Here is a 57,671-nt window from a genome sequence, read left to right on the forward strand (position 1 = left end):
ATTGCGACGCCACCCGCATAAGCTGATGCCCGGCCTCCAGCTTTGGACAACTGAGACAGCGACAGTGTCGCCGCGGTAGAGGACGCAAGTCCGCCTGCAAGCGCCAGCAATCCCACCCCGGCACGCTCGCCCAGTGCCTTCACACTGACATAGCCGATAAACCCGAGACCGCTGATCAATACCACCATCCACCAGATGTGGCGGGGATTGATAACCTGGTAGGGTCCGAGCCCGACATCCGGCATGGCTGGCAGAACCACAATGGAGATCAGCAGCAAACGCAAAAATGCGCTCATTTCATTCGCGTCAATCCGATTCAGCAAATCGTGCATCGGTTCGCGGAGCCAAAGAATGAAGGCTGTCACGACGGCGCCGCCACCTGCCAGCAAAGGCGAAAGTTTTACGGAAACCGCTCCCAGGCTGAAGGTAATGAGCGCCGCAATCATGGTTGTGGCGCTTACATTTCTTGTTTCATCGATGTGCGCCTCAAAACCCTGACGCAGTAATAGGGCAAGACCGATAACGCCTGCTGAAATCACGAACCCGTTTCCTGGGTCCAGCGACGCAGCAAGACCGCCCACCAGTCCAATCAGGCCGAAGGTGCGAAAACCCGCAACACGGCTCCCCGTTGGATCACCGCGTTCTTTCCAGCCGCGCTCAAGCCCGACAATCAAGCCAATCGCCAATGCAGCAAAAAGGTTCGCCGCCAGCGTCATAATACTCTGGGGTGGCTCCAATGCGTCCTCCCGGCTCGTAAACGAATGGGTTTAGCGTCGATACACCTTTGGCGGCTATCCGTAATCCCCACCGGTACTGGCGACGAATGACCCGCTTGTGAAACACCCCGGTATCGCCTTTGATGGCCAGGCATCCGAAGTATGAAAAGGCTCAAACATGACCGACAAGATCACCTTCCTCGGCGGCGTCGGAACTGTAACTGGTTCAAAATACCTTATCGAGACCCATAACCGCAACATTCTGGTCGATTGCGGTCTGTTCCAGGGCTTCAAGCAACTGCGGAACCGCAACTGGAAGCCGTTGCCTATCCCGCCTTCCGATATCGACACTGTTGTCTTGACCCATGCTCACATTGATCATTCGGGGTATTTGCCACTGCTGGTGCGAAAAGGATTTCGAGGGCATATCCATGCGACGACACCGACGCGCGACTTGTGCAACATCCTGTTGCCGGACAGCGGGTACCTCCAAGAACATGAGGCAGAACTGGCAAACCGCGAAGGCTTTTCACGTCATCACCCGGCATTGCCGCTCTACACACAAGCTGATGCTGAGGCTTGCCTGAAACATTTCCGTACGCATGGGTTTAATGACAGGGTTGATCTTGGCGAAGGTATCAGCGCGACATTCATAGAAGCCGGACACATTCTCGGAGCATCTTCAATCCTGTTGGATACCGGCAACAACAAGATCGCCTTCTCTGGCGACCTTGGCCGGTACAACAACCCCATCATGCACGATCCAGCTCCGATTACCGAAGCCGACTATGTCCTTGTGGAATCCACTTACGGCGACTCAGTACACCCTCAGACGGATCCGGAAGATATTCTCGAAGCGATCATCAACCGCACCTTCCAACGTGGCGGCACGGTCATTATCCCGTCTTTCGCCGTGGGGCGATCACAGTCTCTTCTGTTCCATATCAGCCGCCTGCGCGCAGCCGGACGCATTCCACAAATGCCTGTTTATCTGGACAGTCCGATGGCCATAAATGTCAGTGAGCTGTTCGTACGTCACGCTGCAGCCCACAAGCTGACCCAGGACGAGGCTCGCGCGGCCTGTGATGTGGCGACTTATACGCGCCAAAGCGAAGAGTCCCGGAAACTCGATACTGACCTGATGCCGAAGATCATTATCTCAGCGTCTGGCATGGCGACCGGTGGGCGTGTCCTGCACCATCTGAAGACCTACGCACCAGATGCCAGGAACACGATCCTCTTTGCCGGATTCCAGGCGGGTGGAACGCGTGGTGCGGCCATGTTGGCAGGTGTACAAAAAGTCAAAATTCACGGCCGCTATTTTGAAGTAAATGCAGAAGTTCAGAACCTTCACATGCTGTCCGCCCATGCAGATGCGGACGAGTTGTTACGCTGGCTCCGCAATTTCAGCGAGCCCCCCAAGGAAACCTTCATTGTGCATGGAGAAGCAACGGCGTCCGATACGTTGCGCCACAGGATCAATGAAGAACTTGATTGGTCCTGCAAGGTGCCTGAACAAGGCGAGACAGTGCGGCTGAAATGAAAGACGACACCGCCAACCAGATGCGGGCTCGGCGCCTTGGGGTGCTCACGCAGCATGAGCTGATCGCCCTCGTACATGCCGACTGTCCGGTCTGCCGATCGGAAGGTATGAGCGCACACAGCCAGGTCACAGTGACTCATGGCGACAAGTCTGTGATTGCGACGCTGTATCAAGTCACGGAAGATTGGTTACCTGTCGGGTCCGTCGGCTTGACCGACCAGGCCTGGGAACGGCTGGACCTGGAAGATGGCGCTCTGGTGCGCATTACGCATGCACCCCCGCTTGCCTCTTTGTCTTTTGTCCGACAACGCATTTTCGATGATGGCTTGACCGATGACCAGATCCGGGCCGTCGTCAGCGACATCGTGAGAGGGGCTTATTCGGATATCCATCTTACGGCCTTCGTTACCGCAACGGCTGCAAAGCCACTTGCAACACGGGAGGTGATTTCCCTGACCCGTGCCATGATCGACACGGGAGAGCGAATAGACTGGGGCGTAACCCCGGTGGCGGACAAGCACTGTGTGGGCGGCCTGCCTGCGAACCGGACGACGCCGATCGTCGTGTCGATTGTCGCTGCCAATGGCCTCCTCATCCCGAAAACATCCTCGCGTGCGATCACCTCGCCTGCCGGGACTGCAGACACGATGGAAACGCTGACTCGCGTGGACCTGAACCGGGATGAACTGCGCCGGGTGATAGAGAAGGAAGGCGGCTGCTTTATCTGGGGGGATGCCGTCGACTTTTCGCCCGCCGACACAGCGATCATCCGCGTGGAACGGGCTTTGAACTTCGATTCCGCCGGTTCCATGGTCGCTTCGGTTCTCTCCAAAAAGATTGCGGCGGGTGCAACGCATGTCGTGATTGATATTCCCGTCGGCCCGACTGCAAAGATACGTAATCGTGGCCAGGCCAGGGACCTTGCAGATCTGTTCAGGACGGTCGCTCTGACCTTCGACCTGAAACTGCGTATCGAAGTCACCGACGGATCTCAGCCCATTGGGCGTGGCATCGGGCCGGCGCTGGAGGCCCGCGATGTGCGCGCCGTGCTGTCGCGTTCTCCGGATGCGCCGCAGGACTTGAGGGATAAATCCCTCAGTCTCGCAGGGGCGGTACTGGAACTCACCGGTAAAGTTCCTGAAGGAGAAGGTATCGCGCGCGCGGCCGAGACGCTGGACAGTGGCAGAGCCTGGGAAAAGTTTCTCGCTATCTGCAAAGCGCAAGGTGGAATATTCGATCCCCCCGTCGCCAAATACCAGCGCCCTGTAAATGCGACACGCAGCGGACGCGTGGCCGCTATCGACAATCACCGTCTTGCCCGCGTCGCCAAACTGGCCGGAGCGCCGGACGACAAGGCCGCCGGTCTCGACCTTCATGTGCGCATTGGCGACACCGTCCGGCAGGGCACTCCTTTGTACACATTGCACACGGAATCGATTGGCGAACTTTCCTATGTGCTCGACTATGTAAAATCCAACCCAGACATCATTGAGCTGACCAGATGACACGTTACCTTCTCTATTTTCTTCCCGGTACGGGACACCTCGCCGCCCCCCTCGCTCATGAGCTGGGTGCCGATATTGGAGAAATCGAGTTTCACAAGTTTCCGGATGGGGAGAGTTATCTCCGCTTTTTAACGCCGCCGGATGGCCGTCATATTGCGTTGGTCGATTGCCTTGACCGACCTGACCCGAAGCTCGTACCGCTACTGTTCGCTGCGATGACAGCACAAGATCTCGGTGCCAGATCGGTTGGCCTGATCGCACCTTACATGCCTTATTTCAGGCAAGACGTTGCATTTAATCGCGGGGAGTCCATCAGTGCCCGGCATATTGGAGCGCTCCTTTCGGCCCACTTGTCCTGGGTCACAACCCTGGACCCGCATCTGCACCGGCTTGCGAGTCTGGATGATGTGTTCACCATTCCCGGCGAACTCGCCCACGCGACAGAGCCTGTGGCCAGATGGATTAAGACCCATATCGAGCAGCCAATCATCTACGGCCCGGACGAGGAAAGCGAGCAATGGGTTCGTGCCATCGCAGAGGCTTGCGATGCGCCATATGACGTATTCCGCAAAACGCGAATGGGTGACAAGAACGTCAAGATAGATGTGCCCGCCAGCGTGGATGCCGGCTCTCATACACCAGTTATCGTGGACGACATCATCTCCTCCGGCACAACGCTGGCGACGCTGGTTCGCGCCCTTTGCGAGAATGGGCAGCCGCGTCCCATTTGCTGCGCGGTACACGGCATTTTTGCAGAGGACGCCTATGAGCAGCTAATTGCGGCAGGCGCAGCCCAGGTGATCACCACAAACGCCCTGCCACACAAGACCAATGCGATCGACATTACCCGGGTTCTGGCCGAAGCCGCCCGCCGGATTGATCTTCCACAGGATTGACGTAACCCCCAAGCGGTAGGACACTTTCTCCTCTGGAGAAAAAGCCATGTTTGACGTCAGTACTTTTGTTTCCGACTGCCGTGATGCCGTATCCGCGGATCCGACCCACCGCACTGTGCTCGAAGTGATGGAAGCGGCCTTCCATGACCCCGATGCAGTCCTAGCTGCTGTGGGCGAACCGGCGGGCGCGGGCATCGATGTGCTTCACAGGTCGGATACGCTAACGGTTCTGAATGTGATCTGGGGTGCCCACGCGACGTTGATGCCGCACAATCACGAAATGTGGGCGATCATCGGCATCTATACCGGAAGGGAAGATAATATCTTCTGGCGCCGCCTAAAGGACGACTCGTCACGGGTGGAAGCCGCTGGCGCACGCACTCTGCTCAAAGGGGACGTGGCTCCTCTCGGCAAGGACATCATTCACTCTGTAACAAACCCTTTGGGACGCCCAACAGGGGCGATCCATGTTTATGGCGGGGATTTCTTTGCCCAACCGCGCAGTGAGTGGGATGAAGAGAACCTGACAGAGCGGCCCTACGATATTGAAAAGGTCAAAGCGTTCTTCAACACCTAACCTCGCCCCGGAACATCAAGCAAAGTGCAGACGGCGGTATTTGCCCCGGAAATACAGCAACGGGTCGCGTCGCGGTTCAAATCGGGCGCGGACCACCTCACCGATCAGGATGACATGATCCCCCCCATCATGCAGGGCGAAGCGGCGGCACTCAAAATTGGCCAACGCCCCTGAAAGCAGTGGCGCACCATTGTGCCCCCTGCTCCATGGCGTGCCAGAAAACCGGTCTTCGCCTGACTTTGCAAACAGATTTGAAGTTGGTTGCTGGCCGATGTGCAACACGTTCACAGCGAAGTTCTCTGCCGCTTCCATGGCAGCCAGGCTACCTGCCGATTTGGCGATGCAAACCAAAAGAAGCGGCGGTTCGAGCGAAACCGATGTGAATGAATTCGCGGTCAACCCAATTGGTTGCCCCTCCTGGTCGAGCGTCGTCACGACGGTCACACCGGTTGCAAAACAGCCGAGCGCATCACGCAGTGTTCTGGCGTCAGACCCCTGACGATACTCAGGTGCGAAACGAGGCACCCTGCGCTCCAGGAAGTCCAGCAATGTGGCGCTGAACATGTCCGCCCGCTCCGCGGCGACCATCTGACCGGCCTCCCGGATCTCGGCATATTCGACATTTTCGAAATGACCCAGAAAACGATTTGCTTCGTCAGCCCCGGAAAGCTCGCTCTTCGCTCCCCTTACGAAGAGGACCGGCATCTTGATTTGACCGGCTGCACTGGAAACGCGATCTACCGCCGCTTCGGGATCGAACGTATCTGTGAACGCAGGATCAAAGCACGGCTTGCCGCCGGGCAAATTCTCCTGACGGCACGCTGCGTCAAAATCCATATCCGGTACGGAGTCGATCAGCACCAGCCCAGCCGCAAGATGCGCTCCCTCCTCACCCAATGCCGCAGTGGCAGCCCAGCCCCCAAGTGACGCCGCCACGACCACCGGGCGGGACGCCATTTGGGCGAGTACCGCGCGCAGGTCTTCCACAAACGACTCGAAATCATAGCGCCCATCTGCAGGCCATTCGCTTTCACCATGGCCGCGCATGTCTATGCGGATCACGTAACGCCCGGCTCTTACCAAAGCGTCAGCAACGTCATCCCACACAGCGCGTGTCTGTGCGCCGCCATGGATCAGCAGGACCGCCGGATCATCCGGTGAGCCGAACGCATCGCCCTTCAGCGCAGTTCCTGCAAATCCCTTGAAAATGACCGGCTGCATACGCGCTCCTGCGTGAGTCGTTACCTGACTTAACATATATGGGCCCAGCCCTGGAGAACCAAGGCAGTCTTGGGACACCGCTCCTTCCAATACGGCCCCAGCAGAGCAACGGTTTGATTTTCAGTCCGCGTCCCGGCCCGGCAGATCGGGAAGGAGATGATCGATCAGCGCCGTCAATGCTGGCGGCAGCACCGGATCAAAGGCCACATCATCGATGCTCCTGACAGCCAGCATCAGGCGCAGGCTGTTCGTCAGGAAGACGTTGTCTGCATGCTTCAGGTCCTCAAGGCTCAGACTATTTTCCGAAACCTCAAAGCCGCCGCGATGAGCGTTTTCAAGTATCCATCCCCGCATCACACCCGCGATAACGCCGTCTTTCAGCGGAGGCGTCATCAGGCGCGATCCGAACCGGACCAGGACATTGGCAACCGAACTGCAGGCAATCCGGCCACCTGGCGTCACGAAGAGTGCGTCGTCATACCCTGACTGCCGCGCCTGTCTCTGAGCCATGACCGTGTCGCCGTAGGAGAGGGTCTTGTACCTGGACAAAGGCGATGTCGGATTGCGAAGAATGGAACTGAGCCCGAGACGGACTGCCGGTGCTGGAAAATTCACCGGCTGCGGTGTGAAGGATGCCAGTAAGGTTGGCTTTGAGGTTCCCGTGCTGGCAACACCCCGCGCGCCCGGACCGCGTGTTACGGTTAGACGCAGCGCCCCTGTTGCGCCATCCGGGACCGCGCTGTCTGCAAGGGCTTCCAGCTCCGCTTCCTTCACAGCGAAACCAAAGACATTGCAAGCCTTGAGAAGGCGCAGAAAATGCTGTGCGCGCAAAACGATGTGGCCGTCGATCACCAGGGAGGTATCGAACACCCCGTCGCCCAGAAGCAATCCCCGATCGGTCATATCGAACGGGACCACCGTATCACGCGATGAAACGGTCTGGCTGAGGCGGATCAAGGGCATGGTACAGACCTGTATTGACGAAGGAAATTTCCAAGCAGACCTTGCCCCTGCTCTGTCAGGATCGACTCCGGATGGAATTGTACTCCAAAGACCGGGTGCTCAACATGAGACAAGGCCATGATCTCTCCGTCCGGCACCGTCGCGTCCACCTGCAGCCCCGTCTCGTTTTGCTCAAGATCAACGGCGAGCGAGTGGTAGAGCCCGACCGGAAGCGGAGAAGGAAGCTCCCTGAATAAATGCCTGCCCTGATGCGCAATATTGGCAATGCGGCCATGTGAGGGCGTCAGAGCCCGCCTGACTGAGCCGCCATATGCCGCCGCAATGACCTGATGCCCCAAACAGACACCAAGTATCGGCAAGTCTGCCCCGAATGTCTGAACTGCCGCAATTGATACGCCAGCCTGTTCAGGTCTTGAGGGCCCCGGCGAAATCACAATCGCCTCCGGGCGCCGGCGGATGATGTCGCTGATTGTGATGCGGCCACTATCCTCAACTTCAACATCGGCACCAGCCAGCGTCAGGCACCGCGCCAGATTGAACACGAAACTGTCCCTGTTATTCAGTACCAGGATCATTGGACTGCCGCCACAGGCGATTGCAAACTCAGGATACGTTCTGCCTTGAGCTGGACTTCCGCCCATTCCGCCTCAGCATCAGAGAGCAGCGTCAGCCCCGCCCCCGACCAATACCTGTCGCCATCCGGCAAGTGATCGATCGTTCGGATCATGATATTGAAATCGCAAGCATCATCAAAACCGAGATACCCGAATGACCCGCAAAAGGCACCCCGGGCAGCCGGCTCGAGCGCGTCAATAATCTCCATCGCACGAAGTTTGGGAGCGCCCGTCACAGATCCGCCGGGAAAAACCGCACCAAGGAGGTCCAGCACATCGCACGCTGGCGCAAGCTGTCCCTCAATTGTCGAAACCAGGTGATGAAGATTTGGCAATTTCTCCAAGTCGCAAAGACGGCTGACAATGACGGATTCCGGCTGACATACTCGTGAGAGGTCGTTCCGCAACAGATCGACAATCATTATGTTTTCGGCGCGATCCTTCTCTGACCGTGCAAGTGCCCGGGCAATGTCCCGATCCCGTTCCGGGTCCGTTGACCGGCGCGCCGTTCCCTTGATGGGTTCGGCGCGCACACTGCCTTCCGATGTCATGGACACCAGACGCTCAGGTGACAAACTTGAGAGCGTGCGGCCAGCAAAAGTACCAAAAGCGGAGAATGGCGCCTGTGTCTGCTTCCTCAGTTCAAGGTAATCATGAAAAGCCGCGGTTTGCGATGGCGCTTTACGGACCCACAGGCTTGCAATGTTCGCCTGATAGATTTCTCCGTCCAATATGGCTTCACGCACCGCAGCCACGTGATCAACATACTTAGCCTGGTCTGAGCTGAGCGACCAGTCGGTGGAACTTTCAGTTATTTCTGTGGACTGATCGTCTTGATGCTCCGCAACCTCCGAAAAGGCCTCGATGCGTTGCTGCGCCAGTGCCTCGTCAGGCGCTTTGTCCGGCCCAGGCAGACCAGCCGAGTAGAGTACCAGACGTCGTTCAAGGTGATCGAACGCCATGACAGTGTCGTACAGAGCGAACTCGATCGTATCGTCAGCACTATCTGGATGACGCGACCTGAAATCCTGCATCCAGATCTTTGCCGCATCATAGCTCATATAGCCGATCGCTCCGCCCTGGAACGGCGCGCCGCCGGCGATCACGCTGGCCCGGAAGCGATTTCGCCATGCCCGGAAAGCTCCGATGAACTCCTCAGCAGAATCTCCGTCGCCCCAGCGAAATCGGGAAATGGGGTTGGCAGAAATATAGGAGTAACGCCCCTGTCCATGTCCTGAGCTGGCGCTGTCCAACCAAACGAACCCCGGCCAGCCATACAGCCGGGGCGCGAGCTCGGCTGGCTCAGTCCAGGGAAGTTCCAGTCGAAGCACGTGGCCATCCGCTCGAATTGATGTCGATTGGTGGCGTTCTAGTGGCTAGATCTGCCCCTGTCACACATGTCACCCACCTTAGCGGCCCGGCGGTGCAGCCTCTGAAACAGACAATGCACAGACACGCGCAGAATCAACAGTGTCCGCCAGCGCCCGGAACCGGACATGTCATGATAAAAATGCGAGGAGATAGAAAATGGCAGTCCCTAGGGGAATCGAACCCCTCTTTCCAGGTTGAAAACCTGGCGTCCTAACCGATAGACGAAGGGACCGCACCGGTTCGAAGAAATGGGCGTATAGCGAGGGACGGCGCCTTGCGCAAGCCATGTTGGTGACGGTTGCTGCACATTATTTCAGGCACTGGCCGCATCCATCACGTCCAGTTGCACGCGGCGTCGGCCATTCCATTCATCCGCCTTGAGACGCCCGGCCAGATGCACGCGGTTTCCAGGTTGCAGCGCCTCGCCCAGTGGTGCGCCAACAGCGCGCCAGGCAATGCAGTCGAGACGGCCTGAAGCGTCTTCAGCTGTGAATTTCCAGTGATTGGCACCGACCTGCCGGGCGTAGGAAATCTGGACCGACTGAAGGGCAAATACGGGTTCCGGCGCACCAGCGCCGAACGGACCGATTTCCGCGACCCGGTCGACAAGTTCCGGTGTCGCTGCTCCGGGCGCCAGAATGGCGTCGATGGCGAGTTCCAGTGCCGCGGCACGCTCGGCGGTAAACTGCGCCATATGAGCGACCATCCAGTCATCAAAGGCGCTGAGTTGTGTTGGTTCCAGGCTGAGGCCGCCGGCCATGGCGTGGCCGCCTCCCGAGAGGATGACGCCCTCACGTGCAGCGGCAGCAATCGCATCGCCTATGTTCACGCCTGGTACCGAACGGCCTGATCCCTTGGCGACGGGGCCAAGGCCTTTGCCCCAGCCAATCACGATACTGGGCAGATGGAACCGGTCTTTCAGACGGCCGGCAACGATACCGATGACCCCCGGGTGCCACCCTTCGCCCGAGGCAATCAGGACGCCCCGGTCAGGGGTCTTTTCCAATGCCTTCTCGGCCTGCATGATTGCTTGGTCGAGAATTGACGCCTCAACGGCCTTGCGTTCCTCATTCAGACCATGGAGCTGCTCGGCCAGCGCGATGGCCTCGGCCCTGTCGTCAGTTGCCAGCAGCTTCGCGGCGATCCACGGATCTCCCACGCGGCCGCCTGCATTCAGCCGCGGCCCCAGCATGAACGTCGCGTGATAGACCGTCTCGACCTTCTGGATGCCGGAGACCTCCGCCAGAGCGCGCAGGCCCTCATTCTGGCCGTGTGACAGCATGGCGAGCCCCTGACGCACGAAAGCACGGTTCACGCCATGAAGCGGCGCCATATCGCACAATGTGCCGAGCGCCGCGAGGTCGAGCTGCGCCATGATGTCTGGCAAGCCCTCCGGCGGGGCGATACCACGCTGACGTGCCAGCCGGTTCAGAGCAGCGACGAAGACAAACACAACACCCGCCGCGGCGAGGTGCCCCTGCCCGGATGTATCGTCCGGCCGGTTGGGGTTCACCAGCGCCAGCGTTGGTGGGTTGTGTCCTGACATGAGGTGGTGGTCGATCACGACAACGTCGAGACCGATCTGCTCGGCCTCTTCCAGCGCGCTGATAGCGGCGGCGCCGCAATCCACCGTAATGACGAGGTCCGATCCGGTCTCCTTCAGGTGCCGGAAAGCTTCCGGTGAGGGGCCGTACCCCTCCTCCAGCCGATCTGGCACATAGAGCCCGAGATCCTGCCCCCAGGCGCGGAAATAGCGCGCCAGGATTGCGGAGCTGGTGCCGCCGTCAACGTCATAGTCGGCAAAGACCGTGACGCGTCGTTTTTTAAGGATTGCGTCGAATACCACTTCCGCGGCTTTGTCCATATCGGCGAAACTGGACGGGTTCGGAAATGACTCGCGCAGGGTTGGGGCGAGATAGGCATCCGCCCTTTCCGGGGTCACGCCACGCTCGGCCAGGAGGCGTGCCAGGAGGTCTGATCCGCCAACAGCCGGGGCAAGACGGCGAACCAGCGCCTCGTCGGCATCCGCAAGCGTCCAGAACCGGCCGGTTGCGGAGCGGTCCACAGCGAACAGGCGATTGTTTTCGGCTTTTTGAGCGGTGGCTGTCATGAGGCTTCCGGGAATCTTGATTCCCGGAAGCCTATCACAGGGAGGGCGCAAACGCCCCCGGTCTTATGCCTTCCGGTTGGACCGGATGTAGCGGACCATGCCGTCGGTCGACGTCATGACCAGCGTGTGGGTGTGAACCCCGCCGTCGCGATGCTGAACACCGCTCAACATGGAGCCCTGCGTCACGCCGGTGGCGCAGAAGACCGTGTCGGACGAGGCCAGCTCGTTCAGGGCATAGGTGCGGCCAAGATCGGTGATCCCGACGCGGGCGGCGCGTTTCTTTTCGTCATCATTACGGAAGACCAGGCGGCCGAACATCTGGCCACCGACGCATTTGAGGGCCGCAGCCGCGAGGACACCTTCCGGTGCGCCGCCAGACCCCATGTAAAGGTCGATACCGGTGTGTGGATTGGTCGTGGCGATCACGCCGGCAACGTCGCCATCCGTGATCAGGGCCACACGAGCACCAACGGAGCGCAGGCTCTCGATGATGTCTTCATGGCGAGGACGATCCAGAACACAGGCAGTCATATCCGTGACATCGACGCCCTTATGTTTGGCAAGCGCGGTGATGTTCTCTGCCGGGCTGGCATCGAGGCTGATAATGCCTTCCGGATATCCCGGGCCGATGGCGATCTTGTCCATGTAGGTGTCTGGCGCGTACAGCAGACCACCCTTTGGGGCAATTGCCAGCACGGCCAACGCATTGGCCATGGCCTTCGCGGTCAACGTCGTGCCTTCCAGCGGATCCAGGGCAATGTCGATTTCAGGACCGTTTCCCGTGCCGACTTCCTCGCCGATATAGAGCATCGGAGCTTCGTCACGCTCGCCTTCGCCGATAACGACGCGACCTTTGAAATCGACCCGATTGAACGCCGTGCGCATGGCATCGACGGCAGCCGCATCGGCTTTCTTTTCGTCACCTCGACCGACCAGTTTCGACGCAGCGATGGCTGCTTCTTCGGTCACGCGCACCATGGCATCCGCCAGGCTGGGCGTCAGAACGCTGTTTTTCATACTTTTTTTATCTCCGAACGCGGGATTCTTGTCTCTTACGCCTAGACGGTAAGCAATTAGCTTGCCGCTTCGATACGAATTAGCCGAGGCGCGTCAATCGGCTTGGCTATTTTTTCCAATCGCTCAAGTGCGGCCTGCATGTTCGCACGTGGGCAACGATGAGTAATAATGACAACAGGTGCAGAGCCGGATTCTTCGCCCGATTCCTGCAAAAGCTTGTCTACCGAAACGCCTTCTTTTGCGAGCGCTTCCGTCAGGGCGGCAAGAGCGCCGGGCTGGTCTGGCAGGTAAACACGCAGGAAGAAAGGCGCCACTTCCGTCGGCGCGCCTTGCACGAACGGACGGCCCGTATGGTGCGCGGCGCGGCCGAAAGCTGGCCGGATCGCGGGCCGGAACATTTTCGCGACATCCCCCATCACTGCGCTTGCCGTCGGGCCGGCACCTGCGCCGGGGCCTGTCAGCGTGATCGCACCAACGGGGTCGCCTTCGATCCGGACAGTGTTCAGGCTGCCATTGACGCGGGCCAGCGGATGGCTTGCCGGCAGGACCAGCGGCTCAACGCGGCAGACGACGCCGTCATCGGTCAGCACACCTTCGGCAATCAGTTTGATACGGTACCCAAGACGGTCAGCCAGGCGCAGATCGAGCAGGCTGACCTTGTCGATGCCGGAGACGCTGACCTTCGAAAAATCCAGATCCGCTGAGAAGGCAATGGCTGACAGGATCGCAGCCTTGTGCGCCGCATCCATGCCCGACACGTCCAGCGTTGGGTCGGCCTCAGCAAAACCGAGCCGCTGAGCCTCGGCGAGCACGTCATCATACTCGCGTCCCTGCTCCAGCATGACCGTGGTGAGATAGTTGCACGTGCCGTTGAGGATGCCGGTGATACGTTTGACTTCGGTGCCGGCGAGGCTGTCTCGCAAGACGCGAACAACCGGGATGCCCCCGGCAACCGCTGCCTCGAACAGCAGATCGACCTGCTTCTCCTCAGCCAGGCGCGCCAGCGCCATGCCGTGCTTGGCAATCAGCGCCTTGTTTGCCGTGACAACGTGCTTCCCAGCTTTCAGGGCCGTCTCGACAGCGAACTTCGCAGGACCATCGGATCCCCCCATGAGTTCCACGAACACATCGACGTCAGGATCCTCGGCCAGCGTCGCAGCGTCGTCGAACCAGCGGTACGGGCTGATGTCGACCGGCCGGTTACGCGATTGGCTACGCGCGCTGACCCCGGTGATCTTCACTTCACCCGGCAGGCGTAAATTTTGCTGGCGCTCGACCAGTTCGATCAGGCCGCAGCCGACATGGCCGAGCCCGGCGATCCCTATCTTCAAAGGTCCCAACAGGGCCCCCTATTTGTTGCTCAATGTCCGGGCTGGTGCCTAGCTGGTTTGGCGCGCCGGGGAAAGGGGGGGACAGAGCAAACCAGCGCCATTGCAGAGGTTTCAAACAGCGTGCTTAATGCGCGGACAAAACTCACGAGGGAGGGCGAAACCATGCCGATCAATCAGGATGCCATTGGATCGAAAGGCACACCACGGACGTGGGCCTGGGATTCACGCGATGCGCTGCTCTATGCGCTTGGCGTTGGGTGCGGTGTCGCCGACCCGGTCGGTTCTGAACTGGAATTCACGACCGAGAACACGATGGGGGTCGACCAGAAAGTCCTGCCCACCTTCTGCGTCCTGGCCGGGTTCAACGCCCAGGGCGGCAAGAGCGCCATGTCGAACGCAGGAACCTATGACCCCCGCATGCTGGTGCATGGCGAACAGGGCATTCGCCTGCATCGGCCGATCCCGGTGGAAGGCGAAATTTCGATCGTGGATGAGATCACCGGCATCTATGACAAAGGCAAAGGCGCCGTGGTCGCCACAAAGGCTGAAGCGACGCTCGCCGCAGATGGCAAGCCGCTGTTCGAGCTGACCTCATCTGTCTTCATCGTCGGCGAAGGCGGTTTCGGCGGTGACAGAGGCCCATCGGACAAGACAAATGCCGCTCCGGAGCGGGCACCTGACCATGCCGTCACCTATCAGACCCGCCCGGATCAGGCCCTGCTCTACCGCCTCAGCGGCGATCGCAACCCGTTGCATTCAGACAAGAAATTCTCTGACGTCGGCGGATTCCCGAAGCCCATCCTGCATGGCCTGTGCACCTACGGGTTCACGGGGCGTGCCCTGCTGGCATCGCTGTGCGGCAATGATCCTGCCCGCTTCAAGGCGATGGACGGCCGTTTCTCGTCGCCGGTCCTGCCGGGTGAGGCCCTGACGATCAATATCTGGACCGGCGAAGGTGAGGACGGCACGGCCATCTTCCAGACCGTCGGCGGCGACGGCCGTGTCGTTCTCAACAATGGTGGGTTCAGTTACGCCTGATCCTGAAGGCTACTCGGCCGCAGCGACTGCGCCGATTTCCTTCACGCCGCGCTTCTCCAGGAACTTCCGGATGTTGCGGGCGGCCTGGCGGATGCGCTGTTCATTTTCGACGAGGGCGATACGGACATGGCCGTCGCCATGCTCGCCGAAGCCGGCGCCGGGGGCGACGGCAACATGGGCCTCATTGATGAGCTGCAGGGCAAATTCCAGGCTGCCGAGGTCCTTCAGCTGTTCCGGGATCGGCGCCCATGCGAACATGGAAGCTGCCGGGCTCGGCACCGGCCAGCCGGCACGGGTGAAGCTCTCCACCAGCACGTCGCGGCGTGACTTGTAGATGGCGCGGATATCATCCACGCAATCCTGCGGTCCATCGAGCGCAGCCACAGCAGCGACCTGAATCGGCGTGTAAGCCCCATAATCGAGATAGGATTTCACGCGGGCGAGCGCCGAAATCAGCGCCTCGTTCCCGGCCACGAAGCCCATGCGCCAGCCGGCCATGGAATAGGTCTTCGACATGGTCGTGAACTCGACCGCGATATCCTTCGCCCCATCGACCTGCAGGATCGAGGGGGTCGGTTCGTCGAAATAGATCTCGTTGTAGGCCAGATCCGAAAGGATCCAGATCTCATGCTTCTTCGCGAACTTGACGGCTTCTTTATAGAAGTCGAGATCGCAGACGGCAGCGGTCGGGTTGGACGGATAGCACAGCACCATGGCCGTTGGCGGCGGCACGGAATAATGCACGGCCTTGCCAAGGTTCGACAGGTACTGTTCCGGCGTCTGGGCTGGTACACCGCGGATAGAAGCCCCGGCGATGATGAAGCCGAAATGGTGCAGCGGATAGGATGGATCCGGCGCAAGGATCACATCGCCCGGCGCCGAAATGGCCTGGGCGAGGTTCGCAAACCCCTCCTTGGAGCCGAGCGTGACGATCACTTCCCGGTCCTTGTCCAGCTTCACATCGAAGCGCCGCTTGTAATAGTCCGTCAGCGCGCGTCGGAGGCCCGGAATCCCGCGTGAGGCGGAATAGCCGTTTACGTCCGGCCGGCGGGCGGTTTCGCACAGCTTGTCGACAATGTGCTTCGGGGTCGGCATGTCCGGGTTGCCCATGCCGAGATCGATGATGTCCGCCCCATCTGCGCGAAGGGCCGCCTTGGTGCGGTTTACCTGCTCAAAAACGTAAGGGGGAAGTCGGCGGATCTTGTGAAAATCGGTATTCATTTGCGTCTGACCTTGAGGCCTTCAGTAACTCTGGGAACGTTAAACGCAGCTTCGATCTGAGCGATCTCTTCCTGCGTCAGGAAATCGGGATCAGCGGGCAGCCCCGCGAATTCCGCTTCTACCCGCTTCAGCAGCACGGCCATCTGGCCGGCAACATCCACGGGTGGCTCCGCTCGTTCATTAGCGTCAAAATAGGCCTGCAATATGTCCACACGGGCGGCTGCGGCAGGCAGCGTCTTGCCGGGAAGCTGGTCGGCAGGGATTTCCTGCACTTCAGCCAGCTTCGGATAGCCCTCTCCCCGGATTTCCTTGCGGCGGCCATCATACCAGTCTGGCGCCTGGTCAATTGCCGCCCGAACACGGGTAAAAGAGTTCGAACAGCCCGCAATGAGCAGAATCGACACGCTTAAAAGGGGAATCGTCGTGTTTTTCATGCTGAAACTCACTAAATCACAAATATTCGGGCGCATAGTAAAGGACAGCTAAAACAGGCATAATTTGTACGAATGAGTGGCAGCGAGCGAATCAAGGAGACCCCCGCGCCCCTGGCTGAACTGATGATGAGCCAGGATCCGGCGCGTATGCAGGTGCTGATGACGACGCTCGCGTTGGCGAACGTCGAATCTCAGGGCTTGCTCGCTGACGTGATGATGGGCTCCGGCCCGCTGGGCACGGTCTCCCAAGGCGATCCGATGCGGGTGGGCGAGGCATTCCGTGCCGTCGGCTGGAGTTTCGCGACCAATCCCGCCGCCATGTTCAACGCCAATCTCGAGCTAATGACCAGCTGGATGAAGCTGTGGCAGGAAATGTCCATGGAGGCGATCTCCGGCAAGCCGGAGAAGGACAAGGACAAACGCTTTTCCGACCCCGAATGGGCTAGCAATCCGGGCTTCCGCTTTATCCGCAAAGCTTATGAAGTGAATGCCAACTGGATGAACAGCCTGGCCGACCAGGCCCCCGGCCTGCCGGAAAACCTGCAGCTGCGCGCGAAGTTCTTTACCCAGCTCCTGACCGACACGCTGTCGCCAACCAATTATCTCGGCTCAAACCCGACGGCTTTGCGCGCCTTCTTCGAAACCGGCGGCCAGAGCGTCCTGGAAGGCCTGCGCCTTGCCCGCGCGGACGTGAAGAAAGGCGGCGGCAAGCTGTATATCAGCCAGACCGATGAAACGCCGTTCAGGCTGGGCGAGAATATCGCGACTGCACCGGGCCAGGTTGTCTTCCGCAACGACCTGATCGAGCTGATCCACTATGCACCGACTCAGGAAAAGACCTATTCCCGCCCGCTGCTGATCTTCCCGCCATGGATCAACAAGTTCTACATCCTGGACCTCCAGGAAAAGAACTCAATGATCCGCTGGCTGGTCGACAAGGGTGTCCCGGTTTTCGTGGTGTCGTGGCGCTCGGCAGACGAAGTTACGCAGGACTACACCTGGGACGACTATGTCCAGAAAGGCGCCTACGCCGCGGTTGAAGCGACGATGCAGGCATCCGGCGCGACTGGCGTCAACACGGTCGGCTACTGTATCGGCGGCACGATGTTGTCATCGGCGCTCGGACACATGGCCAAGACCGGATACGACAAGATCAAATCAGCCACGTTCTTTGCCTCGCAATCGGATTTCGAACTCGCCGGCGACCTGAGAGTCTTCACCGATGGTCCGGGACGCAGTTATATCGACGGTATCATCGAAGAAAATGGCGGTGTGATGCCGGGCTCGATGATGTACGAGACATTCAATTGGCTACGCCCGATCGATCTCGTCTGGCGCTACGTCATCGACGAATACATGCTGGGCAAGGCGCCCCGCCCGTTCGACCTGCTCTATTGGAACGCCGACCAGACCAACATTCCGGGCAAGGTGCACCAGCGCTACCTGAAAGACTGTTATGACGAGAACCGCCTGTCGACGGGCAGCTTCGATGTGCTGGGCGAAACGGTGAACCTGAAAGACGTGAAGATCCCGGTCATGGTGCAGGCCAGCAAGGACGATCACATCTGCCCGTTCGAGAGCGTCTACCGGACTTCCCTGGTCTTTGGCGGCGACACGCAATTCGTCTTGTCCGGGTCCGGACATATCGCCGGTGTCGTGAACCACCCGGACGCAAAGAAATACCAGCACTGGCTGAACCCCGACCTCGCTGAGACGGGCGGCGAGTGGCTGGAAAATGCCGAAGAAGTCCCCGGCTCCTGGTGGCCGACCTGGTGGGACTGGCTGCGCCCGAAATCGGGCCGCAAGGTCGAGGCAAAGCAGCCGAAAGACATGGGCCTCGGCGCCGCACCCGGCAACTACGCCAAAGTGCGCCTCTCCGATATCGACTTGCCGCTTTAGGCTTCGAGTCCCGCCTGTTCGTCCAGCCCCAGCGCGATGTTGAGGTTCTGCACGGCCGCGCCGGATGCCCCCTTGCCGAGATTGTCGAGCCGCGCAACGAGGCGGGCTTCCTCATCTGATCCGAACACGAATAGTTCCAGCCGGTTGGTGCCGTTGCAGGCTTCCGGCTCCAGCCCCGTCAGCGCGTCACATTCCGCCAGCGAAGGCACTTTTACAAAGGCCTCCCCCTCATAGGCTTTTGCCAGCGCGGCATGCAGGTCAGCACGTTTCGGCTTTCCCGGCAGTGCCCACAGCGGCAAGGCAATCTGGGTCAGCATGCCCTGCGCAAAACGCCCGACCGACGGCAGGAACATGGGCGCATGATCCAGCCGCCCATAGCGCTTCATCTCCGGCAGGTGCTTGTGCTTCTGCGTCAGGGCGTAGATGCGGTGATTGTCCTGCGTGCCACCATCCTCGAACTCGGCGATCATTGCCTTGCCCCCGCCCGAATAGCCGGACACCGCGCTCACCGTCACCGGCAGCGATGCCGGCACAAGGCCTGCTCCGGTCAGCGGACGCATCAGGGCAATCATGCCGGTCGGGTAACAGCCCGGATTGGCAATCCGGCGGCAGGCCCGCAGGGCGGCCCGCTGTGTCTTGTCCATTTCCGGAAAGCCATAGGTCCACCCGGACGCCGTCCGGTGGGCAGAAGACGCATCGATCACCACCGTGTTGTGGCTGGTCACCAGCGACACGCCAAGGCGGGCCGCCTCGTCCGGCAGGCAGAGAATCACGGCGTCGGCCATGTTCATCAGGCGCGCGCGCTCGTCATTGTCCTTCCGCTTGTCCGGATCGATCGAGATCAATTCCAGGTCAGACCGGCCCCGCAGGCGGTCGGCAATCTGAAGTCCGGTCGTACCGGCTTCGCCATCAATGAAAACTTTGGGCAGCATTGCGTTCTCGTCCCTTTGCAAACGCAAGACAAAAGAAAAGCGGGCGCTCCGTCACCGAAGCGCCCGCCCGAAAAGAATAAACCGGATGCGGCTTAGCGCTTCGAGAACTGGAAGCTACGGCGGGCTTTCGCCTTACCGTACTTCTTACGCTCGACGACACGCGGGTCGCGGGTCATGAAGCCGAACGGCTTGAGCACGCGGCGCAGGCCCGGCTCGTAGTTCACAAGGGCGCGGGAAATGCCGTGGCGCACAGCGCCGGCCTGCCCCATGAGGCCGGAGCCTTTCACGGTGGCGATCACGTCAAACTCGGTCTCGCGGCCTGCTTCGATCAGCGGCTGGGCAATCACCATGCGCAGCACCGGGCGCGCAAAGTACTGTTCCTGGTCGCGGCCATTGATCGTGATCTTGCCGGATCCCGGCTTGATCCAGACGCGGGCGACGGCTTCCTTGCGGCGGCCGGTGCCGTAAGCACGGCCCTGAGCGTCGATTTTCGGTTCTACGAGAGTTTCCTCAGGAGCGGCGGTGATGGTTTCGTCACCAGTCATGGTGCCGAGGTCCTGGAGGGAGTTTGCAGTATCGGTCATAATGATCAGGCCGTTTTGACGTTTTTGCGGTTCATCGACGCGAAGTCGACGGTTTCGGGGCTCTGGGCCGTGTGCGGGTGCTCGGCACCGGCATAGACGCGCAGTTTCGAGAACTGCTTACGCGCCAGCGGGCTTTCTTTCGGCAGCATGCGCTTGACGGCCAGTTCGATGGCGCGCTCCGGGAAGCGGCCGGAAAGGATCTTGCCGGCCGTGGTCGACTTGATGCCGCCCGGATAACCGGTGTGGCGGTAGTAGACCTTATCAGTCAGCTTGTTGCCGGTGAATTTGGCCTTTTCCGCATTGATCACAACGACATGGTCGCCGGTATCGATGTGCGGAGTAAAGTCAGGCCGGTGCTTGCCGCGCAGGCGCTTGGCGACGTAAGAAGCAAGACGTCCGACAACGACATCAGTCGCGTCGATCACGACCCACTTATTCTCGACGTCCACGGGTGCGTTATAGGTTTTCATCGCTCTACTCAGAGCCTCTCGCTTTCGGAGTTCATGGAATGGAATTCAAGCGCTGGCGTTTAAGCGCCACATCCACCGTTGTCAACGCAGGGCTTGGTCTTGCCCTGCTTTTTGCCACGGCGGCCTGCAGCAAGCCGGAACAAGCGTCAGAATCCCCCCCGGAAACCTCTGCAATCACTGCAGATGTGGAGCTTCCGGCTGTGTGGGCGACACGTACACTGGAATCACCTGTCTCCGCAATCGCTCTTTCAGGTGGTTCACGAGGTATTCTGGCGGTCGCCTATGAGAGCGGCGGCCTGCAATTTTTCGATATGGAAGCCGAGCGGATCGGCGAACCGACCAATTTCCGCGTCAAGGCGCTGGCGGGCGGCCAGTCCACCAATATCGGCGGGAGCACGCTGACCGTATTTCCGGGCGTTGACCGCGAAGGCACCGTGAAAGCCTATGTCTTCGGCGACGGCCTGATCGCCCCGGCGCAGGTGGACCTGTCGGTCGACGGCGAAACCTTCATCGAAGGCCTCTGCTCCGGCCCGGCCGGAACGGAAGGCATCATGCGGCTCGCTTTCTGGACCCTCGGCGACAATCGGGTTCTGCAGGCCGGGATCGTCAAGGAGAACAATGGCGAACTGGCCTGGGAACGCGGCGAATCCACATTCACCGATTTCCCCATCCATTCCTGTGCCTACACCAGCGATACACTGGTCGCCTCGCCCCGGGCCATGGCGGCTGCGCCGCTGATCCGCGGCAAGGTCTCTGCGCTTCTGTCGCTGGAACCGGATTCGGGCCTCAAACTGTCCACCGATCTCGGCATGACCACGACGGACGTGAACATCCGCGACGGCCTCAGCGTCTTTGCCCCGGAGAAACCCGTCGCAATGGCCGCAATGGGCCGGATGATGTCAGGCGGCTATCCGGGCGGCGTGATTGCGCTGGCTGGCGAGGTTGAACCCGGCAAGAGCCAGGTCGTGTTCGTCGACCCGAGCCCGATCACGCTGCCGGACGAGCAAACCGGGTCGAACTAAGCCGGCGCATCCGGGCGCGCCGTCAGCCAGGCAAGGCGGACGGCCGCCAGCGTCACCACAACCCCGATCGCCTGATGCAGCAGGGCAAGGTTCATCGGCGCGGCATGCAGCAGCGTCATGATTCCCCAGATGGCCTGCAGGCTCACCAGACCGGCAAAGACGATGAAGCTGCGCCCGTGCGCGGTTTTCCGGAACACAAACGCCGCCACGAGGCTCGCTGCCCAGATCGCATAGGCAATGATCCGGTGATTGAACTGCGTTGCCGCGCGCCCTTCGAACAGGCTGCGGATACCGAGGTCGCCCTCCAGATAGTGTGACGGCACCAGCTCGCCCGCCATCAGCGGCCAGTCATTATAGCTGCGTCCGGCGTCCAGCCCCGCAACCAGCGCACCGGCCGCCATCTGCACGAACACCGCCAAGAGAAGCAGTTTCGCCGTCACCCGCACGACGCGGGACGCCGGGCTGCGCTCACGATTGCCGAGGTCCAGCCACAACCAGGCGACCATGGCGATGATGAGCAGCGCCAATATGAAGTGCGTCATCAGGCGATAAGGCGCGACATCCACCCGGGTCGTTTCGCCGATTCCGCTCGACACCATCCACCAGCCGATTGCCCCCTGAAGCCCGCCCAGGACGACGAGGCCCAGAAGCTTCGACAGAAGTGGCCGCGTCAGCCACTTTCGAACGGCGAACACGGCAATGCCCAGCACGGCAACGAGGCCGACCATCCGCCCGAAGAAACGATGCCCCCACTCCCACCAAAAGATGTGCTGGAACTCCGACATCGACATGCCGTGATTGATGTAACGGTATTCGGCCGTATCCCTGTATTTGGCGAATGCCTCGTTCCAGGCGTCCGCCGAAAGCGGCGGGATCGCCCCTTTGATCGGGTCCCATTCTGTAATCGACAGTCCGGAATCGGTCAGGCGTGTCGCCCCGCCGATCAGGATCATCGCATAGACCATCAGGCCCACCAGAATCAGCCAGCGGCGGATCCAGATGGCAGCAGCAGGGGGGATTGTGGTTTCGCTCATGCGCTTTAATTGACGTGAGGATGCCGCACGGCAAGGGTCTGCGGGGTCGCATCTGCACAAAGGACTGCATTCATGCGCAAGCCCCTCACCGCCCTGCTCCTGCTGGTCTATCTGTTCGCTTATATTGTTCTGGCCGCCACCATTGGCGGCATGACCTCGGCATGGCCGCGCTGGGCGGAGCTGGCATTCTATGTGGTGGCCGGTATTGCCTGGATCTTCCCGCTGAAGCCGCTGTTTGCCTGGATGAACAGCGGCGCACCGCCACCGGAAGACGACTAGATCTGCCTGCGCCACTGCCGCCGGTGACAAAAGCTTCACCATGTCCGAATTGACGCGCAGGCACGCGCGTGCATGCTGCAGCGCACAATTGATTTTCGGAGTTACCGCAAGGTCTTACAATCAATGGACTTTCAACCCGCCGATTAAGCAGAAGCGCAGGTTTTCCTGATAGGAAGGGTCCCGATACAGCCGCCCAACGGCCCGGAGCAGAAGCCCGATGCCCAATACACCTCGAAGCAAACCAGCCTCTCACGGCGGCAGCAGCCCGCTGCCATCTGATCCGGATGCCGCGCGCCAGGCCGCTTTCGAGGCCATGGACCGGATGCGGGACATCCTCATCAGCCGGTATTCCGGCGGCCTTTCCCCAGCCTCTCTGGCGCTGGCCTATATGGATTGGGCGCTGCACCTTCAGGCCGCCCCGGGCAAACAGCTGGAAATGGTACAGAAGGCGTTCCGCAAGAGCAGCCGGCTGTCGACCTATCTGCTCTCCACGATGGGGCAGGAGGAAGCCGATAGCTGTATCGAGCCTTTGCCTGGCGACAACCGCTTCCAAGACCCGGCCTGGCGCAAGCAGCCCTTCGGTATCTGGTCGCAATCCTTCCTTCTGACCCAACAATGGTGGCACAATCTGACCCACGACGTGCCGGGCGTCAGCCCGCACCATGAGGAGGTCGTTTCCTTCGTCGCGCGCCAGCTGCTGGACGTATATTCCCCGTCGAACAATCCTTTCACGAATCCCGAAGTGCTGGAACGGGCCCGCGAAACCGGCGGGCGGAACTTCATCGACGGCTTCAACAACTGGCGCGAAGACGTAAGCCGTCAGATCCAGCGCAAACCTCCGGTCGGCACTGAAGACTTCATCCCCGGCGAGGACGTCGCGGTCACGCCCGGCAAAGTGGTGTTCCGCAATCACCTGATCGAACTGATCCAGTATTCCCCCGCAACAAAAGAGGTTCACCCCGAACCGATTCTGATCGTGCCAGCCTGGATCATGAAATACTATATCCTCGACCTCTCCCCCGGGAATTCGATGATAAAATACCTCACGGAGCAGGGCTTCACCGTCTTCGCGATTTCGTGGCGAAATCCATCTGCCGACGATCACGACCTGTCGCTGAACGACTACCGCCGGATGGGCGTGATGGATGCGCTGGAAGCAATCAACACCATCTGTCCGGACCGGAAGGTTCACGCGACCGGCTATTGTCTCGGCGGAACTTTGCTGTCCATTGCTGCCTCCGCCATGGCGCGGGACGGCGATGACCGGCTGGCCTCTGTGTCTCTGCTGGCGGCCCAGACCGATTTCAGCGAGCCGGGTGAACTCGCCTTGTTCATTGACCACAGCCAGATGCACTTCCTTGAAAGCATCATGTGGAACCGCGGCTTCCTCTCGGCCGATGAAATGGCCGGTGCCTTCCAGCTGCTGCGGTCCAATGACCTGCTCTGGTCCCGCCTCGTTCGGGAATACATGATGGGCGAGCGTGCTCCGATGTTCGACCTCATGGCATGGAACGCCGATACGACCCGCATGCCCTACCGGATGCATGCGGAATATCTGAAGAAGCTCTACATCAACAATGATCTCGCCAACGGGCGGTTCATGGTGGAGGGCCGTCCGGTTACGCTGCAGGGGCTTCGCGCACCGATCTTCGCCGTTGGAACCGAGCACGATCATGTTGCGCCGTGGCGGTCTGTCCACAAGATCCACCAGCTGGCCGACACGGATATCACTTTCACCCTGACCAATGGCGGACACAATGCCGGCATCGTCAGCGAGCCCGGACACAATGGCCGCCACTATCACATCGCCCACCACCGGCACCGCGACCAGATCCTCAGTCCCGACCAATGGCTGGAAGCCGCGAAAGAGAAATCCGGCTCTTGGTGGGACGGCTGGTCTGCTTGGCTGGCAAAGCATTCCTCGCCCGATATGGTTCGCCCACCCAGAATGGGGGCGGCGCGCAAGGGCTATCCCGTACTTGATGAGGCGCCCGGAACCTATGTATTTGAGAGATAGGAGCCGCCACCCATGATTGAGACCTTTCTTGAGAACCGTACCTACGACCAGATCAAGGTCGGCGATACGGCATCGCTGGAGCGCACAGTTACCGAGAACGACATCGAACTGTTCGCGCTCGTTTCCGGCGATGTGAACCCGGCCCACCTCGATGCGGAGTTCGCCGCGAAGGACATCTTCGGCAAACCGGTTGCCCATGGCATGTGGACGGCGTCGCTGGTGTCCGCCGTGCTGGGCACGACCCTGCCCGGCCCCGGCTGCATCTATCTCGGCCAGACCATTGCCTTCACCAAGCCTGTCTTTCCCGGCGATACCGTCACGGCCACCGCCACCGTGCTGGAGAAGCAGGACAAGAAGCGCCTCGTCCGGCTCGAAACAATCTGCACCAATCAGGATGGCGACACCGTCCTGAAAGGTGAAGCGACCGTCATCGCCCCGAAGGACAGCGTCCGCGTCAAGCGCAAGCACATGCCGGGCATCCGCCTGCGCCGGCATGACCGCTATGATGCGTTTATTGCGCGCGCCAAGGCCTCCCCGACCGTCCGGGCCGCCATCGTTCATCCCTGCTCCGCCATCGCCATTCAGGGCGCCGTCGAGGTTCGGGACGAAGACCTGCTGGAGCCCGTCCTGATCGGCCCGCGCGCCAAGATCGAGGCGGCGGCCGAAGAAGCCGGCGTCTCGATTGACGGGTTCGATATCATCGAGACCGAGCATAGCCACGCCGCCGCCGCGACAGCCGTGGAGATGGCCGTCAAGGGTGATGTCTCCGTCCTCGTGAAAGGCAGTCTCCATACAGATGAGCTTCTTGGCGCCGTCCTCGCCCATGATTCCGGCCTGCGGACCGAACGCCGCATCAGCCATGTCTACGCCATGGATATTCCGCTTTATGACAAGCCGCTGATCGTGACCGACGCGGCCGTCAACATTCTTCCCTCCCTCGATCAAAAGCGCGACATCTGCCAGAACGCCGTGGACCTGATGCACCAGCTGGGCGTGGAAGAGCCGCTGGTCGCTGTCCTCGCCGCCGTTGAGACCGTGAACGCCGACATGCCCGCGACGCTGGATGCCGCCGCCCTCACCGTTATGGCGGCGCGTGGCCAGATCGCCGGGGCCCGCGTCGATGGCCCGCTGGCATATGACAATGCGATCAGCATGGCGGCGGCGAAAACCAAGGGCATCGTCTCGCCGGTCGCCGGGCAGGCGGACATTCTCCTGGTGCCGGACCTTGAAGCCGGCAACATGCTGGCCAAGCAGCTGATATATTTTGCCGACGCGATTGCCGCCGGCCTGATCCTCGGCGCGCGCGTGCCGATCGTGCTGACCAGCCGGGCGGATCCGCTGACCGCCCGCATGGCGTCGGCAGCGCTTGCGCGTCTCAGCGTCGGCATGACTTACACCAAGCCGGGCAGCTGAGATGTCCGGCCCGTTGCTGATGACGTTCAATGCCGGATCTTCCTCTGTGAAGATCGGCTTGTTCAGCATGGATGGCGACAGGGTTGAGCGGATCGCCCATGCGCTGATCGATTTCCGCCACCGCCCTCTCACCTTCCACCTTGTCGAAGGCAAGGCGGTGTTCGATGTCGAACTGAAGGCCGATGGCGCCGACCATCTGATCGATGTGATGACGGAGACATTGGACTGGATCTCCCAACACTATGACCTCAGTGAGCTGAGCTGTGTCGGTCACCGCGTCGTGCATGGCGGGGATGAGTTTGACGGCCCGGTCCTGATCGACGACGACTCGCTCGCCCGCATTGATGCCCTCTCCATTCTTGCGCCGCTCCACCAGCCGCAGGCGCTTCGCCTGATCCGGGCCATGCGGCAGATCCGGCCAGAGCTTATGCAGGCCGCGTCGTTCGACACCGTCTTCCACCGGACAAATCCGGAACTGATCCGCCGCTTTGCCCTGCCGCGCGAGCTGCATGACCGGGGCATCAAGCGGTATGGTTTCCATGGCCTGTCCTACAAATTCATTGCCGCCGAACTGCGCCGCCAGTTCCCGGAAGCCGCTGCCGGGCGCGTGATCGCGGCCCATCTTGGCAGCGGCGCGAGCCTTTGCGCCATGCTGGATGGCAAAAGCCAGGACACCAGCATGGGGTTCTCCACCCTCGACGGCGTGCCGATGGCGACTCGCTGCGGCGCGCTGGACTCCGGCGTGATCCTCCACCTGTTGCAGCAGGAACACCGCCCGGTCAGCGAGGTGGAAGACATGCTCTATCACCAGTCTGGCTTGAAAGGCGTCTCCGGCGGGATCAGCGCCGACTGCCGCGAGCTTCAGCGCAGCGATGATCCGCGCGCAAAAGAGGCGCTGGACCTGTTCACCCTGCGCATCGCCGGGGAAATCGGCCGCCTGTCCATGAGCATTGGCGGGCTGGACGCCGTCGTCTTCACCGCAGGCATTGGCGAGCATGATGCGATGATCCGCGCATCGGTCGCGGCACATCTGAGTTGGATGGGGCTGGAGGTGTCAGATGAAGCGAACCAGCAGAATGCCACCTGCATCTCGACCACCAGCAGCCGAGTGAAGGCCTTTATTATTCCGACCAATGAAGAACGCGTCATTGCCGATGAAGCGTTCGGCCTGTTCACGCAAGCCGGTTAATCCCTGCCGCCAGCACGTCCGCCCGGACACGCCCCTGGCGCTCCGGCGAACTCCTGATTGTCGGCAGGTTCAACTTGTGTCGGGCCAGCCCTTCAGAGCTTCGATCAGTTGCACCGTGAGACCGCCAGAAACGATGCCGAGCGCGGCGGGCATGGCGTGCGTTTTCGGCAGGGGCGTGATGAAGGGTTTCGGCTCACCGCGCACCTGTTGACGCCGGAGCGTGCGCGCCAGACATCTGGCCCGGCGCTCTGAATCCCTCAGCGTTTCCAGCATGGCCTGCCAGCGGTCGATCAGTGGTGCGGCGAGGACCGGCCCGCGATCCGGCACGATCTGCGGCCCGCGCAGAAAGTCCGGCGTTTCGCCCGCGGGCGTGGGCATGAGGGAGAAGGTGTACTTCGTTTCGTTTTCGCCTTCGGATGTCTCGAAATAATTGCTGCCCGGGCGCGGCTTGACCGGCGCGAGGTCGACATGCAGCGCCATCAGAAAAATCAGACGGCGGAGCAGAATCCCGAGCCGTTTCAGCTCTGCCTGACAGCGCCGCTTCACCGATTTCGAAATCACCTCCGGCACCTCGCGCAGCCCGGCCCTGAGGCCCGCTTCCGCAATGGCGCGCCCGATCGTTTGCCAGGCATGGGAGAAGAAATCGGTGAGGTCTGTCATGCCGGAAAGCCTGGCATGGCGCGTTATCAGACGGATTGGTGCGCCCGGCCATGCCGAAGACTCTCGGGAAAAACGTGGCCTTTCAGGGGGCTCCAGATCGCGGCGGCGTGGGACAGGGATGACTTTATCCCCCAGCGTCCGAAATTCTGTATCCCACCCATCGGGAGACTGAATTCCGGGCATTTGCGCCCAAAAACCTTCCTTACCCCAAGCAAAACTCGCGCCCTGGTTGAATGCACTGTCCATCACGGGGCTTTTCCAAATAGGCACAAACAGAACGGGCCCCAGGCGGGCCGAACCGATGAAGCCGTCATGGCACGCATGAAACAGCTCCTTCTCGCCGCTTCGGCGATCGCACTGCTCTCCGGATGCTCCGGGGGCGGCGGTGGAACGTCCAGTTCAAGCTCGCAACCTGTTTCCTCGCCGCCGCCTCCACCGCCACCGCCGCCCCCATCACCGCCGCCTCCCCCGGCCGCTCCAACGGCGGCCCCGGCGAGCCAGACTGACGTCATCTATGGTACGGGTCTTCTGAAGACCGGATCGAAATCCCTGACGCTCGACATATACCAATCGGGCGATCCATGTACCGAGGCACGCCCCTTCGTGATGCTGGTGCATGGTGGCGGGTTTGACCCGGGCACAAAATCCGACGCGCCCTGGCCAGACATTGCGCAGGACCTGACCGGTCATGACTATACCGTGCTTTCGATTGACTACCGGCAGGCTTCGGACGCCCCCGTGCCGTCTGCGGAGTTTTACCCGCTGCGGGACGCGATCCTCGCTTCCGGTGAGACGGGGATCGCAGGATCGGACGCAGCAAGCCAGGCTGACAGTCTCGCCAGTGCTATCGAGGATGGGGTCACCGCGCTGCGCTGGGCTGAAGACCATCATGATGAACTGTGCGTGGACGTGTCGCGATTTGCGATCTGGGGCGAATCCGAGGGCGCCATTATCGCGCTGCATCTGGCGTACGGCCTCGACGCGCACGCCATCTATTCCCCGGAGCCGGACGTGCTGGTCGACTATTGGGGCCGGTTTATCCATGGCGGGGAGATCACCGGGGGCGATGCCCCCCTGCTGATCCTGCATGGCGATCAGGACCAGGTCATCAGCTATGATTACGCACTGGAGATTCAGGCCGCCGCCGACAGCGCGCAGGTGCCTTATGCTTTCTATACGGTGAAAGATGGCGGGCACGGGTTCGGGGAGATCGACGACACCGCGCTGACGGTCGACGATACGACGCTCCGCCAGCATGCTGTCGATTTCATTTCCAGCCATCTGTGGCAAAGCGCACCGACGTATGAGACCCGAAGTATCAGCACGGGTCCGTTGCCACCGCCTCCTGCAGCCCCGCCGCCACCAGCACCACCGCCCCCGGCACCTCCTCCGCCTGCGCCGCCCCCACCGGCACCCCCTCCACCTGCGCCCCCGCCTCCCGCGCCACCACCACCGGCGCCTCCTCCACCTGCACCACCACCTCCCGCGCCGCCCCCGCCGGCGCCTCCTCCGCCTGCGCCGCCGCCTCCCGCACCTCCTCCTCCGGCGCCGCCCGTATCACCTCCGCCGCCGCCCTATGTGCCGGCCAGCGCAAGCAATGTCGTTTACGGAACAGGGCCTGTTGCAGGCGGGACAAAAGACCTGAAGCTTGACGTCTACCAGACAGGTGAAGCGTGCACGGATCTTCGTCCGTTCGTCATGCTGATCCATGGCGGCGGGTTTGAAGAAGGCTCCAAAAGCATGTCGCCCTGGCGCAGCATTGCCGATGACCTGACCGACCTGGGCTATACGGCGATATCAATCGACTACCGGATGATCGGCGACACGCCGCGGCCATCCACGGAATTCCGGCCCCTGCGCGACGACATCTACAGGGCCGGGCTTGGCCCTCTGATTTCGTATAATGAGGCGCTGCAGGCCGATGCCATTGCCAGCGCAATCGAAGACACCGTCACAGCCATCCGCTGGGTCGATGCGAACCAGGACGCCCTCTGTGTGGACATGTCCCGGTTCGCGGTGTGGGGAGATTCCGCCGGTGCCATCATGGGCCTGCATGCGGCTTATGGCATGGACGCCTACAACATCCCGGTTCCCGAACCGGATGTGGTGATCGACTATTGGGGCCGTTTCATTACCAATGGAAACCTGATGACCTCCGGTGAGCCGCCGGCGTTCATCCTGCATGGCACGCAGGACGATGTCGTCAATTACAATTTCGCGCTCGATATCCGGAACCAGACGAACGCGGCCGGTATTCCGTATGCCTTCTATTCTGTGACAGGCGGCAAGCATGGCTTCGAGGAAATCCCGATCGACACGCTTCGCGTCAACGGGATCTCGCTCCGCCAGCTCACGCTGGACTTTGTATCAGATCATCTGGAAGGCGGATCGCCGGGATACGAGACGCATCTCGTCCCGAAATAATGGTGCCGGGGCGCGGTTTTACCGGCTCAGTTATCCTTCTCTTCCGTACTGTCATCGAATGGGGTCAGCATCAGGCCGTGGAGTGCACGTACGCCGGCATAATAGTTCCCGATCCGCATGTTCTCATTTGCCGCGTGCTGGTTGTTGTCGGCATTCACAAGCGGCAACAACATGATGGGTGCCCCCAGCGCGCGGAGACCGGACGTCGGCACCGTTCCGCCCATCAGCGGAATGCGAACGGGCGCTTCGCCGAATGTTTCCGTCAAGGAGGTGACGATCCAGTTACCGACCGGCGCAGTCAGCGGCGTCTGAAGCGCGGGCGCACCGCCTCCCTTGGTCATGTAGGCGAGGCGCGGATAGGTTTGCCGCTCTTCCTCGGTCGGCACCCCATCCACCAGATGATACCCCTGCGCCTGGATATGCGCGCGGGCGAGTGACAGGAGACGCTGTGGCGGCGTCGCAGGAACCGTCCGCATACCAATGGCGGCTGTTGCACTTTCCGGAATAATCGTGCGGCGGGAAGCCCCGACATCGGCCGAGCGGATACCGGCGATGTTGAACGACGGATAGTTGATCGCCTCCTGATAGCTGGCGCCAACGCAATCGGCTTCGGCAATCCCGATCCTTCGGTTGATGGCGGCCTCATCGTCCGGCACCGAGGCAAAGGCGGCTTTGGTTTCCTCATCGAAGACGACGCCATCATAGAACCCCTCCACCGTCACCCGGCCGCAATCATCCTTGAATGTGGATAGCAGGCTGGCCAGAAGCTGGGCGGGATTGGGCGAATAATTGCCATAGTGACCGGAGTGCAGTTCGGTACGCGCCCCGAAAACCGTCAGTTCGAACCCGGCACCGCCACGGTGCCCGTAGACGACGGTGGGACGGTTCGAAATGTGCATCGGGCCATCCAACATGACAATCGCATCGGCCGCCAGAAGGCCTGCGTTCCGCGTCACCACATCGCCCAGGGTCCGCGGGCCGCCTTCTTCATGGGAGTCGAGGAGGATCTTGATATTCACCGCGGGCTCAAGACCTTCCGCCTGCAGCGCATTCATCGCCGCCAGCAGCATGATGATCGGCGCCTTGTCGTCTGCGGCGGAGCGGGCAAACAGGCGGTCGTCCGGATCAGCCTCCCCTTTCAGCAGGCGCTCAAGCGGCAGCACGTCTCCCCCGGCGGTCTTCAGGACCGGCGACCATGGGCTTTCCTGATCCCATTCTTCGGGATGCACCGGCTGGCCGTCCATATGGGCATAGAACAGGACCGTCTTCCGGTCCGGCGACAGATCAGGCCAGGCCGCATAGACCATCGGGGTGTCGCCATCGGCAAGCTGCTGGGCGTCGTAACCGTATCTCTGGAATTCTGCTTCGATCCAGTCGGCGTTCGCCCGGATGTCCGCAGTCGATTGCGTCGTGACGTTCGGCAAGCGCAGGAACGCCACCCATTCTTCAAGGCTGTCGACTGTGGCCGCTTCCACGGGGTCGTCAGCTGCGGCTGGCAAGGGCGCAAGACAGAGGCACATTGCTGCGGCTGCGCTGAAAAGACGAAGAGGAGAAATCATGTCTGAGGCTCCTGGCCATGATGGGATACGTGAACCCGGACACCTTGATCACGCAGGCGCCCCGGCCATCAAGGCGAGGCTGAACAACGGGGCCGATCCGGCGCAGTTCGCCCGATATCGCGGCAGCCGGCAGTCAGACTACAGGCGGCCCTGCACCCATTCGCGGGTGAGGAAGCCGTCGATCAGGTCGCAAACAAGGCCCAGTTCCGACAGTGCGGTGGAGAAGCGCCGCGGATCGACCAGGGGCCGGAAGACAGAGCCTGCCTCGAACTGGTTGTCGGCCTCCAGCGCCAGCGTCATGTGGCCCTGATCGAACAGGCCGCGCAGCTTGCCGCCGGAGAAGTGGCGTTCCAGGGCGATCAGGCGCTCCATCCGGTCCGGAGAGAGCAAGGCCCGCGCCTCGACCTGGTCGCTGGAATAGACGGTGAAAGCCTCGTCGAGTTCCCGGGAGATCAGCTGCACCTTGTCGAGGTCGCCCGCGCCCTTGCCGCGTTTCCACCAGCCTGAACGCGCCATCAGCGTGCGGCCGGAAAAGCGCTGGGGGTATTCGATATGAATCAGGATGCCCTGGAAAACGGTCTGGCTGTTCTTGCCGCCGGTATCGAGCTTCGCTTCGACAAGCGCGAATTTGGTCCCAGCACGCTCGCCTTCGATCAGGTCTTCGAATTTACGCTGGCTGTGGCCCGGCAGAAGCGCCGCATCTTTCAGGATCTGATAGGCCGGGGTCGGCGCCGGATTGCCGGACGCATCATGCGTGGTGACCTGGACATCGCCGAACAGGGTGGAGATCTTGCGCGCCTTGCCGGTCTGCGGTCCGTTGACGGCTTCCATCAATTCCTTGCTGCGCGTTTTGAGCGACTGAAAATCCTCAATGCCGGAAAGGTCCGGATGCAGGGTTTCATAGCGGAAGCCGAACGGCCTGCAGGCCGTCTTGAGGATGAGGTCCTTGGTCTGGGACTTCATCGAATAGACTTTCAGCCAGTCGAAGCCTGAGATGCCCGCGACGAGAATGGCGCCGATAAAGAAGGATAGCGGAAAGAAGAAGCCCGGCCCGCCTAACAGGACCATCATGGCGATGATCACCGGCACAGCCACGAGGACGCCAAGAACGGTGCGGGACTTTGCACGCGCAATGGTTTGCTTGCGGAGCGTCTCCCGCACGCCGAGTTCGGGGGCAAGTTCCGTTTCCCAGATCCGCTCGACGTCCGCGAATTCCGGCCTCTGGCGCGCCAGCAGGCTCAGCGGTTGCGCATTGCGGATCGCGGCATCGATTTCGCTGGTATTGCCGATTTCCATGGCGATTCCCCCTTCACGCATTCATGCCGTGCGAGAAGGCAGGAATCCAGCCCGGACCGGTCAGGCAGAAACGGCGAGGCGCGGCCCGGCATAGGTGACGCGGTTGCGCCCCGTGGTTTTCGAGACGTAGAGCGCGCGGTCGGCAGCTTCCAGCACGCGGTCCAGCGAGGCGTCGCCCGAAAGCATTTCGAACCCGAAGCTGGCGGTAATGGACAGGGACTTCCCATTGTATTCGATCTCGGCATGCTCCAGCCGCTCGCGCAGGCGGTCGCAGACCAGCCAGGCCTGGTCGCGGTTGACCTGCGACAGGAGCACAACGAACTCCTCCCCGCCCCAGCGGCCCAGCTTGTCAAAAGGCCCGCGCAGCTCGGAATAGGCAATCTCCGCGATCCGTTTCAGGATGGCATCCCCGGCCTGGTGTCCATGAAGGTCGTTGACTCGTTTGAACTGGTCGAGGTCGAACAGGACGACCGCGGCCATGCCGCCGGCGCGTTTCTGGCGATGTATCTCGTCTTCGGCCGAAATGCGGAAGAAGCGGCGGTTCAGCAGGCCGGTCAGCGGGTCGGTGGAGGCCAGGGATTCAAGTTGGCGCTGGTAACGCTTCAGCTGGAACTCGTGTTGGGACGCAATAGTGGCCGTCGGAATGGCGACGCAGGCCGCCACAACAAGGTTCGCCACCAGGAAACGCCGCGGATCGTCAAGCATGCCGATCTGATAGACAAAGACCGAAAAGGTGAATGACAGGCAAAGCGCTGTCATCGCAACAAAGACGAAGAACGTCAGTGAATCCTTGATGTCCCGTGCGTATGCGCTCATCCGCCCTGCTCTCCTAATTTGATGCCCGGTATCCTACCCGAATGTGCGGTGGTTATTACACATAATGGCTACCGCCCCGCCAAATTGCGTCGGCAAATTTGGCGATGCGGTTTCAGACTTTGGAAATGGGTTCGGCCAGGCCAGAGCGGCTTCTCTTTATAATTGAGGGGCGGCACGCCTTCGCCGGGGACGCCACTTTCGGCGTAAACAGGCCACAACCGGCAAAAAAATTTACAACGATCCTGTTGACGCTATTGGGTCCGCGCCCTACTTCCGCATCACCGCTAGCAGTCAGCAGTGGTGAGTGCTAATTCGCTGCTGAAGGCCGCTGGCTCCCGTGAGATCAATTCAAACTCGCATACAAGATTAGAGGGCAAAAGCCATGAAACTTCGTCCCCTGCACGATCGCGTCGTCGTACGCCGCGTCAAGGAAGAGGAAAAGACCAAGGGCGGCATCATCATCCCCGACACGGCAAAGGAAAAGCCGCAGGAAGGTGAAGTGGTCGCAGTCGGTAAAGGCCTGGCCGGTGAAGACGGCAAAACCGTCGCGCTGGACGTCAAAAAGGGCGACCGCGTCCTGTTCGGCAAATGGTCCGGCACGGAAGTCACCGTTGATGGCGACGACCTGCTCATCATGAAAGAGAGCGACATCATGGGTGTGCTGGAGAAATAATCTCCGCCCCTGACCGCTTTCCAGAAATACAGCAAATTCAAAGAGGAAACTCGAAATGGCTGCAAAACACGTAGTTTTTGGCGCTGAAGCCCGCGAAAAGATGCTCAAGGGCGTCGACACGCTGGCCAACGCCGTAAAAGTCACGCTCGGCCCGAAAGGCCGTAACGTCGTCATCGAAAAATCCTTCGGCGCACCGCGCACCACGAAGGACGGCGTCACCGTCGCAAAAGAGATCGAGCTGGAAGACAAGCTCGAGAACATGGGCGCGCAGATGCTGCGCGAAGTCGCCTCCAAGGCCAACGATGTGGCCGGTGACGGCACCACGACGGCAACCGTTCTCGCTCAGGCCATCGTTCGCGAAGGCATGAAGCGCGTCGCTGCCGGCATGAACCCGATGGACCTGAAGCGCGGCATCGAAAAAGCCTCCGCTGAAGTGGTCAAGGACCTTGCCCACCACTCCAAGAAAGTGAAGTCCAACGACGAGATCGCCCAGGTCGGCACGATTTCCGCGAACGGCGACACCGAAGTCGGCGCGATGATCGCTGAAGCCATGGCGAAAGTCGGCAATGAAGGCGTCATCACGGTTGAAGAAGCCAAGTCGCTCGAAACCGAACTCGACGTCGTCGAAGGCATGCAGTTCGATCGCGGCTACCTGTCGCCGTACTTCATCACCAACCCGGACAAGATGATCGCCGAACTCGAAGACGCGTACATCCTGCTTCACGAGTCCAAACTGTCCAGCCTGCAGCCGATGCTGCCGATCCTGGAACAGGTTGTTCAATCCCAGAAGCCGCTGCTCATCATCGCTGAAGACGTCGATGGCGAAGCCCTGGCAACCCTGGTGGTCAACAAGCTGCGTGGCGGCCTGAAGATCGCTGCTGTGAAAGCCCCTGGCTTCGGCGACCGCCGCAAGGCCATGCTGCAGGACATCGCTGTCCTCACCGGCGGCCAGGTCATCTCCGAAGACCTCGGCATCAAGCTGGAAAACATCTCGATGGACATGCTGGGCACAGCCAAGCGCGTTTCCATCGACAAGGACAACACGACCATCGTCGACGGCGCCGGCAAGAAGAAAGACATCGAAGCTCGCGTGTCCCAGATCCGCAAGCAGATCGACGACACCTCGTCCGACTATGACCGTGAGAAACTGCAGGAACGCCTGGCCAAGCTGGCTGGCGGTGTTGCCGTGATCAAGGTCGGCGGCGCAACCGAAGTCGAAGTGAAAGAGCGTAAGGACCGCGTCGACGACGCCCTGAACGCAACCCGCGCCGCTGTCGAAGAAGGCATCGTTCCGGGTGGTGGTACGGCCCTGCTCCGCGCCTCCAAGAACATCGACTCTGTTGGTGACAATGATGACGAGAAAGCCGGCATCGACATCGTCCGCAAGGCGCTCGAAGCTCCGGTTCGTCAGATCGCCGAAAACGCGGGTGTCGAAGGTTCTGTGGTCGTGAACACGATCCTGCAGACCAAGAGCCGCTCGCACGGCTTCAACGCCCAGACCGAAGAATATGGCGACCTGGTTGCCATGGGCGTCATCGACCCGGTGAAAGTTGTCCGCTCGGCCCTGCAGAACGCCTCTTCCGTGGCTGGCCTGCTGATCACGACGGAAGCTGCCATCGCCGAAGCACCTAAGAAGGATGCACCGGCCGGCGGCGGCATGCCGGACATGGGCGGCATGGGTGGCATGGGCGGCATGGGCTTCTAAGCCAATCCCCCATTCCCTCGCGGAATGACCTTAGGGCGGCCCTCCGATTTCGGAGGGCCGCCTTTGTTTTGGCCATTGATGACCGTAACGTCACTGGTACGATCTTCCGGCAATCTGCCCTGGCAAGCTGGCACAAAGACCAGCAGCGCCCTGCCCAGGAGCAGAAGACGGAGGAAACCCATGACCGAGCTCAATTTCTGGAACCTTGGCGATATCCTGGATGCGGTCGGCGCCGCGCTGGGGCCGGAGGACATGGCGCTGATCCATGGCGATCGCCGCATTTCCTGGCCCGACATGACGGCCCGGTCCAACCGGATGGCGCGCAACCTGCTGGCCCGCGGCGCAAAGGTCGGCGACAAGGCCGGCTTCTACCTGCGCAACCAGCCGGAATACATGGAAGGTCTCGCCGCCTGCTTCAAAGGCCGCCTGACGCATGTGAACGTCAATTACCGCTACCTCGAAGAAGAGCTGTTCTACATTTTCGACAATTCCGATGCGACGGTCGTGTTCTTCGATGTCGAGTTTATGGACCAGGTATTGAAGGTCCAGCCCCGCCTGCCGGAAGTATTGGTCTGGGTGCAGGTCGGCGGCGGCAAAACGGCCGACTTCGCAATCGCCTATGAAGAACTCGCGACAGAAGGCGACCCCTCTCCGCTGGGCATTCCGCGTTCCGGCGACGACCTCCTTTTCCTCTACACCGGCGGGACGACCGGCATGCCGAAGGGCGTGATGTGGTCTCACGAGATCTGGCGCCGCGCCGGCATGGAAGGCGCCGAGGCGCAGGGCCTGCCGGTTCCATCGAACATGGACGAACAAGTCATGGCGGCGCAGGCGCTTGGCCGGCATGTCCGCAACATTCCCGCCTGCCCGCTCATGCACGGCACGGGCCTGTTCACGGCCATGGGCTCGATGATGGGCGGCGGCACCATCGTGACACTGACAGAAAACAAACGCTTCAACCCGCAAAACCTGTTCGAAACGGTCGAACGCGAAGGTGTGACCAATATGGCCATCGTGGGCGATGCCTTCGGCAAGCCGATGCTGGCCTATCTCGACGCCAATCCCGGAAAGCACAAGCTGGACTCGGTTGTGGGCATCATCTCCTCCGGCGTGATGTGGAGCACCGAGGTCAAGCGCGGCCTGCTGCGCCATATGCCGAACGCGGCCATGACCGACAGTTTCGGCGCCTCTGAAGCGGTTGGCTTCGGCACATCCATCATGACCGCAGACGGCGAAGTGAAGACCTCAAAATTCACCATCGGCTCGAAGTGCAAGGTGTTCACCGAGGACGGCCGCGAAGTCGTGCCAGGCAGCGGCGAGGCCGGCTTCATTGCCCGCGGCGGGGCTGTGCCGCTCGGCTATTACAAGGATCCGGAGAAGTCCGAAAAGACGTTCAAGACCATCAATGGCGTGCGCTATTCCGTGCCTGGCGACTGGTGCACGGTGGAATCGGACGGCACCATCACGCTGCTGGGCCGCGGCTCCAACTGCATCAACACCGCCGGGGAAAAGGTCTACCCAGAAGAGGTCGAGGAAGCGCTGAAAGCGCACGACGCCGTGAAGGACGCCCTTGTCGTCGGTGTGCCGGATGACAAATGGGGCCAGGCCATCACCGCGGTCGTCGCCCTCGACGGGCAGGCCGACGAGGCATCGCTAACCGAATTCGTGAAAACGAAGCTGGCCCACTACAAGGCGCCGAAACGCATCCTGTTCAAGGACGATCTCGGCCGGGCGGTGAATGGCAAGGCGGACTACAAGTCGATCAAGACGTTCGTTCTGGCCGAACTCGGCATCGACGCCTGACGCCTATCAGGTCTTCCGGCGCCGCAGGGACCGGAAGACCGCGTCGGCCCGCGCGACGAGCGCGCCATCTTCGGTCACCATGTCGGCCATGACATGGACGAGATCGCCGTCCACACCTTTGACCTGCGGATGCGCTTCCAGCCATGTGCCTTCCGGCACAATCCCCATGAATTCCATGGTCAGCTTGATTGTGACGGACATGCGCTCAGTGGCGGACCAGACAGCCCAGGCGAGCGCGCTGTCTGCAAAGGCGCAGATCATGCCGCCATGCATAAAGCCCATGCCGTTGCAGTGACGGTCCAGCACCCAGATACCGCTGCGAAAATCGTCCTCGCCCTTCGCCAGATAGGACGGGCCATTGTGGATCGAGAACTTGCCGCGGGTGGGGCGTGGCGCAAAGCCGGGCGGCGGCGGTTTAAGCGCGCCGTCTTCGCTCATTCGTCTGTATTGCCGAAAATGGGATGAACCACTTCATCGCCCGGCTCGATACCGAGTTCTGCGGCCCGGCCGCCATTCAGCTCCAGCACCGACTTCACCGGAACCCCCGGCGAGATCGTACGCAGCGAGCCCGGCACGGTCTGGCGCGCAATCGCGATGACTTTCCCGTTCGGGTCCATGAACAGCATGTCCAGCGGGATCAGCGTGTTCTTCATCCACATGGCCGCTTCGCGCGGCTGGCCAAAATCGAACAGCATGCCGGCATCGGCGTCCATGCTTTCGCGGTTCATCAGGCCGGTGGTGATTTCTTCCGGCTCATCGGCGATCTCCACCGTGAAGACGTGGTCGCCATTCGCGGATTCGATGGTCAGCGGGCTGGTTTCCAGCTCGGCCAGCGCGGCCGGCGCGGAAAGGACGAGGGCGAGGGCGGCCATGCCGCTGACGAGAAAGCGTTTCATGCGCCATGGTTTAGCCGCCCGCCTGACGAGCGGCAAGCATTCGTGGCGGTTGGAGAATGCAATCAGCGGGGCTTCAGGCTGGTAACGTGTTCGCCTTTGGCGCCATCTTCGATAATGGCATCAAGCGGTGTGCCCGGCTCGATCTCTTCGTAGCCGGCTTTCCGCAGCACGACGGCATGGACGAAGATGTCCTGATCCTTGCCTTCCCGCTGCACAAAACCGTAACCGCGCCCCCGGTTGAACCATTTCAGAGTCACCGGTTCGAAGTCCGGCTGGACGCCCAGCTCCCGGGCTACGACAGCCTTGGGGCGCTCCATCTCAATGATGCTGGCCGTCTGCCAACCGCGCTCGGTCTGCATCGCATTGCAGACAATGCGGGCGCCTTCATCGGCGTAGGTTTCGCCATAGGATCGCAGGCAGGTAATATGCAGCATGACGTCGCTCGTCAGACTCGCGTCCGACGTCGATTCCGCCACGATAAAGCCGTAGCCCTTGGCGCTGTCGAACCATTTGACACGGCCAATCACACGCACCGTTTCGGGCGTGGGGTCCGGTTCAGATTCAGATCTTGCAGCTATTCCCGTCATCAACCCATATTCCCCAATGACGTAACGTAAGAAATGTTAACGCGCTTGTCACGCGATCTTCACACGAAAATCCGCCTGACAGCCAATTGAACGCCTAATGGTCAAATGTGGAGAAAATTGGTGGATGGCGTCGCACCAGATGAAATACACGGAGAAACGTGACGGGCCGGTACCGGCACAGCATTTTTTATTGGGGCTGAATAATGACAGCCCCCGGTGGCAGGCCGGGTACTGGCTGGTCTGGAACCGCAAGGTCCGCTGGCGGTTTTGTTGCACCGGACAAGAAATCACTGCCGGCAGATTGCGCCCCTTGCGACTTCGTCCTACCACGGCCGATTTCGTCCACGGCCCGGTTCGCATCAAAGGTGCCTTTATTGCCGGTGCCCGGCGCCACGACCGTCAAGGTCATGCTGCTGTCCCCCACCGCATCAGCACTGGCGGATTTGGGTTTAAGGCTTGAACGACATTGCTCGCTATTCTGCAAATCGCCGAGACACGGATCATCTACATCAATAGCCGACTGGAGAACGGCGTCTGTGTCCGGGCTGGAAGGTATCTGACTGATATGTGATCCGGTTTTGCGCAGGCTCGAACGCTGATCGCTCGGTTCCACCTGCTCCGCCTGGATCCTGGCGCTGTTCTTTTCAGGCTCCTGCGGGGCGGTCGGCGGCACCGGAGGGGGCGGTTCTTCAGGCTTTTGATTGAGGGGAACCATGCCGAGCAATTCCTGAGGGCTGATCTGAGTGCTGCAGCCTGCTGCGCAAACAGCAGCAGACAGCACCGCGGCCCGAAAGACCAAACGCCCCATTCTCGCGTTGCTGGTTCCGTTTTTCATTCGCAATTCCGATTCACGCCGGACAATAGCAGGCCCCGGTCCGGAAACCGAACCGGGGCCATCCGAACTATTGATTGATGGTGGCCATATTGCCAGCACCGTTTTGCGTGATGGATGCAATGCCAGCTCCGGCAACCGTCTGGTAGATACCAGCGGTATTGCTCGCACCGTTCTGCAGGATGGTGGCGTCGTTGCCATCCGTGGACTGCACGATGGTCGCTTCCGACAATTCATTGCCCGTCTGCTGGATCAGGGCGTCATTGTCGTCACCCGACTGGGTGATTTCAGCAATCCGGTCACGGCTGAAGTTCGCGCTCGATCCGGTCTGCTGGATGTCGGCGTCGTTGCCGTTCCCGCTCTGGGTGACCGTTGCGCTATCCCGGCCGGAACGCTGCAGGACATCTGCTGTGTTTAAATAACCGGTTTGCGTGATCTGAGCCCCATTTCCATAGCCCGACTGATCGATACTCGCCATGTTGAACGACGCACCGCCAATCTGATCGATCGTACCGGTATTGGATTTGCCGGTCTGTGTCACATCAGCCTGGTTGCCATCCCCAACTTGCGTCACATAGGCGTTCAGCGAGTTGTCCTGCCAGACGCGGCCTTCCTGGGTCACATCCGCAGAGTTTCCATTGCCATCCTGGTAGACGTCTGCCGTCACACTGAAGTCAGACTGGATGCCCGAAGCTGGCGCATTGTCATACTGATTGACATTGACCAGGTTCCCGTCACCGAACTGATCGACCGTCGCGAGGAAATCCTTCGTGGAATCCTCATTGAAGGTCTGCGTGACATTGGTCGTGCTCGCTCCATCCTGATTCACGATAGCCGCCATATTGCTTTCGCCGTCCGCATTCATTGTTTGCGTGACATTGGCAATGGCGCCATTGTCCTGCGTCACATCTGCCGAGATACCGGTGGAACCGTTCCCAAATATGGCCTGGGTCACATTGGCCGTAGACCCGCCGTTCTGATTGACCACGGCCGAAACATCACCCGAGGTAACAGCGCCACCCCAGGTCGTAGACGGATTGTCGACAGTCTGGGTTACATAGGAAGTCGAACCACCATCCTGGGTCACGTTGGCTGAAATGCCCGCAGCCCGGAGGCCATCTGCCGTCTGCGTAACCTCGGAGATTGACGCGCCAGACTGATTGACGGTCGCGAACACGTTCTTGGCGTCACCGCCCGTCGCGGTCTGATCCACAGTCGAGTCCGAACCATCCGACTGATTTACAATCGTGCGGAGCGTTCCGGTGAAATTGGGGCCCGTGCCGGTCTGTTCGACATCCGAAGTGTTGGCATTGCCGTTCTGGGTAACATTGGCGACTTGGTTGAACCCGCCACCAAGGTTCGTCTGAACCACCTGAGAGGTGTTGTCATCGCCATACTGCAGAACGGTCGATTCCGGGTCCGCATTGTAGGCGTTATCAATGCCGATCGAGCCGTTGGCGGAGTCATCGACCTGGGTGATGATTGACTCGTTGCCGCTTCCAGTCTGCACATTATCGGCATAAGCGCCTATTCCATCCTGGCTCATGACGGAGCTGTTGTCGTTGCCGGTTTGCTCCACCGATGCGACACCGCCTTCGCCTTCCTGCTCAACGGACGCACTGTTGGAAAGGCCAGCCTGCGTGACCGTTGCGTAGTCAACGGTGCCACCTTGCGCAACGAGGGCGGTGTTGTCAGAACCCGTTTGCGCCACGGAGGCAACTTCGCCGCCTTCATCCGCATCATAGTCCTGCCCCTGGGCGACAGTTGCCGAGTTTCCTTGTCCGCCCACCTGGGTCACGGTTGCCGTCTGCGAAACGACGCCCGCGGTGTACTGATCGACGTCGGTATAGTTCGGTGCGGCGCCGACATTCGTGTCAGAGTATTGCGTGACATCGGCCACGTTCCCGACGGTGGAGCCAGCCTCACTGACCTGATCGACATCCGCCTCGTTTGCGGCGATCTGGTAGTTATCGATCCCCGGAGGCGCATGCCCCTGGCGAACCGTCGCGTCGTTCAGATCACCCGTCTGATCCACCTCCGCGTAGTTTTCGTTACTTTCCAATCCGGTCGATACCAGATCGGAATCCAAAGTCTGGTCAACGTCGGCCGTGTTGCCGGCACCGGTCTGATTGACGACCGCTTCTTCAGCTAACGCAGGGCCTCCGAAACATAGTGCCGCCATGGCGACAGTTACGAGTAATTGCTTGCGCATGAGGTATCTCCTTATCATTGCACAATCCGCCTGCCGGTTCGTTCTCGAACCAGCGATTCCAAAGGCCAATCTGGAAGATACATCCTGTCCCCCACATGGCTTCTGCCACGCCCCGCCGTCATAAAGACTAAGGCATGTCCCCACCCAGACCTAGACCGGTCATGGCCCGCTCTGCGTCACACTGACTGCTCCGCAGCCTGATGATATGACGCAGCCCGTCTGGTTAATCGTATATTCAAGCGCAGTGCCGGTCTGAACCAGTACCGCGGAAAGCCCCTCTCCATCCTGGAGAATCGCGCCTCTGTTTCGGTCCCCGTCTTGCTCAATAGCGGCGCTGTTGTCTGCACCAGTCTGTTCAATCAGGGCGGAGTTGTCGTCACCCGTTTGGGTGATGGACCCAAAATTTTCTGCTGCCGCGAGCGTGCCTGGCGCAATCGTCTGCGCTATCGCGCCGGAATTCCCATTGCCCGTCTGAACAAGTCGTGCAGTGTTGGAATAAGTCGGGCCGAAATCATTCGTCTGCCGCACATCGGCAGAGTTGAAATCTCCCTTCATGGTGACAGAGGCCGAGTTCTGCCCCGGTCCATCGACAGCACTTTGCGAGATGGAGAATGTGTTCTCGTCGCCAACAACACTGACCTCTGCGGTCGCACCATCCCCGGTCTGGGTGATCGTGTTGGCCCTGTCGCTGGCCCGATTCATCTGGCCTTGCACATAGGCATCGACGACAAGATTCTTGCCGTCCTGAATGATCTTCACCTGGTTTCCCGCGCCAGATTGCGCCAGACGGGTCCGGGCCAGGACATCTGAAATCTGTTCGATATTGGCAAAGGACTGTTTCGTCCCCTGATCCGCCATGGCTGGCAGAGCGCCGCCACCCAACAATGCGCAACCGGTCACCATGACCACAGGCCAAAACCCGCCATATGCCAGGTTGCGACCGTTATTGGGTTGTCTTCCACGTGGTGACATCCACGCACCTCCCGAGTTGCCCGCCAGCAAGACTGGCGGTATCAATCGGGAGCAGCCGATTGGCTGCCCCCGGGGAGAGACCGGTCCGAGCGCCAACTTGAAGTCGGCCTCTCCCCACCCTGGCGCACCGCGCCGGTTTATCCTTTGGTGTTCAAGCCTGGTCTCTTCCGTGAGTCATTCAGGTGACCCGGCCCGAACCAGGCGTCACTTATCCAGTCAATTCTGCTCTCCTTGCAGCAGCTCCTTCGGCACACTTTCCAGTGCGTTCTTGGGAAATTCCGTGCGATAATTTGCGTCGTAGAAGTCGATCGCAGCTTGCCCCTGTGCCGGATCTGAAAACTTCCACAGCCCTGACTTCACACCCTCGATGATCATTCCGTAGACCGCTTTCTCGAGGGCCTGCCTGACCGCCAGATGCCGCGGCTGATTCAGTGTAATGCCAGCCTCGGCTTCCAACAGCTCCCGGTAGGCGACATATTTGAATGCATTGGCATGCCAGGCGACAGAGGCGACCCTCTGCTCGGTCGAAACGGAGATGAGCACTTCACCCGTCTTGACGCTCACCGCGCGCAGGTAAACGGAAACAGCGTCTTCCCGGTATTGTGTATCCATACCGATGCCAAGGTATCGCGCGCCCGCACCACCCGTCTGCGTATTTGTATCATATCCGGTGATGGCTCCTTCGATCAGGGTGCCCGCAAACAGAAGAGCCGGCAAAGCCATGGAGTCTTTCGCGGACTCTCCGAGGTAGCGCTGGCGCATCTCGAGGATGATCTGGCGTTCCTTCAGGAGGTTATCGAGCTTCTCCCGCTCGACGACCTTGAACCAGCTCTGGTCACCGGCATCCTGGAGCGCCTTGATGAGAATGGGGGTCGCGCCCTGGGTCACCGCCCGTGACAGCGTCTGCACAGTATCGCTTGGCTTGAATGCCCCCGTTTCGTCACTCACACCGTAAACAGCCACCGGAATCTGCTCCGATGGCTTCGGCAGCCAGAGCAAGGCGTATTCGGTTTGGGTCCTCGGATTGACGACCGGTTCAGCCATTTTGGTCTTCACCTTCGGTGGTGTGCCACAGGACGCCAGCACCATGGCCAATGCCAACACAGGCGCTGCGCCCCTTTTAAAACTTCGCATCAAAAATCTACTCCCCGCACATTTCCGATCAGCCGCCAGTCGTGAAAATCGGAACGACAATTTCAGTCGTCGATCCGGTCGTCGCGTCGAAAATCGTCAGCGTGATGGAATCCAGTCCCCGCTCAAATTCCACCGTCTGATCGCCAAACACGACGCGCCCATAGTCCTGAGGGTCATCTCCGAAAATAGCGTTCGCGACTTCCGAAGCGAGACCGGACAACAAGCGGCTTTGCAGCTGGCGAATGAAAAGGTCGGCCTGAGGATCGCTGGACGAAACGCTTGACGGCGGCTCGGTGTCATCCTGCGCGTTTGCGACGCCCAGCAGGTGGGACGAATTGAAGGGATTGCCGCCGAATGAGGGATTCACCGGTGTGTAGACCAATTCCTGCGCAGAGACGGCCGGCGCGCTCACGACACCCCCCACCAGCATCAAAGCCAGTAAAGACAACATCCCTGTCAGGATTTTTTTCGGGGATTTGCCTGCTGGTGACTTAGTCATTTTTCGGTCCTCTCCAACGCTCTCCATCCACGATAAGCCGACCGGCACGCGTCAGGTTGATCTCCCCAAGTGTGACCCCACCGGTCACATAGGCTCTCGCGGCGGCCCCAATGGCGATCCGCGAAGTGGAGGCAACACCATTCACATCAAGCGAGGACGCCCCATCCAGCTCTGCGGTCAGCTCTGATAAATCGACATCTGCCAGGGTCGCCCGGCTGGTGCCGGACATGAACACCTGCGCAGCACCGACCACTTTCTCTGAATTCAACTTCGACGCCCGTCCCAGACAGGCGCTCAGAAGCCGCCCCACATTTGAGATCCGGATCTGGCCGCCATTGCTGGCATCGATGTCGGCCCGCCGCGCATGTTCAATACTGAACTGGGCGGCCCCGGTCGTCGTCAGGCGAAGTGTTTCCTTCACACTCTTTGCGACGACGTGCGCACAGCCGCCTGCAAGAATTTCAAGGTTTTCTATGTCCGACACTTCGGCATCCCCTGCGCGAAGCACCAACTTCACATCAGCAGTTTCGGGAACCGAAACGATAATGGCGGGAAAGTCCGTTATCGGGTGCGCTGCGCCGTCTTCGAAAGAAATGGACAGTACACCATTTGTCCGAACGCAGTTCATGGCGATCGGCGCAGGCATGCCCCGTATTCTCAAGCCAGACGCGGCGGTTTCCTCCACCACCACCCGGCCAAGATCTGATCCGCCTTCTGTAATGGAGACAACACTGGCCGCACTCTGATCACTTCGTACAATGCGGACTGTGCCAATAAAGTCGTCGATCTGAAGCCCCACTTTACCCCCGGTCCGATCCGATGGCAGGCTCGCGTGCGCCGCCATGGAAAGGAGGGGCAGTCCGCACAGCAGGCCAACCACCCGGCCGAGTTTCGGCTTCCATACGGAAACTTCCATCAGCGCATCTCCTTTTCCATGACATCCCCAACCCAGACCTCACATTGAAGAAACGTAGTTCCTCGCAGCTCGCGTCCCCAGCCACTCAGGATCGTTTCCCTCGTTTAGAGAGCTAACAAAGCGTTAATGCCCCAAAGGTGTCATCCCTCATTTGGGGGATGCACGCTCTGGCAGACGAAATTTTCTTTCTTCGGGTGAAAGGTGTGACGGATGCGCCACGCTCAGTCGTGGTAGTCGAACGCGAACCGAGACAATTTGATGATAATTTCGGCCTGGCGCCGCGTGCCTGTTTTCATAAGTATCGACTTGAGAAGGGATTTGACCGTGCTGATCGCAACCTCCCTCCCTTCAGCAATCTCAGCCAGCGTATCTCCGGCATAAAGACGCTCACACACGTCACATTCGGCATCTGTCAGAATGAAGGCCTGCCGCAGAAGATGGCGGTCCAGCCGCTTTGGAGCGAGCAGCGGATCCAGCACGAGAATGGCGTGGCCGGACCTTCCGCCAAAGTTTTTCAAAGCCGGTACCGGCGTCACGGTGCAGATGAATGTCCGCTCGGGGCGGAGGCGCGTAAAAGAAAAGCGCCCACCGGCCAGACCGTTTGTTCCCCTCAGGGCGGCGGCGAGCGCGAAGTTCACTTCATCCGACAACATGTCGAGACGGCCGAAATGGTCCCGCCGGATCAAGCCGGCCGATAGCAAATTCTCGAAATGCTCCGAATACCGCAGCAGGACGCCTTCCCTATCAAGGATCGCGACGTGAGCTTGCGGGCCAAAAAGATCCAGCAAGGAAGACGCCCGCGTATCAACGATTTGCTCTGCCAGTTGCACAACAGGCAAAGCGCTCTGCACGATGCTTGCGAACCTTTCGATGACATCCGTTTCAAACGGGCCATCTTCATAGGGACGCGCAATGGCGAGACCGACGATGTGCCCCTCTCCTCTGGAAAGGATTGCTCCCGAGAACTGCCCGATCCGGGCCGGGATCAGGAATTCCTGATATACAGGAAGAGTCCGGACTGTTTCAGCATCCACCAGGTCCGCATCATGAAAGATGCGACCGGTCGGCATGATATCAAATACCTTTGTCCGCGGATTTTCGGCGAGGTAGTCCGCTTCCTTGCAGAACAGCTCCAAATCGACAGATCCAAAAATGGCAGAGTCCAGGATCAGGTTCTCATCGCTGACGGCAATCATCTGTACCGTGCCGGCGCCGCAATACTCCGTCAGCCACTCTAATGCCGCTGGCAGACTTTCGCTGTCACTCATCCCTTCCAGCAACAATTCCTGGAAACGGCCAGGTGAGCCGGTTGCCATCTACTGCTCCTCTACTTGCCCTTAAAAGTAGAAACATAGATTTTTTATCTGATATGGCAACAATTATTAAGGTTTACACGATCGGCGCGTCTGTGGACCGACAGGCAGGCTGAAGCAGCTTCACGCCTCTTGCGAATTCTCCGCTTCCGAATTCTCTGCTTCAAAATTCTTCATCGCCTTCAATTCGTCTCGCAACCCCAGGTAAAGGCTGAAGCAACACGCGAGCAGGATGAAGGTGAAAGGCAATGCGGCGGTGATCGTACCCGCCTGCAAGGACTGGAGCACATCTGTGCCGCCACCATACAAAAGGGCCGACGCGGTCAGTCCGAGCATGCAGGCCCAGAAGACACGCTGCGCGACCGGGGCGTCCGTCTTGCCGCCGCTGGTGATCGTATCGACCACAAGCGCGCCGGAATCCGCCGACGTCACAATGAAGACAACCAGCAGGAAAATGGCGACGACGGACGTAATCTCCGCGAATGGAAGATCTTCCAGCATCTGGAACAGGACAAGCGAAGCACTGCTCACGCCATCGGCCAGTTCACCCGTGCCCGACTGGTTGAGGGTCAGCGCCGTTTTGCCAAATGCCGTGAACCAGATCACGCAGATGGTGAAAGGCGCTAGCAGGACGACGGCGAAGTATTCCCGCACGGTCCGCCCCTTGGAAATCCGCGCGATGAACATGCCAACGAACGGCGACCAGGAAATCCACCAGGCCCAATAGAAAATGGTCCAGTCGTGGAACCAAACGATGTCTGGCCGATCCACCCAGTTGGTCAGCGCAGGCGTATCGGTGATGTAGGCCAGAAGGTTCTGCCCCAACCCGGTGAAGATCAGGATTGTCGGCCCGGCAATGACCACAAAGATCAGCAAGCCAAAGGCAATGCCCATATTGATGTTGCTGAGCAGTTTCACCCCACCGTCCATGCCGCGCAGAACGGACAGCACCGCCAGCCCCGTCATGAACGCGATCAAGGCGATCTGCAGGTAGCGGTTCGGTTCGAACCCGAAGAGGTAGGCCAGTCCGCTGGTCGCCTGGGTCGCGCCGATGCCGATTGTCGTGGCCAGTCCGAACACCGTCGAAACGACCGCGAACATATCGATGATATGGCCGGGCCAGCCCCAGACGCGCTCGCCGAAGACATGGTAACAGGCAGATCGTATGCTGAGCGGCAAGCCCTTGTTGTGGGCAAAGAAACCCAGCGCCAGTCCGACAATGGCGTAGATGGCCCAGGGCGCCAGCCCCCAGTGGAAGATGGTCGCGCTGAACGCAAGCCGCTCCGCCGCCGGAGTTGCCGGTGGTACATTCAGCGGCGTGCCGTACCAATCTGTGTAGTAGGCGAGCGGTTCAGCCGCCCCATAGAACATGAATCCTACCCCGACGCCTGCAGCAAACAGCATGGCCACCCAGGAATGGATCTTGAATTCCGGTTCGGCAGACGCGCCGCCCAACCGGATCCGCCCCATTGGACTGAACGCAAGGTACAGTGCAAAGGCGAAAACGATCACGGGCGTGACGGCGAACAGCCAGTCTGCGCGCTGGAGCGTCCAGGTCTTGGCCGCCGTCAGGTAAAGCGTCGCGGCATCCGGAAAGATGAGACTCATCGCTCCGAACAGGACGATCAGGCCTGCGCTGAGGAAAAAGACCGGGTTATGGACGTCCAGCCCTGCGATTTCGACATTGTCCTGGCCGACTTCGTAGTCGGTTTCATAAACAAACAGGGTTTCTTCTTCGGCGGGGGATGTTTCGGGTGCGTCAGCAGCCGATACGCTTGGGTCGAAATCTTGAGCCATACGCGGCTATTGCCGTAATTACGTCGATAGTCAAATGATCGGGGTGCAGGTGGGGACACCCCGGATACACAGAATGTGGACTTTGTGTAACAGTTTGCAGCCAATCCGGGGGATATAACAGCCCCAGCCCTTTAGATTATCGAAATAACCAAGTAGCTCAGACACATCGAGCAGCCACGATTCTATTGCTGCGCGCCCGTTCGGTGTGCGCGCCACGGCTGGAATTGACCCAAGGGGAAGAATATGAAGAAGTTAAAGTACGGCGCGTCGCTGATGGCGATCGCCGGCCTCGTCGCGACGTATGCCCACGCTCAGGAAACTGCACCGGCACAGCCGGCTGCGAAGGTAAAGCGTCTTCAGGCCGTCACCGTCACCGCCACCAAGCGTTCAGAAAGCGCCCAGAGCATTCCTGTCGCCGTGACCGCACTCGGCGAGCAGGAACTTCAATCGCTCGGCGTGAAAAGCTTCAATGACTACCTGATTCAGCTACCGGGCGTGACCGCTGGCGGCGCTGGCCCCGGCCAGAACACGATTTACATCCGCGGCCTCGCATCGACGACTCCGAACCTGACCGTTGCCGGCGTGGCTGGTCTTGCGCCGAACGTCAGCTTCTATCTCGACGAACAGCCGCTGGCCCAGCCGGGCCGTAACCTCGACGTCTACGCCGCCGACATTGAGCGCGTGGAAGTCCTTTCCGGTCCGCAAGGCACTCTCTTCGGGGCCAGCTCCCAGGCCGGTACGGTTCGCATGATCACGAACAAACCTTCGCTGAACGGCTTTGATGCCGGCTTCAACGCGGCGACCTCGTTCACCGATGGCGGCGAGATGAGCAACAGCGTCGATGTGATGATCAATCTTCCGATCAACGACAAACTGGCTGTCCGCGGCGTGGTCTATACCGACTCACAAGGCGGCTATATCGACAATGTCGGCGGGACACTCTCGGCCGCAGAATCAGCCCGTTTCCGCTCAGCCGGAACCGTTCGCGCGAATGGCGTTCCGGTCAGCCGCCAACGTGATGGCTTCCAATCTGCAACACAAGTTGCGGACAATCTGACAGACGACAAAACAACAAACGACAACGCTCTTCTGGCAGACTTGTCCGATGTCAATTTCATTTCTGCCAACAATGGCACCATCGCCGAAAACGACATCAATGACGTGACGTATAAGGGCTTCCGCCTGAGTGGCCTGTACGAAATTAACGAGGACTGGGACATCCTGCTCCAGCACTCCCAACAGCAGATCGATGCCGAAGGTGTCTTCTCCGCCGATCCGGAACTGGACGATTACGACATTGTCCGCTTCACGCCGGAAAACACCGAGGACAAATTCCACAATACTGCCTGGACGGTGAACGGCCGCCTGGGGGCACTGGAAGCCGTCTACACTGGCGCGTATACGGAACGCACGACAGACCAGACCGTCGACTATTCCGACTATCTGTTCGTCGGCCAGTATCTGCCTTACTATATCTGTGACTACTCGGTCACCTATCCGGCCGCAGCACCGACAGGCACCTGCTACGCCCCGAACCTCTATGTGACATCGCACAGCGAAACGAAGGTTCAGACGCACGAGCTGCGCTTCAATACGCCCGAACAGTATCGCTGGCGCGCCACCTTCGGCGGCTTCTTCAGCGACCTTGAACTGGCCGAACGCAATGACTTCGTCTATCCGGGATCAACCCAGGTTGCCTACACGGACGGCACAATCGGCTTCGCACCGAACTATCCGCTGACCAATGTGGATGCCGTTGGTGCAATCGGCGATGCCTATCCGGGCTATTACAGCCAGCCAGGCCCCTTCCCGGCCGGTGTGATCTTCCGCAATGACGTGAAACGCACGGACAAGCAGCTTGGCATCTTCGGCGAAACCAGCTTCGACCTCACCGACCAGTTCTCCCTGACATTAGGTGCCCGTTACTATGATGTTGAAGTGGACCTGGAAGGCAGCGCCAACTCGTCCTTCTACAACCTTTATACTGAAAGCGACCAGCAGGTATTCGGTACCAACATCTCCTACATCTACGGCCCGGACAGGCCGGCGGGTAACCCGGATAAGGCGGCGACTGACGGCTTCATCTACAAGGTCACAGGTGAGTGGACGCCAACCGCCGACACGCTGTTCTATGCAACCTATTCGGAAGGTTTCCGCCCAGGCCTGCTGAACCGCCCAGGTGGCGCGCAGGGCCCCGGCGGCTACGTTGTGCCGTATGCTGTGGATACTGACGAAGTGAAGAACTATGAGATCGGCTGGAAAACCGAGCTCTTCGACAATTCGCTGCGTTTCAATGGATCGGCCTTCTTTGTCAAAGTCGATGGCCTGCAGACGACCATCTTCGATCCGTCGATCGTCAACCTGTTCTTCTCGGACAACGCGGCGAACGCGGAAATCCAGGGCGTCGAGGGTGACTTCACCTGGGCCCCGGCATCTATTGAAGGCCTGACCGTCGCCGGTGCCTTCTCCTTCCTGGATACGGAGATCACGGAAGTCCTGGTGCCGACCAATGATGTCGTCAAAGGATCGGACCTCGCCTTCGCGCCGTCCTATCAGGGTAACCTGCGTGTCCGCTATGAGTGGGATCTTGAACAGCAGATTGCTGGTCAGTCGCTCCGCGCCCACGTGATGCCACAGGTCATCATCTCTGATGACTCGTTCACCGATGTGATCGAGATCAACAAGATGAAACTCGACGGCTACACCACGCTCGGTGCATCCGCGGGTGTGACAGGCGACAACTGGACGGCCGAACTCTTCGCCACCAACCTGACGAATGAGTATGCGGCCCTCAGCGGCAGCTTTGTCTATGACCGCGAGCGCATCACGCCGATGCGGCCAAGAACGATTGGGATCCGCTTCTCCTACGACTACTAGGACAGCCCAAGACTTGATCCTGAAGCAGCGCCCTGACACTTTCAGGGCGCTGTTTTCTTATTGAGGAATACCCTGACGCGATGACCGAACCGGCCACACCTGAAGCCGCCCTGCAGCAGGCGCAGAAGTCCATCCAGTCCGGCGATTTCCAGACCGCGTCGAAGATCACGTCCGAGGTTCTGGCGCAGCATCCGCAGCACCGGGACGCCCTGTACATGGCCGCGGTCTGCGCCAGGTATCAAAACCGCCATGATGACGCGTTCGCCCGCCTTGCAGACCTCAAATTGGTTTCGCCGGACTATGGCCGTGCCTGGCAGGAAGAAGGCCATCTTCGCCGCAAGCTGGGCGATAGCGCCGGTGCCCTGACGGCCTTTGAACGTGCCACCCGGTACAACCCGTCCCTCATTGCCAGCTGGAAGGCCCTCGCAGACCTGCAGGCCGCCAGCGGCAATACAGTTGCCGCGAACAATGCGCTTGCACAGGCTCAGAGGCTGCAGGCATTGCCGCGCGAGCTGCTAGCGGTGACCAATCACATTCATGAAGGGCGAATTTTCCGGGCCGAGGAAATCGCGCGGGCCTTCCTGCAGCGCAATCCGACGCACGTTGAAGGCATGCGCCTGCTCGCTGACATCGGTTCGCGCCTGGGCGTTCAGGAAGATGCCGACTTCCTGCTGGAAAGTGCCGTAGAGCTCGATCCGGACAACATTCAGCTCCGTCTCGACTACATCCAGGTCCTGCGGAAGCGGCAGAAATTCGCCGCCGCCCTGGAGCAGGCAAACATCCTGATGGCCCGTGACCCGGACAATCCGATCTTTCAGTCCCACTATGCCATCGAGAGCATGCAGGCTGGCGACTATGAAACAGCGCTTGAGTATTTCGACCGCGTCTTGACGGCCCTGCCGGACGATCCGGCAACACTCGTATCGCGCGGTCATGCCCTGAAGACTTATGGGCGCACAGAGGACGCAGTGGCCTCTTACCGGCGCGCGACGGAAGTCGCTCCAGGCCATGGCGACGCCTGGTATGGGCTGGCGAACCTGAAGACCTATCGCTTCACGGATGATGAACTCACAACCATGGAAGCGCAGGCGGCATCGCCGGATCTGGATCACATGTCACGCATCCATATCGCGTTTGCACTCGGCAAGGCGCGGGAGGATCAGAAGGACTATGATGCAGCCTTCGCCGCCTATGCCAGCGGCAACGCGCTGAAGCACCAGACAATCCGCTACACGACCGAACAGATGCAGGCCGAACTTGCAGCGCAGAAAAAACACTGCACGGCATCCCTGTTCGAAAACCAGAGCGGCAAGGGCGATCCGGCGCCGGATCCGATCTTCATCCTCGGCCTGCCCCGGGCCGGTTCAACACTGATCGAACAGATCCTTGCCTCACACCCGGATGTCGATGGCACTTTGGAGCTGCCGAACATTCTGTCCCTGGCCCACCACCTTCGCGGCCGCAGCCAGATAACGGACCGGGACCGCTACCCCCGTATCCTGCACGAAATGCCGGCGGAAGAGCTGAGCGCGCTCGGCCAGGATTATATTGAAAACACGCGGATACACCGGCAGGGCGCGCCCTTCTTCACCGACAAGATGCCGAACAATTTCCGCCATATCGGCCTGATCCACCTGATCCTGCCGAATGCGAAGATCATTGATGCCCGGCGCAACCCGATGGATTGCTGCTGGTCCGGGTACAAGCAACTCTTCGCCGAGGGGCAGGAGTTCACCTATAGCCTGGAGGATATCGGCCAGTATTACCGCGCCTATGTCGACCTCATGGAACACTGGGACGCCGTCCTGCCCCCGGGCCGGATTCTGCGCGTCCAGCACGAGGACGTCCTGGATGACCTGGAGGGACAGGTTCGGCGCCTGCTGGATTATTGCGGCCTGCCCTTCGATGAGCGCTGCGTGAACTTCCACCAGACCGAACGCGCTGTCAGGACGGCAAGTTCTGAACAGGTTCGTCGTCCGATCAACAAAGGCGGACTTGAACAATGGCGCCCATATGAGGCACACCTTGGACCTCTGAAATCCGCGTTGGGGCCAGACCTCGCGCCAGCTTAGGTTCAAGACATTGAGCAAACGGTCTGAAGATGCGCTCATCGCCCTGCGCAAGATCCAGCGCATAACCGAATTGTCGTCCAAACGGCTTGCCGTGATGGCCGGCCTGACACCTTCACAGCTGAGTGTGCTGCGCATCCTCACGGAATATCCCGAAGTCTCGGCGGGCTATCTCGCCAAAGCTACCCAATTGAAGCATGCCACCATCACCAGCCTGATCGACAAGCTCGAAGCGCGCAGCCTCATCGCGCGCCGCAGGTGCGACGAAGATAAACGCCGTGTCTGGTTGCGCCTCCTGCCAGCAGGCAAGACCGCGCTGGCGGATGCTCCCGACCCGTTGCACCAGATCTTTTCGGAGCGCTTCAATGCCCTGCCGGACTGGCAGCAGGCGATGCTGATTGCCTCTCTGGAGCAGGTGACCAATTTATTGGATGCCGAAGATCTGGAAGCTGCCCCTATGCTGGATGTAGGTGAGCTGGACAAGCATCCCTTGTAGGAGTGCTTTCTACAGCGCCAGACACCTGTAACGGAACACCGCGCGTGGTCTCTACGCGGATGGCTTCCGCCTCTTACAGAGCATTAGGCCGACCGGCTACCGGTCGCCCTGACCGTCATCAACACGGATGCTGGTGCCGGTGACGGCATCCGACGCAGGCCCGACCAAATAAAGCAATGTGGAGTCGAGTTGGGCGGGATTGCCAATGCGTTTGCGGGGAAAATGCTGAGCGATATCTCCCATGCGGCTGAGCATGCCGTCCATCATCTCGGATTCAAACGCACCCGGCGCAATCGCATTTACATTGATGTTGTAGCGTGCCCACTCGACAGAGAGTGTCTCGGTCATCCTTACCACAGCGGCCTTGGATACCGAGTAGAGTGCCGCGCCTGAACCATTGTAACTGTATGCTGCTGAAGACGCGATATTGACGATACGTCCCGGTTTCCCCGCCGCAATCAGCCGCCGCGCGACTTCACAACTCAGGATGAAGGGCGCCCGCACATTGATGTCCAGCACGCGATCGATGAGTTCGACTTCCATTTTGTGTGCGCGCTGCGCATCCGGAATGCCGGCATTGTTGACGAGAATGGAAACGAGCCCCAGCGCTGCCTCGGCCTTCGCAACACCTTCTATCAACTGGTCTGCATCCGTTGCGTCCATCTTGATCGCAACGGCTTCCCCGCCGTCTTTCCGGATCTCCTCCGCCAGGGCTTCCAAACGGTCGACGCGCCGGGCAGCCAATGCGACCTTGGCTCCGCAACTTGCAAGGACTTTCGCGAAGCGCAGGCCAAGTCCCGAAGACGCACCGGTGACCAATGCAGTTTGACCGGAAAGGTCTGTTGAATTGTTAGGGAGAGTATACGTCATCACTTACGCTGCCCGCTTGTTGGTATGTCTTTGAACGGAATACCCTTGTCCACGCGGATATCTCCAGGCAGGCCCAGCACGCGTTCCCCGATAATGTTCCGAAGGATTTCATCTGAACCGCCCTCGATACGGGTCGCTGGTGAGCGCATCAGCATCGCCTGGAACCGGCCGTTCTGAGGGCTGGTTTCATCCCATTGAACACCGGCCTGTCCCTGAAGGTCCAGTGCGTAAATCGCCAGGTCCTGCATCGTTGCACCCGCAACAAGCTTGCCGATCGAGTTTTCCGGTCCCGGTGTCTCGCCTTTCGACAGCGCCGTAATGGCACGCATGCCTGTGTATTTAAGTCCGCTTTGACGAACGGCAAACTGCGCCAATTTCGACCGAACCGCAGAATCTTCAACGGCAGGACGTCCCTCAACCTCAGCCTCCATACAGAAGCGGAACAGTTCCGGAAATCCAGCAGACATCCCGGAGCCGATCGACAGACGTTCATTCATCAGTGTCGTGAGCGAAACTTCCCATCCCTGCCCAACAGCACCAAGCCGCTGTGCGTCCGGAATCCGGACATCCGTGAAATAGACCTCGTTGAAACCCGACGCACCGTTTGCCTGCTTGATCGGTACGACCTCTACACCCGGCGTCTTCATGGAGAGAAAGAACATGGTGAGCCCTTTGTGCTTCGGCACATCCGGGTCTGTTCGCGTGATCAGGAGCCCCCAGTCGGAATTCTGGGCACCACTGGTCCAGATCTTCTGGCCATTGATGATCCAGTCGCCGGACCCGTCATCCGCCTTGACGGCGCGCGTGCGCAGGCCAGCCAGATCAGAGCCGCCAGCCGGTTCGGAGAAGAGCTGGCACCAGACCTCTTCGCCACTTGCCAGTGGCGGCAGCAATTCGCGCTTCTGCTCTTCCGATGCCCAGGTCATGACGGTCGGACCGCACATGCCGTGGCCGATGGTGAACAGACCGCCTAGAGCCGCGTAGGGCCCTTCTTCCTGCCCCCAGATCACACGTTCAATCGGGGTCCGCGCAGCGCCGCCATATTCCTTCGGCCAATGCAGGCATGCCCAACCGGCATCGTATTTCTTCTTTTGCCATGCCTTGGCGGCAGCGATCGGGTCTTCGCTGACAACAGCGCTGGACCCAAAGCTGGCCCGGCGCAGTTCAGCCTCCAGGTGTTTCGGGGCATTGGCGTCAATCCAGGAGCGTACCTCCTTGCGGAAAGCTGCTTCTTCGGGTGTGTCTTCAAAATCCATATCCGTGCCCTTTCCTTATGCCGCAGTTTCTGCGTTGCCGGCGCCCATGCGTTCGATCAGTTCGCTTTCCCAGGTGGAAAGAGAGCCAAGCGCAAGCGCCAGTGCGTTGGATCGCCGGTAGAAGAGATGGCAATCAAATGCCCAGGTGAACCCCATGCCGCCGTGAACCTGGATGTTGTTCTTGGAACAATGCTGGAATGCCGTCGTCGCCGACACCCGCGCAGTCGCCGCTGCAACAGGCAGTTCCGCCGGGCTGGATCCAAGTGCCCATGCACCATAGTAGCAGTTGGACCGTGCCAGCGTGGCAGACACGTACATGTCCGCCAACATGTGCTTGATCGCCTGGAACGAGCCAATCGGACGCCCGAACGCCATACGCTCCAACGCGTAATCGCGCGCCATTTCCAGAGCGCGGTCAGCGCCTCCCAGCTGCTCAAAAGCCATCAGGACGGCAGCCCGGTCGATCACTTGGGTCGCGATGTGCCAGCCATCGCCCGCCGCCCCCAGCGGTTCGGCAGGTACTTTGTCAAACGTGAGGCGCGCCTGGCCGCGTGTTGGATCGATCGTTTCCAGTATGTCGCGCGTTACACCGTCGTCGGTCAGCGTAACCAGA

50 protein-coding genes and 1 tRNA gene (2 of these 51 cut by a window edge) are annotated in these 57,671 nt (G+C 60.2%); 18 read left to right on the forward strand and 33 right to left on the reverse strand.

Annotated elements, in window-relative coordinates:
• Window positions 1-716, reverse strand: the 5' portion of a protein-coding gene (locus HAD_RS16765; protein WP_035573835.1) for an MgtC/SapB family protein. The gene continues 538 nt to the left of window position 1, outside the view; the window shows 716 of its 1,254 coding nt (coding positions 1-716); its start codon is at window positions 714-716; the stop codon falls past the left edge of the window.
• Between the two features lie 178 nt (window positions 717-894).
• Here HAD_RS16765 and HAD_RS16770 point away from each other — a divergent pair, with 178 nt between their 5' ends.
• From HAD_RS16770 to HAD_RS16785, 4 genes are read left to right on the forward strand one after another with little or no spacing between them, the layout of a single operon-like run.
• Window positions 895-2,259, forward strand: a complete 1,365-nt coding sequence (locus HAD_RS16770) for an MBL fold metallo-hydrolase RNA specificity domain-containing protein (protein WP_035573837.1) — start codon at window positions 895-897, stop codon at window positions 2,257-2,259.
• Window positions 2,256-3,764, forward strand: coding sequence for a thymidine phosphorylase family protein (locus HAD_RS16775; protein ID WP_035573839.1), 1,509 nt, complete (start codon window positions 2,256-2,258; stop codon window positions 3,762-3,764). Before HAD_RS16770 ends, HAD_RS16775 begins: the two co-directional genes overlap by 4 nt.
• Window positions 3,761-4,660, forward strand: coding sequence for a ribose-phosphate diphosphokinase (locus HAD_RS16780; protein ID WP_035573841.1), 900 nt, complete (start codon window positions 3,761-3,763; stop codon window positions 4,658-4,660). Before HAD_RS16775 ends, HAD_RS16780 begins: the two co-directional genes overlap by 4 nt.
• A 46-nt stretch (window positions 4,661-4,706) precedes the next feature.
• Window positions 4,707-5,237: a cysteine dioxygenase family protein gene (locus tag HAD_RS16785; protein WP_035573842.1), complete on the forward strand. Its 531-nt coding sequence runs from the start codon at window positions 4,707-4,709 to the stop codon at window positions 5,235-5,237.
• 15 nt (window positions 5,238-5,252) lie between these two features.
• Here the strand turns inward: HAD_RS16785 and HAD_RS18245 are convergent, their stop codons facing one another.
• The 8 genes from HAD_RS18245 to HAD_RS16825 form a co-directional block, all read right to left on the reverse strand.
• Complete coding sequence (locus HAD_RS18245; RefSeq protein ID WP_241765399.1) at window positions 5,253-6,548, reverse strand: alpha/beta fold hydrolase; 1,296 nt, start codon at window positions 6,546-6,548, stop codon at window positions 5,253-5,255.
• 30 nt (window positions 6,549-6,578) lie between these two features.
• Window positions 6,579-7,421, reverse strand: coding sequence for an aminotransferase class IV (locus HAD_RS16795; RefSeq protein WP_051596428.1), 843 nt, complete (start codon window positions 7,419-7,421; stop codon window positions 6,579-6,581).
• The gene (locus tag HAD_RS16800) at window positions 7,412-7,996 is read right to left on the reverse strand and encodes an anthranilate synthase component II (RefSeq protein ID WP_035573843.1); all 585 of its coding nucleotides are present in this window, start codon (window positions 7,994-7,996) and stop codon (window positions 7,412-7,414) included. The genes HAD_RS16795 and HAD_RS16800 overlap by 10 nt, the downstream gene beginning before the upstream one ends.
• Entirely contained in the window at window positions 7,993-9,366 is a 1,374-nt protein-coding gene (locus HAD_RS16805) for an anthranilate synthase component I family protein (protein WP_035573845.1), read from the reverse strand. The genes HAD_RS16800 and HAD_RS16805 overlap by 4 nt, the downstream gene beginning before the upstream one ends.
• A gap of 197 nt (window positions 9,367-9,563) precedes the next feature.
• Window positions 9,564-9,638: transfer RNA gene (locus HAD_RS16810), tRNA-Glu, on the reverse strand.
• 81 nt (window positions 9,639-9,719) lie between these two features.
• On the reverse strand, window positions 9,720-11,516 hold the full coding sequence (gene recJ, locus HAD_RS16815) for a single-stranded-DNA-specific exonuclease RecJ (protein WP_051596429.1): 1,797 nt from the start codon (window positions 11,514-11,516) through the stop codon (window positions 9,720-9,722).
• A 63-nt stretch (window positions 11,517-11,579) separates the two neighbouring features.
• A complete protein-coding gene (gene glpX / locus HAD_RS16820) occupies window positions 11,580-12,533 on the reverse strand; it encodes a class II fructose-bisphosphatase (RefSeq protein WP_035573847.1) in 954 nt (317 codons plus the stop codon).
• 56 nt (window positions 12,534-12,589) lie between these two features.
• Window positions 12,590-13,873, reverse strand: a complete 1,284-nt coding sequence (locus HAD_RS16825; protein WP_084332034.1) for a homoserine dehydrogenase — start codon at window positions 13,871-13,873, stop codon at window positions 12,590-12,592.
• 153 nt (window positions 13,874-14,026) lie between these two features.
• Here HAD_RS16825 and HAD_RS16830 point away from each other — a divergent pair, with 153 nt between their 5' ends.
• Entirely contained in the window at window positions 14,027-14,902 is an 876-nt protein-coding gene (locus HAD_RS16830; RefSeq protein ID WP_035573851.1) for a MaoC/PaaZ C-terminal domain-containing protein, read from the forward strand.
• A gap of 9 nt (window positions 14,903-14,911) precedes the next feature.
• Here HAD_RS16830 and HAD_RS16835 read toward each other — a convergent pair whose 3' ends face one another.
• Both HAD_RS16835 and HAD_RS16840 read right to left on the reverse strand, forming a co-directional pair.
• Window positions 14,912-16,123 (reverse strand): LL-diaminopimelate aminotransferase, encoded by a 1,212-nt coding sequence (locus HAD_RS16835; protein WP_035573852.1) that lies wholly within the window; start codon window positions 16,121-16,123, stop codon window positions 14,912-14,914.
• Entirely contained in the window at window positions 16,120-16,593 is a 474-nt protein-coding gene (locus HAD_RS16840) for a hypothetical protein (RefSeq protein WP_156942322.1), read from the reverse strand. The genes HAD_RS16835 and HAD_RS16840 overlap by 4 nt, the downstream gene beginning before the upstream one ends.
• Before the next feature lie 36 nt (window positions 16,594-16,629).
• Between HAD_RS16840 and HAD_RS16845 the strand changes: the two genes are divergently transcribed.
• Window positions 16,630-18,456 carry a PHA/PHB synthase family protein gene (locus HAD_RS16845; protein WP_051596430.1) on the forward strand — a complete coding sequence of 609 codons (1,827 nt, stop codon included), beginning with the start codon at window positions 16,630-16,632 and terminating at the stop codon, window positions 18,454-18,456.
• On the opposite strand, the gene argC is transcribed toward HAD_RS16845, so the two are convergent.
• The 3 genes from argC to rplM all read right to left on the reverse strand — a co-directional run bounded on the left by argC (window position 18,453) and on the right by rplM (window position 20,442).
• Window positions 18,453-19,388 (reverse strand): N-acetyl-gamma-glutamyl-phosphate reductase, encoded by a 936-nt coding sequence (gene argC / locus HAD_RS16850; protein ID WP_035573856.1) that lies wholly within the window; start codon window positions 19,386-19,388, stop codon window positions 18,453-18,455. The genes HAD_RS16845 and argC overlap by 4 nt on opposite strands.
• Before the next feature lie 92 nt (window positions 19,389-19,480).
• Window positions 19,481-19,972: a 30S ribosomal protein S9 gene (rpsI, locus tag HAD_RS16855; protein ID WP_035573858.1), complete on the reverse strand. Its 492-nt coding sequence runs from the start codon at window positions 19,970-19,972 to the stop codon at window positions 19,481-19,483.
• 5 nt (window positions 19,973-19,977) lie between these two features.
• On the reverse strand, window positions 19,978-20,442 hold the full coding sequence (gene rplM, locus HAD_RS16860; protein ID WP_035573860.1) for a 50S ribosomal protein L13: 465 nt from the start codon (window positions 20,440-20,442) through the stop codon (window positions 19,978-19,980).
• Between the two features lie 38 nt (window positions 20,443-20,480).
• Here rplM and HAD_RS16865 point away from each other — a divergent pair, with 38 nt between their 5' ends.
• Complete coding sequence (locus HAD_RS16865) at window positions 20,481-21,464, forward strand: hypothetical protein (RefSeq protein WP_035573861.1); 984 nt, start codon at window positions 20,481-20,483, stop codon at window positions 21,462-21,464.
• Here HAD_RS16865 and HAD_RS16870 read toward each other — a convergent pair.
• On the reverse strand, window positions 21,461-22,498 hold the full coding sequence (locus HAD_RS16870; protein ID WP_051596431.1) for a COX15/CtaA family protein: 1,038 nt from the start codon (window positions 22,496-22,498) through the stop codon (window positions 21,461-21,463). The two genes, HAD_RS16865 and HAD_RS16870, sit on opposite strands and share 4 nt — an antisense overlap.
• 72 nt (window positions 22,499-22,570) lie before the next feature.
• Here HAD_RS16870 and HAD_RS16875 point away from each other — a divergent pair, with 72 nt between their 5' ends.
• The 4 genes from HAD_RS16875 (at window position 22,571) to HAD_RS16890 (ending at window position 27,396) form a co-directional block, all read left to right on the forward strand.
• On the forward strand, window positions 22,571-22,777 hold the full coding sequence (locus tag HAD_RS16875) for a DUF2842 domain-containing protein (protein ID WP_035573863.1): 207 nt from the start codon (window positions 22,571-22,573) through the stop codon (window positions 22,775-22,777).
• A gap of 217 nt (window positions 22,778-22,994) precedes the next feature.
• On the forward strand, window positions 22,995-24,794 hold the full coding sequence (locus tag HAD_RS16880; protein ID WP_084332035.1) for a PHA/PHB synthase family protein: 1,800 nt from the start codon (window positions 22,995-22,997) through the stop codon (window positions 24,792-24,794).
• 12 nt (window positions 24,795-24,806) lie between these two features.
• Window positions 24,807-26,207: a bifunctional enoyl-CoA hydratase/phosphate acetyltransferase gene (locus HAD_RS16885; RefSeq protein ID WP_035573864.1), complete on the forward strand. Its 1,401-nt coding sequence runs from the start codon at window positions 24,807-24,809 to the stop codon at window positions 26,205-26,207.
• Window position 26,208: 1 nt separating this feature from the next.
• Entirely contained in the window at window positions 26,209-27,396 is a 1,188-nt protein-coding gene (locus HAD_RS16890; protein ID WP_035573871.1) for an acetate/propionate family kinase, read from the forward strand.
• A gap of 69 nt (window positions 27,397-27,465) precedes the next feature.
• Here HAD_RS16890 and HAD_RS16895 read toward each other — a convergent pair whose 3' ends face one another.
• Complete coding sequence (locus HAD_RS16895; RefSeq protein ID WP_035573873.1) at window positions 27,466-28,056, reverse strand: hypothetical protein; 591 nt, start codon at window positions 28,054-28,056, stop codon at window positions 27,466-27,468.
• 312 nt (window positions 28,057-28,368) lie between these two features.
• Here HAD_RS16895 and HAD_RS18475 point away from each other — a divergent pair, with 312 nt between their 5' ends.
• On the forward strand, window positions 28,369-30,480 hold the full coding sequence (locus HAD_RS18475; protein ID WP_084332036.1) for an alpha/beta hydrolase: 2,112 nt from the start codon (window positions 28,369-28,371) through the stop codon (window positions 30,478-30,480).
• 26 nt (window positions 30,481-30,506) lie between these two features.
• Here HAD_RS18475 and HAD_RS16915 read toward each other — a convergent pair whose 3' ends face one another.
• From HAD_RS16915 to HAD_RS16925, 3 genes are all read right to left on the reverse strand, one after another.
• Window positions 30,507-32,039: a M20/M25/M40 family metallo-hydrolase gene (locus HAD_RS16915; protein WP_035573880.1), complete on the reverse strand. Its 1,533-nt coding sequence runs from the start codon at window positions 32,037-32,039 to the stop codon at window positions 30,507-30,509.
• Between the two features lie 138 nt (window positions 32,040-32,177).
• Window positions 32,178-33,356 (reverse strand): DUF3137 domain-containing protein, encoded by a 1,179-nt coding sequence (locus tag HAD_RS16920; RefSeq protein ID WP_084332037.1) that lies wholly within the window; start codon window positions 33,354-33,356, stop codon window positions 32,178-32,180.
• Between the two features lie 39 nt (window positions 33,357-33,395).
• Window positions 33,396-34,151 (reverse strand): GGDEF domain-containing protein, encoded by a 756-nt coding sequence (locus HAD_RS16925; RefSeq protein WP_051596433.1) that lies wholly within the window; start codon window positions 34,149-34,151, stop codon window positions 33,396-33,398.
• Between the two features lie 382 nt (window positions 34,152-34,533).
• On the opposite strand from HAD_RS16925, the gene groES reads away from it, so the two are divergent.
• The 3 genes from groES to HAD_RS16940 all read left to right on the forward strand — a co-directional run bounded on the left by groES (window position 34,534) and on the right by HAD_RS16940 (window position 38,332).
• The gene (gene groES / locus HAD_RS16930; RefSeq protein ID WP_035573885.1) at window positions 34,534-34,824 is read left to right on the forward strand and encodes a co-chaperone GroES; all 291 of its coding nucleotides are present in this window, start codon (window positions 34,534-34,536) and stop codon (window positions 34,822-34,824) included.
• A gap of 55 nt (window positions 34,825-34,879) precedes the next feature.
• On the forward strand, window positions 34,880-36,529 hold the full coding sequence (groL, locus tag HAD_RS16935; protein WP_035573887.1) for a chaperonin GroEL: 1,650 nt from the start codon (window positions 34,880-34,882) through the stop codon (window positions 36,527-36,529).
• A 180-nt stretch (window positions 36,530-36,709) separates the two neighbouring features.
• The gene (locus HAD_RS16940; RefSeq protein ID WP_035573889.1) at window positions 36,710-38,332 is read left to right on the forward strand and encodes an acyl-CoA synthetase; all 1,623 of its coding nucleotides are present in this window, start codon (window positions 36,710-36,712) and stop codon (window positions 38,330-38,332) included.
• 6 nt (window positions 38,333-38,338) lie between these two features.
• Here the strand turns inward: HAD_RS16940 and HAD_RS16945 are convergent, their stop codons facing one another.
• From HAD_RS16945 to HAD_RS16995, 11 genes are all read right to left on the reverse strand, one after another.
• On the reverse strand, window positions 38,339-38,770 hold the full coding sequence (locus tag HAD_RS16945) for a PaaI family thioesterase (protein ID WP_035573891.1): 432 nt from the start codon (window positions 38,768-38,770) through the stop codon (window positions 38,339-38,341).
• Window positions 38,767-39,228: a DUF192 domain-containing protein gene (locus HAD_RS16950; RefSeq protein ID WP_035573892.1), complete on the reverse strand. Its 462-nt coding sequence runs from the start codon at window positions 39,226-39,228 to the stop codon at window positions 38,767-38,769. Before HAD_RS16950 ends, HAD_RS16945 begins: the two co-directional genes overlap by 4 nt.
• Window positions 39,229-39,290: 62 nt before the next feature.
• Entirely contained in the window at window positions 39,291-39,815 is a 525-nt protein-coding gene (locus tag HAD_RS16955) for a cold-shock protein (RefSeq protein ID WP_035573894.1), read from the reverse strand.
• Between the two features lie 187 nt (window positions 39,816-40,002).
• Window positions 40,003-40,650 carry a hypothetical protein gene (locus HAD_RS16960; protein WP_156942323.1) on the reverse strand — a complete coding sequence of 216 codons (648 nt, stop codon included), beginning with the start codon at window positions 40,648-40,650 and terminating at the stop codon, window positions 40,003-40,005.
• Between the two features lie 67 nt (window positions 40,651-40,717).
• Window positions 40,718-42,859: a beta strand repeat-containing protein gene (locus HAD_RS16965; RefSeq protein ID WP_035573899.1), complete on the reverse strand. Its 2,142-nt coding sequence runs from the start codon at window positions 42,857-42,859 to the stop codon at window positions 40,718-40,720.
• Between the two features lie 159 nt (window positions 42,860-43,018).
• Window positions 43,019-43,861, reverse strand: a complete 843-nt coding sequence (locus tag HAD_RS16970) for a hypothetical protein (protein WP_156942324.1) — start codon at window positions 43,859-43,861, stop codon at window positions 43,019-43,021.
• A gap of 186 nt (window positions 43,862-44,047) precedes the next feature.
• Window positions 44,048-44,920 carry a CsgG/HfaB family protein gene (locus HAD_RS16975; protein ID WP_051596434.1) on the reverse strand — a complete coding sequence of 291 codons (873 nt, stop codon included), beginning with the start codon at window positions 44,918-44,920 and terminating at the stop codon, window positions 44,048-44,050.
• A gap of 73 nt (window positions 44,921-44,993) precedes the next feature.
• Window positions 44,994-45,464, reverse strand: a complete 471-nt coding sequence (locus HAD_RS16980) for a curli assembly protein CsgF (RefSeq protein WP_206741294.1) — start codon at window positions 45,462-45,464, stop codon at window positions 44,994-44,996.
• Window positions 45,457-46,380, reverse strand: coding sequence for a hypothetical protein (locus tag HAD_RS16985; protein WP_035573904.1), 924 nt, complete (start codon window positions 46,378-46,380; stop codon window positions 45,457-45,459). The genes HAD_RS16980 and HAD_RS16985 overlap by 8 nt, the downstream gene beginning before the upstream one ends.
• A gap of 221 nt (window positions 46,381-46,601) precedes the next feature.
• Window positions 46,602-47,696: a helix-turn-helix transcriptional regulator gene (locus HAD_RS16990; protein WP_035573906.1), complete on the reverse strand. Its 1,095-nt coding sequence runs from the start codon at window positions 47,694-47,696 to the stop codon at window positions 46,602-46,604.
• A 120-nt stretch (window positions 47,697-47,816) separates the two neighbouring features.
• On the reverse strand, window positions 47,817-49,490 hold the full coding sequence (locus tag HAD_RS16995; RefSeq protein ID WP_084332042.1) for a BCCT family transporter: 1,674 nt from the start codon (window positions 49,488-49,490) through the stop codon (window positions 47,817-47,819).
• Between the two features lie 243 nt (window positions 49,491-49,733).
• On the opposite strand from HAD_RS16995, the gene HAD_RS17000 reads away from it, so the two are divergent.
• From HAD_RS17000 to HAD_RS17010, 3 genes are all read left to right on the forward strand, one after another.
• The gene (locus HAD_RS17000) at window positions 49,734-52,367 is read left to right on the forward strand and encodes a TonB-dependent receptor (RefSeq protein WP_035573908.1); all 2,634 of its coding nucleotides are present in this window, start codon (window positions 49,734-49,736) and stop codon (window positions 52,365-52,367) included.
• An 80-nt stretch (window positions 52,368-52,447) separates the two neighbouring features.
• On the forward strand, window positions 52,448-54,439 hold the full coding sequence (locus tag HAD_RS17005) for a tetratricopeptide repeat-containing sulfotransferase family protein (RefSeq protein ID WP_035573910.1): 1,992 nt from the start codon (window positions 52,448-52,450) through the stop codon (window positions 54,437-54,439).
• A 10-nt stretch (window positions 54,440-54,449) separates the two neighbouring features.
• A complete protein-coding gene (locus HAD_RS17010) occupies window positions 54,450-54,932 on the forward strand; it encodes a MarR family winged helix-turn-helix transcriptional regulator (protein WP_035573912.1) in 483 nt (160 codons plus the stop codon).
• Between the two features lie 96 nt (window positions 54,933-55,028).
• On the opposite strand, the gene HAD_RS17015 is transcribed toward HAD_RS17010, so the two are convergent.
• The 3 genes in view from HAD_RS17015 to HAD_RS17025 are tightly spaced (at most 15 nt apart) and all read right to left on the reverse strand, a layout consistent with a single transcriptional unit that may run on beyond the window.
• Window positions 55,029-55,802 (reverse strand): SDR family NAD(P)-dependent oxidoreductase, encoded by a 774-nt coding sequence (locus HAD_RS17015; RefSeq protein WP_035573914.1) that lies wholly within the window; start codon window positions 55,800-55,802, stop codon window positions 55,029-55,031.
• A complete protein-coding gene (locus tag HAD_RS17020) occupies window positions 55,802-57,058 on the reverse strand; it encodes an acyl-CoA dehydrogenase family protein (protein ID WP_035573916.1) in 1,257 nt (418 codons plus the stop codon). The genes HAD_RS17015 and HAD_RS17020 overlap by 1 nt, the downstream gene beginning before the upstream one ends.
• A gap of 15 nt (window positions 57,059-57,073) precedes the next feature.
• Window positions 57,074-57,671, reverse strand: partial view of an acyl-CoA dehydrogenase family protein gene (locus HAD_RS17025; protein WP_035573919.1) — the 3' portion only. 527 nt of this gene lie beyond the right edge of the window; only the last 598 of its 1,125 coding nucleotides appear in the window; the start codon falls outside the window, past its right edge; it ends in the stop codon at window positions 57,074-57,076.

It is taken from the genome of Hyphomonas adhaerens MHS-3 (assembly GCF_000685235.1).
Lineage (GTDB): Bacteria > Pseudomonadota > Alphaproteobacteria > Caulobacterales > Hyphomonadaceae > Hyphomonas > Hyphomonas adhaerens.

What these genes read in the sequence shown, in the direction of transcription:
- HAD_RS16770 (WP_035573837.1), top strand. Translation starts at nt 895, where the DNA reads ATGACCGACAAGATCACCTTCCTCGGCGGCGTCGGAACTGTAACTGGT.
- HAD_RS16775 (WP_035573839.1), top strand. Translation starts at nt 2,256, where the DNA reads ATGAAAGACGACACCGCCAACCAGATGCGGGCTCGGCGCCTTGGGGTG.
- HAD_RS16780 (WP_035573841.1), top strand. Translation starts at nt 3,761, where the DNA reads ATGACACGTTACCTTCTCTATTTTCTTCCCGGTACGGGACACCTCGCC.
- HAD_RS16785 (WP_035573842.1), top strand. Translation starts at nt 4,707, where the DNA reads ATGTTTGACGTCAGTACTTTTGTTTCCGACTGCCGTGATGCCGTATCC.
- HAD_RS16795 (WP_051596428.1), bottom strand. Translation starts at nt 7,421, where the DNA reads ATGCCCTTGATCCGCCTCAGCCAGACCGTTTCATCGCGTGATACGGTG.
- HAD_RS16800 (WP_035573843.1), bottom strand. Translation starts at nt 7,996, where the DNA reads ATGATCCTGGTACTGAATAACAGGGACAGTTTCGTGTTCAATCTGGCG.
- recJ (WP_051596429.1), bottom strand. Translation starts at nt 11,516, where the DNA reads ATGACAGCCACCGCTCAAAAAGCCGAAAACAATCGCCTGTTCGCTGTG.
- glpX (WP_035573847.1), bottom strand. Translation starts at nt 12,533, where the DNA reads ATGAAAAACAGCGTTCTGACGCCCAGCCTGGCGGATGCCATGGTGCGC.
- HAD_RS16830 (WP_035573851.1), top strand. Translation starts at nt 14,027, where the DNA reads ATGCCGATCAATCAGGATGCCATTGGATCGAAAGGCACACCACGGACG.
- HAD_RS16835 (WP_035573852.1), bottom strand. Translation starts at nt 16,123, where the DNA reads ATGAATACCGATTTTCACAAGATCCGCCGACTTCCCCCTTACGTTTTT.
- HAD_RS16840 (WP_156942322.1), bottom strand. Translation starts at nt 16,593, where the DNA reads ATGCGCCCGAATATTTGTGATTTAGTGAGTTTCAGCATGAAAAACACG.
- HAD_RS16845 (WP_051596430.1), top strand. Translation starts at nt 16,630, where the DNA reads ATGAGTGGCAGCGAGCGAATCAAGGAGACCCCCGCGCCCCTGGCTGAA.
- argC (WP_035573856.1), bottom strand. Translation starts at nt 19,388, where the DNA reads ATGCTGCCCAAAGTTTTCATTGATGGCGAAGCCGGTACGACCGGACTT.
- rpsI (WP_035573858.1), bottom strand. Translation starts at nt 19,972, where the DNA reads ATGACCGATACTGCAAACTCCCTCCAGGACCTCGGCACCATGACTGGT.
- rplM (WP_035573860.1), bottom strand. Translation starts at nt 20,442, where the DNA reads ATGAAAACCTATAACGCACCCGTGGACGTCGAGAATAAGTGGGTCGTG.
- HAD_RS16865 (WP_035573861.1), top strand. Translation starts at nt 20,481, where the DNA reads ATGGAATTCAAGCGCTGGCGTTTAAGCGCCACATCCACCGTTGTCAAC.
- HAD_RS16870 (WP_051596431.1), bottom strand. Translation starts at nt 22,498, where the DNA reads ATGAGCGAAACCACAATCCCCCCTGCTGCTGCCATCTGGATCCGCCGC.
- HAD_RS16875 (WP_035573863.1), top strand. Translation starts at nt 22,571, where the DNA reads ATGCGCAAGCCCCTCACCGCCCTGCTCCTGCTGGTCTATCTGTTCGCT.
- HAD_RS16880 (WP_084332035.1), top strand. Translation starts at nt 22,995, where the DNA reads ATGCCCAATACACCTCGAAGCAAACCAGCCTCTCACGGCGGCAGCAGC.
- HAD_RS16885 (WP_035573864.1), top strand. Translation starts at nt 24,807, where the DNA reads ATGATTGAGACCTTTCTTGAGAACCGTACCTACGACCAGATCAAGGTC.
- HAD_RS16890 (WP_035573871.1), top strand. Translation starts at nt 26,209, where the DNA reads ATGTCCGGCCCGTTGCTGATGACGTTCAATGCCGGATCTTCCTCTGTG.
- HAD_RS16895 (WP_035573873.1), bottom strand. Translation starts at nt 28,056, where the DNA reads ATGACAGACCTCACCGATTTCTTCTCCCATGCCTGGCAAACGATCGGG.
- HAD_RS18475 (WP_084332036.1), top strand. Translation starts at nt 28,369, where the DNA reads ATGGCACGCATGAAACAGCTCCTTCTCGCCGCTTCGGCGATCGCACTG.
- HAD_RS16915 (WP_035573880.1), bottom strand. Translation starts at nt 32,039, where the DNA reads ATGATTTCTCCTCTTCGTCTTTTCAGCGCAGCCGCAGCAATGTGCCTC.
- HAD_RS16920 (WP_084332037.1), bottom strand. Translation starts at nt 33,356, where the DNA reads ATGCGTGAAGGGGGAATCGCCATGGAAATCGGCAATACCAGCGAAATC.
- HAD_RS16925 (WP_051596433.1), bottom strand. Translation starts at nt 34,151, where the DNA reads ATGAGCGCATACGCACGGGACATCAAGGATTCACTGACGTTCTTCGTC.
- groES (WP_035573885.1), top strand. Translation starts at nt 34,534, where the DNA reads ATGAAACTTCGTCCCCTGCACGATCGCGTCGTCGTACGCCGCGTCAAG.
- groL (WP_035573887.1), top strand. Translation starts at nt 34,880, where the DNA reads ATGGCTGCAAAACACGTAGTTTTTGGCGCTGAAGCCCGCGAAAAGATG.
- HAD_RS16940 (WP_035573889.1), top strand. Translation starts at nt 36,710, where the DNA reads ATGACCGAGCTCAATTTCTGGAACCTTGGCGATATCCTGGATGCGGTC.
- HAD_RS16945 (WP_035573891.1), bottom strand. Translation starts at nt 38,770, where the DNA reads ATGAGCGAAGACGGCGCGCTTAAACCGCCGCCGCCCGGCTTTGCGCCA.
- HAD_RS16950 (WP_035573892.1), bottom strand. Translation starts at nt 39,228, where the DNA reads ATGAAACGCTTTCTCGTCAGCGGCATGGCCGCCCTCGCCCTCGTCCTT.
- HAD_RS16955 (WP_035573894.1), bottom strand. Translation starts at nt 39,815, where the DNA reads ATGACGGGAATAGCTGCAAGATCTGAATCTGAACCGGACCCCACGCCC.
- HAD_RS16960 (WP_156942323.1), bottom strand. Translation starts at nt 40,650, where the DNA reads ATGAAAAACGGAACCAGCAACGCGAGAATGGGGCGTTTGGTCTTTCGG.
- HAD_RS16965 (WP_035573899.1), bottom strand. Translation starts at nt 42,859, where the DNA reads ATGCGCAAGCAATTACTCGTAACTGTCGCCATGGCGGCACTATGTTTC.
- HAD_RS16975 (WP_051596434.1), bottom strand. Translation starts at nt 44,920, where the DNA reads ATGGTGCTGGCGTCCTGTGGCACACCACCGAAGGTGAAGACCAAAATG.
- HAD_RS16980 (WP_206741294.1), bottom strand. Translation starts at nt 45,464, where the DNA reads ATGACTAAGTCACCAGCAGGCAAATCCCCGAAAAAAATCCTGACAGGG.
- HAD_RS16985 (WP_035573904.1), bottom strand. Translation starts at nt 46,380, where the DNA reads ATGGAAGTTTCCGTATGGAAGCCGAAACTCGGCCGGGTGGTTGGCCTG.
- HAD_RS16990 (WP_035573906.1), bottom strand. Translation starts at nt 47,696, where the DNA reads ATGGCAACCGGCTCACCTGGCCGTTTCCAGGAATTGTTGCTGGAAGGG.
- HAD_RS16995 (WP_084332042.1), bottom strand. Translation starts at nt 49,490, where the DNA reads ATGGCTCAAGATTTCGACCCAAGCGTATCGGCTGCTGACGCACCCGAA.
- HAD_RS17000 (WP_035573908.1), top strand. Translation starts at nt 49,734, where the DNA reads ATGAAGAAGTTAAAGTACGGCGCGTCGCTGATGGCGATCGCCGGCCTC.
- HAD_RS17005 (WP_035573910.1), top strand. Translation starts at nt 52,448, where the DNA reads ATGACCGAACCGGCCACACCTGAAGCCGCCCTGCAGCAGGCGCAGAAG.
- HAD_RS17015 (WP_035573914.1), bottom strand. Translation starts at nt 55,802, where the DNA reads ATGACGTATACTCTCCCTAACAATTCAACAGACCTTTCCGGTCAAACT.
- HAD_RS17020 (WP_035573916.1), bottom strand. Translation starts at nt 57,058, where the DNA reads ATGGATTTTGAAGACACACCCGAAGAAGCAGCTTTCCGCAAGGAGGTA.